Below are 57,671 nucleotides of genomic sequence, written 5' to 3' on the forward strand. Positions count from 1 at the left end.
CGTATGGAAAGGTTTGGACGTCACGCCAAACGATACTATTCGTATCCAAGGTAAATTGGATAAAGAAACTTTCGACTCGTCTATTGATGTTTATAGCGTAGAAAAAGTACAATAATTCTTATTTATTAATCATTTATACAAGCGGTCGATTTTTGCAAAATTTCAGCAAATTTAGACCGCTTGTCGCTTTATCGGACAATAATATGCGTATTCTACTGATTGAAGACGACAAACTAATCGGTGACGGCTTAAAGCTGGGACTAACCAAACAAAATTTTGTCGTTGATTGGTTCCAAGACGGTAAATTAGGCTTTGAAGCGTTATTCTCTACCGAATATGATGCGGTCGTTTTGGATTTAACGTTACCTAAAATGGACGGTTTAGCCATTCTGAAAAATTGGCGTAAAGAAAATCTGGATATTCCGGTTTTAATCTTAACCGCAAGGGATACGTTAGACGAAAGAATATTGGGATTTAATTCCGGTGCGGACGATTATCTCTGTAAGCCGTTTGCATTAATGGAAGTGGTCGTCCGTTTACAAGCTCTAATTCGCCGCCGTTATAAACAGAGTTCCACCGAAATTACTCTCGGTGATCTGACGATTGACAGCAGTACCCACAAAGTAACCCTTGCCGATAAAGAGATCAATTTAACCTCGAAAGAATTTCAATTGCTGTTACTGTTTGCCAGTAATAAAGATCGTGTTTTGACGCGTTCCGCTATCGAAGAAAAATTATACAGTTGGGATAACGACGTCAGCAGTAACGCTATGGAAGTTTATATCCATAATTTACGTAAAAAACTCGGTAAAGAATGGATCAAAACCGTACACGGCATAGGTTATAAAATAGGAAATTCAGATGCTTAAACGCTTTGCTAACAATAGTTTACGTTTTAGATTGATCGTTATTTTATCCGGTATCAGCCTACTCATTTGGTTTACCGCCACAGCGATAGAATGGTTTAAATTTCGTGAAGAAATGGATAAACAATTCGATACGCAACAAGTTTTATTTGCGGAACGACTCGCCTCTTCGAATATTATGCAAGGCTTTCATGAAATTCGCCCTCGCCATCGCCGTCACTTCTATCAAAAACACGTGGATGACGACGCTTTGGCGTTTGCCGTGTTTACCGAACAAGGCGATCCTATTTTCAATGACGGGCGGGACGGACAATTTATCGAGTTCGCTCCCCACAGAGGCTTTAAAAACGTCCGCTTAATCGAACACGACGATGAAGAAGACGAAGTGGATACATGGCGTATTTTTTGGTTAAAACATCGAGATTTGTATATTGCCGTCGGGCAGGAAATCGACTATCGCAATAAGATCATCAATAAAGTGATGGCTTCAAAATTTTGGGGAGGTTTTATCGCTCTACCGCTATTGATTTTGGCGATTTGGTTTATCGTTACTCGAGAATTAACTTCGTTACGTTCATTACAAAAACAAGTGTTAAAACGTAAACCGGATGAAACCACACCAATTCAAACGGCGCATTTACCCCAAGAAATTCAACCGCTTGTACAAAGTTTAAATCGTTATTTCAACCGTACTCAAACGATGTTAAGCCGAGAACGACGATTTACTTCCGATGCGGCGCATGAATTACGCAGCCCGTTAGCCGGCTTACGTATTCAAACGGAAATTGCCCAAATGACGCTGGACGATCCCGATACGCATTTAAGTGCTTTAAATAACCTAACTCACGGTATTGACCGGATTGCGCAATTAATCGAGCAATTACTCACACTCTCTCGTTTAGAGAATTTAGAACAGCTTGATGAGCTTGAAACGATCAATTGGCAGGCATTAATCGAACAAAATGTCAGCCAGCTTTACCCGCAAGCGGAAAGCAAGCGGTTGGAAATCTGCGTGGATTTGCAAAGCATACCGCAAAATCAGCAAGGAAAGCCGCTACTGATCAATTTAATCTTGCGGAATTTAATTGATAATGCGATTAACTATACGCCGGAAGGCAGTAAAATTAAGCTGACGCTGACCTCAAACGGTTTAACGATTGAAGACGACGGTTACGGAGTAAGTGATGAAGATTTGAATAAACTCGGACAACCGTTTTATCGTCCGGTCGATCGCCCGGTTCAATCCGATAAAGATGAGAAAGGCAGCGGCTTAGGCATTTCGATCATTAAACGTATCGTTGAGCTGCACGGTTTCTCGATGAAACTTAGCCGTAGCGAGATGGGCGGTTTAAAAGCGGAAATTATTTTCTAATTAAGCCGAAGAGAAAAAGACGAAGTTTTCCGCTTCGTCTTTTTTATTTATTGTACGATAAGGCGATTAACCAGCGTAATTACTTGCTGAATCTGCGCTGCCGATAGCTTGCCTTCTGCGACAAATTGTACTTTGCCGCTTTTATCCAATACCGCTATAAAACTGTCTTTCGGTTTGAGTCCCCAAGCATTTTTCACGCTGCCGTTTTGATCCAATACCACTTGGCTATGCGGATTTTCCAATTTTCCGTCTTCGGCGCTGCTCTTTACAAAAGCACCCGTGGCTACAATCGCATCATCGGCATTAATAATTGAAGTCGTTTGGTATTTGCTGCGATCAAAATTTGCCGCCTTAATCGCATTAATTAACGCTTCATTCTTCTCTTTAGCCGAGCTTCTACCGGCAAAATGATGAACGACGCGAACTTTTCCGGCAAGGCTACTACTTGCCCACGCTTTATAAGTCACCGTTTTACCTTGTGCCACAAGTTCACCGTCTTTACTTACATTCGCCTTGGGCAAAACGGCATTAAGTTGCACTTGATGAGCAAAAGCGGAATTTACAAAAAACAAACCGAAAACGACCGCTAGTCGAGTGATTTTTCTCACGATTTCTCCTTGAAATTAATTGAATTATGAAAAATAGGCGCAATATTGTGATCTTACTTTAAAAGTAACCCGATGGCATTAAATTTTCTTCTCGTTAAATAAGCGATTTTATGCTATTTTAAACACCAATTTTCCCATTCATACGGGAATTTTGTCTTTTCAACACTAACTTATTGATTTTTAAGGAGCTTTTATGCAACAAGGCGGCGGATTAGAAATGATCGTAATTTTAGCGGTTTTCGGTCTTATTTTTTACTTTATGATTTATCGCCCACAAGCGAAACGCCAAAAACAACAACGCGATTTACTTTCTAACCTTGCGAAAGGCGATGAAGTATTAACAAACGGCGGCTTAATCGGTCGTATTACAAAAGTCAGTGCTGAAAACGAAAACATCGTGATCGCATTAAACGATACGACTGAAGTTGTAATTTCTCGTAACTATGTCGTTGCGGTATTACCAAAAGGTCAAATGAAAGCCCTTTCTTAATTTTCCTATCATTTAGGGGACTAATTGTGTTAAATCGTTTCCCATTATGGAAGAACCTGATGATTATTATTATCGTACTCATCGGGGGCTTATATGCTCTTCCTAACCTATACGGAGAAGATCCGTCGGTTCAAATTTCCGGAACCCGCGGTCAGCAAGCGACGAGCGAAACGCTCGTTCAAGTACAGGGAACGTTGTCGTCAATGAATATCACCCCGAAATCAGCCGTTCTCGAGAACGGCTCGATTTTAGTGCGTTTAGAAAAAGATGAACAACAATTACCTGCCAAAGAAAAAATTTCCGAAGTCTTAGGCGATAAATTTTCCGTAGCGTTAAACCTTGCGCCGGCAACGCCGACTTGGCTAACCGACATCGGCGGTAACCCGATGAAACGAGGCTTGGACTTACGCGGCGGCGTTCGCTTCCTGATGGAAGTGGATATGAACACCGCATTGGCTAAACAACAAGAAAATCTACAAGACAGTTTACGTACGGAACTTCGTAAAGAAAAACTGCAATATAAAGCGGTTAAAAAAGGCGAAAATTTTGCCACGGTAATTGAATTTGCCGATGAGGAAACCGCCAATAAAGCCATTCGTTATATTCGTCGCGTTCACACTGCTCTTGAAGCCGCTTCTATTAGCCCGACAGAGATTTCATTCAGTCCGTCGGAAACGGGACTGGTGACATCACGCGATACGGCGATTGAACAAAACTTATCCATTTTACGTAAACGTGTAGAAGAACTCGGTGTTTCCGAGCCGACCATTCAACGTCAAGGTGCGGACCGTATCGTGGTTGAATTACCGGGCGTACAAGATACCGCACGTGCCAAAGAGCTTCTCGGTGCAACGGCAACCCTTGAATTCCGTTTAGTGAATGCGGAAGCCAGCCCTGAATCCGCCGCCAGAGGTATCGTACCGGCGGATTCCGAAATTCAATATACGCGTGACGGCAATCCCGTCGTGTTACGTCGTAAACCGTCTTTAGGCGGCGAACATATTATTGATGCGACCTCGGGCAAAGACGAACGCGGTTTACCGCAAGTAAGTATCAATCTTGATGCCGAAGGCGGTACGATGATGGCGGATATTACCAAAAGCGCGGTAGGCAAACCGATGGCGACCCTTTACAGCGAGTTTAAAGACTCCGGTCGTAAAGACGCTAACGGTAAAGTGATTTTAGAAAAACACGAAGAAGTGATTAACGTCGCAACCATCAACTCACGCCTTGGCAGCCAATTCCAAATTACCGGTATCGATTCGCCGGCAGAAGCGCAAAATCTTGCGGTACTGTTACGCTCGGGTGCATTGATTGCACCGATTGTGATTGTGGAAGAACGTACTATCGGCGCTTCTTTAGGTGCGGATAACGTTGCGAAAGGGATGGAAGCCGGTATGTACGGTTTAATCTTAACCATCGCATTCTGTTTAATTTACTACAAAATGTTCGGAGTGTTTGCGGCAACGGCTCTGACGGCAAATATGGTGCTGACTATCGGTTTAATGTCATTAATCGGTGCAACACTGACTATGCCGGGAATTGCCGGTATCGTACTGGCGGTAGGTATGTCGGTCGATGCAAACGTATTGATTTACGAACGTATTAAAGAAGAACTGCGTAACGGACGATCAATCCAACAAGCGATTCACGAAGGTTATAACGGTGCGTTCACCTCGATTTTCGACTCGAACTTAACCACGATTTTAACCTCGTTAGTGCTGTATGCGGTCGGTACCGGTCCGGTAAAAGGCTTTGCAATTACGCTTGCACTTGGGGTAATGATTTCGATGTTTACCGCAATTACCGGTACTCGTATGCTCGTAAACTGGGTGTACGGCGGCAATAAACGTGTGAAAAAACTTTGGATTTAAGGTGGAATAAATGGCAACTATGCAAAAAGAAAAAGATGCGTCGGAAATCAAGCTGCCGTATAAGCTTATTCCATTTATGAAATATCGTTATGTCGGTTTCGTCTTTTCACTCATCGTTACCGCATTATGTATTTTCTCTATCGTTACCAAAGGTTTTAACTGGGGATTGGACTTTACCGGCGGTACGGTCATTGAAACGACCTTTTCCCAACCAGCCGATTTAAGCAAAGTACGCGGTTTATTGGAACAAAACGGTTACGGTAATGCGTTAGTACAAACCACCGGTAGCCAAAAAGAACTGATGATTCGTTTACCGGCATCCGCCGGCGATATGTCGTTGGGTAATAAAATTATGGATCTTGTCCATCAAGATTTAGATCCTGCGGCAACGATTAAAAGTGTTGAGTTCGTCGGACCGAATGTCGGGGAAGAGCTGACTCAAGGGGCGATTTGGGCAACACTTGCCACACTGGGGATGTTATTGCTTTACGTCGGTACGCGTTTTGAAATCCGTTTAGCAATCGGCGGTATTTTGGCATTATTCCATGACGTATTGGTAACTATCGGTATTTTCTCATTCTTACAGATTGAGATTGATCTGACTTTCGTGGCGGCAATTCTTTCCGTGGTAGGTTATTCATTAAATGACTCTATCGTGGTATTCGACCGTGTACGTGAGAACTTTAGTAAAATCCGTCGTATAAATTCACAAGAAGTCATCGATATTTCATTAAGCCAAACGCTTTCAAGAACCTTAATGACTTCCGTTACGACCTTATTCGTTGTTTCGGCGTTATATTGGTTTGGCGGTCCGACAATCCATAGCTTCTCGCTTGCCTTATTAATCGGTATCGGTTTCGGTACTTATTCATCGATTTATATTGCAATCGGTGTGGCATTACAACTCGGTTTAAATCGTGAACATATGGTTAAACCGGTAGTGGAAAAAGAAGGTGCGGATCAACAAGCGTTTATTGATCATTAACAGATAGTTTTTTATCAAAATATCGTATATAATTCGCAAAATATATCAAAGGGGTGGAATTTTTCCGCCCCTTTGTCGTATCCGGATTTCGTAATGAAATTAGCTCTCATTATTTAAAATCTTTTAATATTAGATTGGAGGTAAAAATGTTACAACAAAAAATCATTGATCAACTCAATGAACAAATTAACCTAGAGTTCTACTCTTCAAACGTTTATCTGCAAATGTCGTCATGGTGTTCAAAAAACAGTTTTGCCGGTGCGGCAAAATTCTTACTTCGTCATGCCGACGAAGAATTGGAGCATATGCAAAAATTGTTCGACTATGTAAGCGAAACCGGCGGTTTACCGTTGCTCGGTAAAATCGATGCGCCTTGCAAAGAATACGCTTCGTTAAAAGAATTATTTGACGAAGTGCTAGCGCATGAAAAACACGTCACGGCAAAAATTAATGAATTAGTGGAAGTAACATTTGCCGCAAAAGATTATTCAACCTTTAACTTCTTACAATGGTATGTTGCTGAACAGCACGAAGAAGAGAAATTATTCGGTGAGATTTTAGATAAATTCGCAGTCGCGGGCGAAGGCAATAAATCACTCTACTTCATCGATAAAGACTTAGAAACTTTAGATCACGAACAAGGAGCTGCATAATGTTATCACCGGCAATCATCAAACAATTAAACGACCAATTAAACTTAGAATTTTATTCTTCAAACGTTTATCTACAAATGTCGGCATGGGCGGATAACAACGGCTTCCCAGGCGCAGCGAAATTCTTAAAAGCGCACGCCACCGAAGAAATGGAACATATGCGCCGCTTATTCACCTATTTAAACGAAACCGGTTCGTTAGCGGAGATTTATGCAATTGAAGCACCGCAAGCAGAATATGCTTCGTTAAAATCTTTGTTTGAAATCGTATTAGAACACGAAAAACACGTGACGGATTCAATCAATAAATTAGTGGAAGTCACTTTTGAAGCAAAAGATTACTCATCGTTTAATTTCTTACAATGGTATGTGGCTGAACAGCACGAAGAAGAATTCCTATTTAATTCGATTTTAAATAAATTTAAACTGTTAGGCGAAGACGGCAAAGCGTTATACTACATTGATAAAGATTTAGAACAACTTGCATCAGTGCACTAATTAATTCGTTTACAAGCGGTCAAATTTCCCTAAAATTTTGCAACTTGTGACCACAGAATACACGGGCTTCACAAAAATTATTTTAGTGAAGTCCGTTCTTTTTAAGAAAGATTTGCAAATCTTAAAGAAAATCGGACCGCTTATTTATTAGATGTTATGCAAACGTTTGCTTATCAGGTCTGACTTCTGTAGAATTCGTTCCTTAAAATTTTATTTCATTTATTTGAGGTTTTCATTTTATGTCTTTGTTCAAATTTGAAGAACGTGGCACCAATACCCGCCAAGAAATTATTGCGGGCTTAACCACATTCTTAGCTATGGTGTACTCGGTAATTGTTGTGCCGGGTATGTTAAGCCAAGCAGGTTTTCCGGCTGAATCGGTATTTATCGCAACCTGTTTAGTGTCGGGTTTAGGTTCAATTTTAATCGGCTTATGGGCAAATGCACCAATGGCGATCGGCTGTGCGATTTCTTTAACCGCATTTACCGCATTCAGTTTAGTGCTTAGTCAAGGTATCTCGATTCCGGTGGCACTTGGTGCAATTTTCTTAATGGGGGTATTATTCACACTCATTTCGGTAACCGGCATTCGTGCGTGGATTTTACGTAACCTGCCGGCAAGCATTGCACACGGTGCGGGCATCGGTATCGGTTTATTTTTACTGTTAATCGCAGCGAACGGCGTGGGCTTAGTGGTTGGCAATCAAGCCGGTTTACCGGTAAAAATGGGCGATTTCACCTCATTCCCGGTCATTATGGCGTTACTTGGCTTAGCGGCGATTATCGGCTTAGAGCGTTTAAAAGTGAAAGGCAGCATTTTATGGGTAATTATTGCGATCACCATCATCGGTTTAGTGTTTGACCCGAACGTAAAATATGCAGGCTTCTTCAAAATGCCGAGCTTCGGAGAAAATTCTCAATTCTTAAATCTTGATGTAATGGGTGCGTTAAATACGGCTATTTTACCTGTCGTATTTGCATTAGTGATGACGGCTATCTTTGACGCAACCGGTACGATTCGTGCGGTAGCGGGTCAAGCGAATTTATTAGATAAAGACGGTCAAATTATTAACGGTGATAAAGCCTTAACCTCTGACTCATTAGGCTCCGTGCTTTCAGGTTTATTCGGTACGGCACCGGCAGCGGTTTATATTGAATCGGCGGCAGGTACGGCGGTTGGCGGTAAAACCGGTTTAACCGCAGTCGTTGTCGGTATCGGTTTCTTATTAATGTTATTTTTCCAACCGCTTGCGTTCTTAGTACCGGGTTATGCAACGGCTCCGGCATTAATGTACGTCGGTTTATTAATGTTAAGTAACGTTTCAAAATTAGATTTCGATGATTTCGTCGGCGCAATGTCAGGCTTAGTGTGTGCGGTATTTATCGTATTAACCGCTAATATCGTCACCGGTATTATGCTTGGTTTTGCCGCATTAGTGATCGGTCATATCATTTCGGGTGAATTCAAAAAACTCAACGTCGGTACGGTAATCATTGCGATTGCGTTAGTAGCTTTCTACGCATTTGAATTAGCAATCTAATCTCAAAAAAAGACCGCTTGTAAGCCGATAACAGAGCAAACAAGCGGTCTAATCTTTTAAAAAAGTTGCAAATCAAATTGCTTTAATAATTCGGCAGTTTCAAATACCGGTAGCCCCATCACACCGGTAAAGCTTCCCGATAACCGCTCGACAAATACCCCGCCAAACTGCTGAATACCGTAAGCACCGGCTTTATCCATCGGCTCACCCGTCGCAATATAAGCGCAAATTTCAGCATCGGTTAATATTCTAAAACTCACTTCACTGGTATGCAGACATTCCACTTGCTTGCCTCGATAACTAATACAAACGGCAGTAAATACTTGGTGCGTCCTACCCGATAACATTTTTAGCATTGCAAAAGCGTCTTGCTCGTCCTTCGGTTTGCCTAGGATTTTGCCGTCAATAGAAACCGTGGTATCCGCCGTCAAAATCGGGTGTTCTGCAAGATTTTCTGCAATTCTGACCGCTTGTGCCGCTTGGTTCTTCTGCTTAGCAATTCGTAGGCAATACTCATCTGCTTTTTCATTTACTTGCGGCGATTCATCAATTTCACTTGATAAACGAAGTAAATCCAAGCCTAAATTTTTTAACAATTCCCATCGGCGCGGGCTGTTTGAAGCAAGGTAAATTTGTTTATTACTCATTCGCGTCTATTCTCTTTTCTCATTTCTTACAGAACTTTTAGTTATATAAAATAGGTATTTATAGCGATAAAACGGTTAAAAATACTTTGCAGATCTATTAAATCAACCGTTATCATTAACTTAAATAGATTACTCTTTATAAGGAAAGCATATATATGTCAAAATTTCAAATTCATACGATTGAAACCGCACCGGAAGCGTCACAAGAAGCATTAAAAGCGGTAAAACAAGCAAACGGCTTTATTCCTAACTTAATCGGCGTATTGGCTAATGCACCGACTGCGTTAGAAACTTATCGTACCGTCAGCGGTATTAACGGTCGTAACAGCTTAACACCGCTTGAGCGTGAAGTGGTACAAATTACGGCGGCAGTAGTTAACGGTTGCGGATTCTGTGTTGCCGGTCATACCAAAATTTCTTTAAAAGCGTTAAATGCGCCAAAAGAAATCGTTGATCAAATTCGTGCAACCGCACGTATTTCAGATCCGAAATTAGATACGTTAGCACGCTTCACACTTGCGGTAATGCTACAAAAAGCAAAATTAACCGAAGCACAACTAAATGAATTCTTTGCTGCCGGTTATAACCAACAAAATGCGATTGATGTGATTTTAGGTGTGAGTTTAGCGACATTATGTAACTATGTGAACAATATCGCTGAAACACCAATTAATCCTGAATTACAAGACTTTGCATAGTATTCATAAGGTGCGTAATGTCGCACCTTTTTCTTTTCTATTTCTAACCAAACGCCTCAACTGAAAAGCAAAGCAATAATCTGCTCAATTATTAGTTTGAGCGGCAGATTATTCATTCCACGCTAATGTCATTAGCCATTCAATAAACACCGCCAAACGCTTTGGAATAAATTGGCGTTGAGGGTAAATAATCCAAAGAGGGAGAGTTGGGGTTTGTAACTCCGTCAAAATCGGTACAAGCTCGCCTAAGCGAAGAGTGCAATCTAAACCGTCATTAACTAAGTTACTCAACTGATCGCTTACCGTGATCACTAGCTAGATTTCTGGATACAGGCGTTGAAAATCGGGCAATTTAGCAATCACAAAAGGGGCGATAACAGTCGGCATTTCAATATGTAATTTTCCTTTGGCTTGTTGGCTCACGCCTGATAAATCCTGAAATGTTTCTTCCAACTCAGATAATAAAAATTGCGTTTTTTCATAAAAGGCATCGCCTTCTGCGGTCAATTTTAGGCTACGAGTGGTACGGTTAAGCAGGCGTAAACCAAGCTGATTTTCCAAATACTTCACCGCTTTGGAAACCGCTGAAACGTGTAAATTTAACTGATCTGCCGCTTTAGAAAAACTACCTGTTTCCACCACGTGGGTAAAAACTTGTAAGGTTTGGATTCTGTCCATTTTTTGTTGTCTTTTGCAAAATTTAGCAAGAATTTTACCGTTTATTGTTGCAATATTAAATGGTTAAATTAGTGCAAATAAAAGCAGGATTATCCATCCACGCTACTTCACCGCTTGCCAAAAACTCCGCTAACATTAACCGTACCTCGGCTTCACTCGTGTTGAAAGCACATTGCAACTCAATCAGCGAAATCACAGGGTGTTTGGCAAGTAATATAGAGAGCATTTCTCGGGTGAATTTGGGGGCTTGAGGTTGCAATTTTCCGTCTGAAATTTGGCGGATAATCTGCGTAAATTGAGCGAAATTCAGCACGCCATTTACCAATAGCTTTTTCCCTTTAAATTCAAACAGATAGGCAAGTAAGCCACGCACGCCTAAGCGATCTTTCAAGGCAAAATCCTGTTCTAATTGTGCTTGGGCTGAACCGTCTTAAAAATGGCGTAAAAACAGCGATTCATCAATGCCCACCGCTCGCACAACCTCTAAAATCTCGTTTAAATCATTGGTTGGGCGAACTTCCACAATGGTGGCGTATCGCAAGCGGTATCCGCCGTGGCAGGCAACCAACCAAATAGCTCAAAAGGCAGCAATTTTTGCCCTTGACCCTTTTCGACCATTTGGCGAATGTAGGTACGCTCAGGCTCACCGACAAAATTGGTTAAATGGGTAACATTAGCGGGGCTGAGTAACAGAAATTTGCTCACTCGTGGATCTTACGTTTCGCTCAAATAATAGATGACTTTGTTCGCCCCAAGCGAATGTCCTGCCAACACGATATTTTCATAGCCTTGCTGTTCGGCAAAATCAAGGTAAGCGGTCAAATCTTCAATGGTTTTTGCAAAATCTTCATTGAACGAGCCGACGACTTCAAACTCATTGGTTAAGGCATTCACTTCTTGCATTTTGCCGAACGCATTGCGAGTTTGTGCATAAAGAAAATCCACCCCTGCCTTGCTCAACGTTTCCCCAATGTTGTAATAAAACGGATTGGAATAAAAGTTACCGTGAATACCTGTAATCGCCATAACCACCGTTTTCGCTGGGATTTCAGTGGGGAACAGTACACCGTGCAATACCGTACCTGATTGAGTGGCGATGTTGAGTTCTTTCATTTTTTGCTCCCTAAAATCATTAAAGTGCGGTTAATTATAGGGATTTATTTTTGATGAAAAAGCAATGGATAGTTAAATAAGTTTTGCTGATTTAGAAAATATATGAACAAAAAATACCGCCTGAAAAACCAAATAATCAAAACTTTTTATGGTTATAACCAAAATAAAATAGTAAAATTTGCAGTAATTTAGAGTATAACCAAAAAGATTTTGCTATGATTAACCGTCCAAATTATCTCCAACAGCTCAAACCTTTTATCAATACGCCTTTAATCAAAGTGATTACAGGCATTCGCCGTTCAGGTAAATCAACGGTAATGAAATTGCTACAAGCCGAACTGATTTCCCAAGGTGTTAATGCACAACAAATCATTCATATCAACTTTGAGAGCTTTGCATTTAGCGAGTACAAAACCGCCGATAAGCTCTATGCCTTTGTGAAGGAAAAAATTCAAACTGCTGAGAAATACTATCTGTTGCTTGATGAAATTCAGGAAGTGGCTGATTGGGAAAAGGCGGTCAATGCGTTTATGGTGGATTTCCATTTGGATTTGTACATCACTGGTTCTAATTCGCACTTGCTGTCGTCCGAGCTTTCTACTTATCTTGCGGGGCGTTATGTAGAAATCCCGATTTTCACGCTTTCCTACAAGGAATTTTTGGATTTTAAAGCGGGCTATTCACACCAAAATCTTGCAAATTCGACCGCACTTTTCAATGAATATTTGCAAAAAGGCGGCTTTCCAATGGTACATACAGCGGACTATCCGCAAGAAGTTGCCTATAAAATCGTGCAAGATATTTATGCGTCCGTAATTTTACGCGATACCGTACAACGTCATAAAATCCGTGATGTTGAGCTATTGGAGCGGATTGTGAAATATGCGTTTGATAATATCGGGAATACCTTTTCGGGCAAAAATGTCGCCGATTATTTCAAAAGCCAACAACGTAAAGTGGACTTAAACACCGTTTATAACTATTTGAAAGCCTTAGAAAGTGCGTTTATTTTGCACCGAGTAGAACGCTTTGATGTGAAAGGTAAAGAAATTCTGAAAACCCAAGAAAAATTCTATTTGGGCGATGTCTCTTTGCTCTACGCCACTATGGGCTTTCGTACCAGTCTGATAGCAGGCATTTTAGAAAATTTGGTTTATCTTGAACTCAAACGCCGTGGCTATCAGGTTTACATCGGCAAACTCGGCACAAAAGAAATTGATTTTGTCGCCCAAAAGCAGAACGAAAAGCTCTACATTCAAGTTGCTTATAAACTAGAAAGCGAACAAACCGTCCAACGAGAATTTTCACCCCTGCAAGCCATTACTGATAACCACCCGAAACATGTGATTACGATGGACGATTTTTGGCAGGAAAATATTGATGGGATTGTACATCAGCATATAGGGGTGTTTTTGTTGGGAGAAATATAATAAATAAGGCTTTATGTAGGATGATGCCGTCTGAAATTTCAGACGGCATCAATTTTTATTGGTTTACAGGTAGTTGCTTTTTCCAAGCCTTAGAAAAAGAAGCGCTTTTAGATTCGGGTTTAAAATCAGGCGTTTTAATTTTTACTTTCATTGGGAAAGGAAAATCGACACCTAACAATAAACCTTCGCCTTGTCCCAAAACGGGTAGAAACGAAGCAGAACGGTAATCAATAGATCCAACTGCTTTTTTCACAATATCTTGATCTTTTTCGTTAGTTAGCCGATGAACAATTAGCGTACCTATTTGACTTAAAACATCTTCAGGAATATCTCTCGGTCGCTGTGTTGCAATCGTAACATTTAAACCATATTTTCTACCTTCTTTCGCAATATCTCCAAATGCAGTTAAATTCATTTTACTGATTTCATCGCCAATAGATTTATTCAAAAATTGATGAGCTTCATCAATAAATACAATCAAAGGATTTTCGTAAGAAATTTTTCCTTCTCTAGCACAAGAAAGTAATTTACGCCCTATTGCATTAACTAATAATTCCCTAGCATTAGCTTCAAATGGAACAGCAGATAAATCTAATCGAATAATTTTATTTTCTGATGAACATAAATCATCAATAATTTTAGGGATGGTTGTTAAAGTACGCTCACAATCTAACATCCATTTTAGGTGAAGATTATTTTGCATTGCTTTAATTCTTGATATTAGGCTTAAGCAATACCCAATGTCATTATCGGATCGTTTTCCCCATTTGGTAGGATCTGGAATATTAGCTGTCCCTGCTGTTGGATATACACACTCTGCAATTATCTGTTCAGCTAAAGCAGAGAAACTCCATGGAATATTCATCATATTGCTAGTAATATTTTTTACAGCATTTTCAAACGGTTGTTTCAATTTTTCTGCTTTTTCTAAATTATATGTTTGAGTAATAGGTAATCCATGATTTGGGGCCTGCCAATAACTTGTAACAACTTTTAGACTCCGAATTGCTTCTTCTAATTTGGGTGCTTGGCTTTGAGCCGATGGACGAAGCAATGCCCTTATATCCGAATCTGTAAACATCCAATGTGGGTAAGTTACTTTATTATGATTCTCTGCATTAGGATGTTCGCCAACATAGTAATGCTCACAAGGTAATTTTGCGTATTCTCCTGTAGCATCCAGTAATAAAACTTTACCGCCTTTTTGGTAAATATTATTGATTAAGTTTGCCATCGTATAACTTTTACCGCCACCGGTTGAGCCTAAAATGGCACAATGGCGAGAAAATAATTTTTCAGGGGTAAGGTTAATGGTAACCGATGAATCGCCAGTGATTTCTGCGATAGGTAACTCAATTTCATCACTATTATTGATTTTTCCTTCAGCTAATAATGAAACTAACTTTGGATGAGCTGAATAAATTTGAGCACCTAGCTTAGGGTATTGTCTTATCCCTTTGTGATTAAAACCAGTTTCGGTATCAACACTAACCAGCAACTGAACTAACCCAATTGGATTATTATTTGCATAACTATCATCTAAACTATCAACACTTAAACGTTCACCGTTTTCAAGCCAAACTTTAATCACTCTTCCTAGAATACAGTCCTGTCCACAATCAATAAATACAAATTCATTCACTTCTCCAATCGGGATACGGTTGCCAAGTAACCACACCTGTTCGCCTGTTCCAGCTTTGGTTAGATTTATTTTTGCTTCTGTTGCTGATATTTCAGTAAGGCTGCCGATTCTGCGTTTAATGTCGCACGGAGAAAACCAATTATTCATGATTTACTCCCATTGTAAGCCCTTGAAAGATTTTAAAGATATTTTCTTCAGGCGTTGGTTTACTTCTGTCAGGTAGTTGATCAACAAATTTAGAAAAATCACTATCGACTAAAGAAATTCTTGAATCTCCAGCTTTTACGGCATTCATAAGTAGTGAGCGAATTTCGTCATTGAAAGATCCTTCTTTATCAAATAAAGAACGAGTTCCCACCATTAGCAATAGTTCAGGGTTTGTTCTTAATGCCATAGTTATAGCATTATTGATATGTTTATCATTAAATCCAAATCCTAAACATAGAATAGCTGTTTTAGGTTGCTGTATCGCATTTAAGAAATGGGACACCATATCCAAATAAGGAGATTCGTAAGAAGTCTGATATTTATTGCTACTTGGGTAAATAATAACAGGTTCCCCATGTTGTTTTTCATTTCTTCTTTTCTGAATACCTTGTTCTGTTCTTATCCAATCAACTGAACCGTGAATTTTATAGAGATGAAATACATTGGATAAATAGCTAGTGGATTTATCGTTGGATTGGCTTCTATGCACAATGTCATAATGAAACCAAGACGGATTAAATCGGTATGGGATAGAATATTCAAAACCATCAATTACCGTCATACCTATATTTGAAGCGGCTGTTTCAAAAGCAAGATCATAATTAGTTGTAAATATTTTTAATCTTTTTTGCTTAGCTTGTCTTTTACCCAGCACTCGAAGTAACTTATTGTGGCACTCCCAACTTTGTGGACACGTTATTTTTTCTGTAAAATCAGTAGCTTCTAAGATTTTTTCTTTAGCGTCTTTGATAAATTTAGCTAATTGTTCTAGTTTTCCATCAGATAGGTTTTGCAAGGTCAAAAAAGTATCACAGCGAGATAGAAATAATTCTATATCTTGATTGACCTGCTCATTACCATCATTATCTTGCCGTGTGCCAGCAACTTTATCATACTCAATGTATGATCGAATATCATAAAATATCTTTTCATCCATTTGACGGCAGGCGTGCCATAAGTCAGTCATACTTGGAGCAACATGTTCAGATTCAGAATTAAAGGTCAATGATGTGCCAGAGCCTGCCAGTACAATAATATTTTCTGCATCCAAAATCTGATTTAGACATTTTTGTAACAATGCCTTGTATTCTTTCTGCTTATCATCTTGGCTTGCAAGCTCTATAGAGATAGGTTCTTTTTCTGTAATATCTGAAGATAAAAATTTAATGTCCATATAAGCCACCTTAGGTAAAAAATTCTAAGATTTGATTATAACTCTTATGGAATAATAAGCTACTAGCCCGCTAGATTTCAGACGGCATTTTTCCCAAAGCGCAGTCAAAAATCTGCAAATTTTTCCCAAAATTCCACCGCTTGTAATCCTTAACTCTCTTTCTCAAACCAAACAAAAACAGCCTGAGAACATCATTTCTCAGGCTGTTTGCTATTTTACGATTTCGTTGTTTAATAATACCCACACAACAGGGTACCTCTTATGCCGATAAGATCAGCGACGACATTCCTTCATTTAAAAATAATTAGTTCTATATCTCACGCCATTTTGTTTTGACGGTGGGAAGAAATCCGTGCCAGCCATTGTGTCTTGTAACATTGCTGGAGTATAGCGGTAGTAATCTGCTTTTTCCCAGTCGAAGGTGCTTTCAATTTCTGCTTCTCGTCCAGTCTGGATCAGCTCCACTAGATTCGGGTTGAGCATAATGCTTTTACCGATTGAAACGCTTTCCACCCAGCCTGTTTGGTAGGCGTTAAGCATATCGTCTGCGGTGTACAAATTGCCTGAGGCAAAGAACGGCATTCGTCCATTGATACGGCCATGTACCACTTGCACTCGGGTAAGGTTGGTATCCGCCCCACGGCGAACTTTTTTGTAGAAATCCCATAATGAAATGTGCAGATATTGCAACGGTTTTTCCAACAATGCGTCCACTAATGCGAGCGTTTCTTTCATCGTAATGCCGTCTTCACCCGGTTCTTCAGGCGAGAAACGGTAGCCAATGATGAAATCAGGGCGGCTATATTTTTTACGCATTTCATTAATTTTATCCACAATCGCTAACGGAAAACGCATTCGTTTTTCTAAACTGCCACCCCAGTAATCCGTGCGAAGATTGGTTGCTGCCGACATAAATTGTTGAATAAGCCAGCCATTTGCACCATGGATTTCCACACCGTCAAAGCCTGCTTTCATCGCTAATTCTGCGGCATAAGCGAAACTGTCCACCATTTCCCACACTTCCTGTTCTGTCATCGTGCGGAATCGTCCGTACAGATCGCCAGTTGGGGCGAGCACATCGTGTCCTTGGGTCATCGAACGTTCGGCACGACTGCCTGAATGAGCAATCTGTACCACCGCTTTTGCCCCTTGTGTGTGGGCGATTTCCGCATATTCACGCAAGGTAGGTAAGTGGCGTTCATCAAAAGCATTTGGGCTTTCAAAGCCAATACCACTTGGGTGAACGTTGGTAAAAGGCATAATAAACAAGCCAAAACCTTTAAAACGATTTTGCCAAAAACGGCGACCTGCTTCTGTCATCTCGCCGTCTTCGCCAGAATCGTAAATGGTTAAAGGGGCAACCGTTAGGCGGTTTTTGATTTCTACGCCGTTGTTAAGCGTATAAGGGGTAAATAATGGGCTGTATTTAGGATTCATTTTAGTTCTCCATATATGATTGCTTTGTTGAGAATTATTTTATGGATTTATTTTTGATGAAAAAAGCAACGATAAATTAAATGAGTTTTGCCAAATTGGAAAATATAGCGTAACAAAAAAGCGGTCAAATTCTGCAAAACTTTTGCAAAAAATGACCGCTTTTAACGTACTAAATAATTAGTGTCGGAATACTTTTACATTACTAAAGCCATTCTCTTTGAGATAAAGTGCTTGTAATTTGCTCATTACCCCACGTTGGCAATAAAGTAAATAGTTTTTCGATTGATCCAACGAAGCGAACTGGCTTGAAAGTTTATAGAACGGCATTAATTTTACTTCTACACCGTCCAAACTAAACGGTGCTTCATCGGTTTCTTCCGGGCTACGAATATCTAAAATAATATCGTTTTCGGTTAATTCGGAAGTCGTTTCAACCGACACAACTTCTTGTTCCGTTTGTTGAGCAATTTCACGAATATCGAGGAACTGTGCGTTTGCAACTGCTTGTTCCAACACTTCAAAATTGAAATTCCCCTCTTCTTCCACAATTTTGCTTTCAATCGCTTTCACCGTCGGATTTTTCGAGATAACGCCACAAAATTCCGGCATGGATTTAGCAATATCATCGGTGCCGATTTCTTTTGCCATGGCAATAATTTGCTCTTTATCGTGCGTGATTAACGGACGTAATACCAATGTATCGGACGCTTTGTCGATTAAACGTAAATTGGTTAAGGTTTGGCTTGAAACCTGACCTAACGCTTCGCCGGTTACGATCGCTTGAATATCAAAACGCTCGGCAATTTTGCTCGCGGCACGCACCATCATACGTTTTAACACCACGCCCATTTGACCATTATCGACTTTCTCTAAAATTTCGCCGACCACATTTTCAAAATTAATCGCCACAAAACGGACTTTGTGTGAAGTGCTGTAACGGCTCCAAATATGGTATGCCATTTGTTTTACACCGATTTCGTGCGCCGCACCGCCTAAATTAAAGAAGCAGTAATGTACACGTGAACCACGGCGAATCAGCATATAGCTTGATACACCCGAATCGAATCCGCCCGAAATAAGCGATAATACATCTTCTTGCGTACCGATCGGATAACCGCCTAAACCTTCGTGACGAGCATTGATCAGCAACATTTTATCGCCGTCAATATCAATACGAACGGTTACATCCGGCTTGGTTAATTTCACCCGAGCCGATTCAATATGTTGATTTAAACCGCCACCCACATATTTTTCTACATCTAACGAACGGAATTCGTGCTTACCTTTACGGCGTACACGCACGCAGAACGTTTTACCTTCTAACTCATCACGTACTTTTGCCAATGTATTTTCAAAGATATCGTGCATCGTAGTAAACGGCATTTCTTCCACTTCTAAAATGTGGTGAATACCCGGCGTACGTTTTAACAAATCCAATACCATCGGCGCTTCTTCCGCCACTTTGGCACGCACTTCAATAAAGTCCCAGTTACGAATCACCGCCACATTTTCAGTTTCACGTAATAGCACATTACGGATATTTGAGGTCAGAATTTTGATAAAGCGTTTACGAACCGAATCGCTTTTAATCATAATCTCAGGGAAAAGTTTAATAATAAATTTCATTTTTCGGTTTCACTACGGAAAATAAGTTGCCCAAACAAACGGTTAAATTTCGCTAAAAATTTGCAAATTTAACTGCTTTTCAGACAAGTATCAAAAAACAATTACCACGGAAAGCACGGAATACACAGAAAATTCCGTGAACTCCGTGTTTTCCGTGGTAAGAAAACAACTTAAAATTTAAACGAAATTACGCCGCAAACGGGTCACGTAAGATCATTGTTTCTACACGATCCGGACCTGTTGAAAGAATATCAACCGGCACACCGACAAGCTCTTCAATACGTTTGATGTAATCTAACGCCGCTTGCGGTAATTCTTCACGTTTAGTTACACGGAAGGTATTTTCAGACCAGCCCGGCATGGTTTCGTAAATCGGCTCGACCCCTTTCCAATCTTTCGCCGCCATTGGTGCGTATTCTACGATTTCACCGTTTGGCATTTTGTATGCGGTACAAATTTTTAACTCTTCAAAGCCGTCTAATACGTCTAATTTTGTCATACAGAAGCCTGAAATCGAGTTAATTTGTACTGCACGGCGTACAGCTACCGCATCAAACCAACCGCAACGGCGCGGACGACCGGTTACCGCACCGAACTCGTTACCTTTACGAGCGATTTCCGCCCCCACTTCATCAAATAATTCAGTGGTGAACGGACCGCTACCGACACGAGTACAGTATGCTTTGATAATACCCAATACATAGTCAAGATTACGAGGACCGAAACCCGAACCGGTTGCAACACCACCCGCCGTAGTATTTGAGCTGGTTACAAACGGATATGTACCGTGGTCGATATCTAACATTGTGCCTTGCGCACCTTCGAATAAGATATTCACGCCTTCTTTACGTGCTTGGTGAAGTAAGGTTGTTACGTCCGCCACCATACCTTTAATTACATCGGCAATCGCAAATACGTCATCTAATGTTTTTTGGAAATCTACCGGTTCAACTTTATAGTAATTAACTAATTGGAAGTTGTAGTAATCCAAAATATCTTTTAATTTTTCAGCAAACGCTTCTTTGTCAAACAAATCGCTGACACGCAAACCGCGGCGAGCCACTTTATCTTCGTATGCCGGGCCGATACCACGACCGGTCGTACCGATTTTATTTTTACCTAATGCCGCTTCACGCGCGTGATCCATTGCCACATGGTAAGGAAGAATTAATGGGCAAGCTTCTGAAATTTTTAAACGCTCACGAACGTTAATTCCACGAGCTTCCAATTCGCCCATTTCTTTCATTAACGCATCCGGAGAAAGTACCACACCGTTACCGATTAAGCAGGTTACATTATCACGTAAAATACCGCTCGGAATAAGACGAAGAACGGTTTTTTCACCATTGATAATTAAGGTATGGCCCGCATTGTGACCGCCTTGATAACGAACCACATATTTTACACGATCCGTTAATAAATCTACGATTTTACCTTTCCCTTCATCGCCCCACTGAGCGCCGAGAATAGCAACACTTTTACCCATAGGAATTGCCTCTTTAGTTAGTTTTGAATTGAATTGGTATGCTCACTCCAAACATACAAACAACAAGCGGTTAAATTTTCTGAGAAATTTACTAAAAAACGGATAAATCCGACCTCTTGTTATGCTCTGTTTTCAGAGAGAAATAAAAAAGTTAAAGACCCGATATCGATCGGGTCTTATAGATACAATTATTTTGTCGGTGCTTTCATAAAGCGGAAGAACTCGCTGTCCGATCTAAGTAACATCATATTGCTTTGATCTTTCGCAAAGCTGTTTTCGTATGCCTTTAAGCTACGTACGAAGCTATAAAACTCCGGCTCTTGGCTGAATGCGTCCGCATAAATTTTTGCAGCTAACGCATCGCCTTCACCGCGTAAAGTTTCAGAAGTTTTCTTCGCTTGCGCTTCAATCAGCACCACTTTCTTATCGACTTCGGCACGGATAATTTCCGCCTTTTCTTCACCTTGTGAACGATGTTCGCTTGCAACTGCGGCACGTTCCGCGCGCATACGCTGATAAATTGAAGATGAAACTTCATTCGGTAAGTTGATCTGTTTTACACGAACATCGACCACTTCGATACCGAGTTTCTCGGCACCGTCATCTCCATCATTTAATGCTTTTTGCGCACCCGCCATTAATTCGCCGCGAGAACCGGATACGATATCTTTAATCGTACGAGAACCGATCTCAGAACGTAAACGGTCACCGACTTTACGTTTTAACAGATCCGAAGCACGCTGCGCATCACCACCGGTTGCCGTATAAAACTTACCGAAATCGCTGATACGCCATTTTACGTAAGAATCAACTAATAAGTCTTTTTTCTCAACCGTTACAAAGCGATCTTCTTGACCGTCTAAAATCTGAATACGCGCATCCAATACTTTTAAGTTATCAATAAACGGGGCTTTAAAGTGTAAGCCCGGCGCATAAACCACTACTTTTTGGTCTGCGTCACGATGCACTTTATTAAAGCGCAACATAATGCCGCGATAGCCTTCCGGTACGATCGTAATACAAGAGATCACTAAAAAAGCAACCAGAGATAAAATAGGTAATAATAATTTACGCATTATTAAAATCTCCCCTTACGTACCGGTTGTTCGTTTTGTGTAGTCGGCACGGTTTGCGCCGGTTGATGGATCACTTGCGGTTGCTGAACAACAATCGGCGCCGCTGTTTTTGCCGGTTCGGCAGCAGCCGGTTTCGCCAATAATTTATCCATTGGCAATACGTTTAAGTTATTGCCGTTGCCGTCCATAATCACTTTCGGCGTGTTTTTCATCACTTTTTCCATGGTTTCGATATATAAACGTTCACGCATCACTTGCGGTGCCGCTTTATATTCCGGTAAAAGTTTAGAAAAACGCTCAACTTCACCTTTTGCTTCTAATACAATTTGATCTTTATAGGCAGTTGCCTGCTCAACGATACGCTGTGCCTGACCGCGCGCAATCGGTTCACGACCGCGTGCATAAGCCTCCGCCTCACGGATCAAACGCTGTTCGTCTTCTTGCGCTTTAATCGCATCATCGAATGCGTCTTTCACCTCTTCCGGCGGGCGAGCCGATTGGAAGTTTACATCGGTAACCAATAAACCCATATCATAGGTTTTGATAATATCACGCAAGGTTTGCCACGTTTTTTCACGCACCGTCGCACGACCTGTCGTTAAAATATCGTCCATCGACATATGACCGATGACATAACGTAGCGCACTGTCGGTCGCTTGTTTTAAACTGTCGTCCGCATCACGCACGCTAAACAGATATCTAGCCGGATCTTCGACACGATATTGAACGGTCATTTCCACCTGAACCATATTCTCGTCTTGGGTCAGCATTGATCCGCTGGTTTTTAACTCGGAAACACGTTCGATATTGACCGGAATCACTTCATCGACAATAGTCGGTTTCCAGTTTAAACCCGGCATCACAATATCGTTTAACTTACCGAAACGAGTGACTACGCCGCGTTCCGCTTCTTTAATCGTATAAAAACCGGATGCACCCCATACAATGGCGGCAAAAATTGCGGCAAGCGGGAATAATTTTCCGAAATTTTGCGGGTGACGAGAGTTATTGCCCTTATTGCCTCCACCCATTTTTTTCAATAGCGAGCTAAAAGCCTCCTCTAAATCCGGCGGCTCTTGGCGATTATTCTGTTTTTCAGGTTCCTGTTGAGACCCTTGCCCTTGTTGCTCAGGCTTTTTTTGACCCGGTTTACCCCACGGATCCTGCTGATTGCCTGACTCATTCCACGACATAAATTTCTCCAAAATAAAAAATTTCTGTACGCCCATTTAAAATAACGTAACTTGGGGATTGTACCTATTTGTACCTCATTTTGCTAGGCTTTATAGAACAAATAGCGGTCTTTTTTAACAATTTTTTTGCAAATAAAAAGGGCGAGAAATTACCCGCCCCGATTTATAAATTAAAGATTAAAGCGCTTGTTCGACAAATGCGCTTAATTGTGATTTCGGTAATGCGCCGACTTGAGTTGCAACCACTTCACCGTTTTTGAAAAGGATTAACGTCGGGATTGAACGAATACCGAATTGTGCCGGAATTTGTTGGTTCTCGTCCACGTTCACTTTAGCAATTTTCGCACGACCCGCGAACTCTTCCGATAATTCGTCTAAGATTGGAGCCACCATACGGCAAGGACCGCACCACGGCGCCCAAAAGTCTAATAATACCGGTACGTCCGATTTTAATACTTCTTGTTCAAAAGTTGCGTCAGTAACTTGTAAAGTCATAATTTGTTTTCCTTATTAATAATCCGAAAAGAAAACGCCACTTGACCGTGGCGTTAAGTTACACCGTAAGATAAGGGTTCGTTTACTCAATTTCAAGTAAGTTTTCCCGATTACTTCGATTATTTATTTTAATCTCTATTCTTTATCTTCAGGCAAAATTAAATTGAGGATTAATGCCAGTAAAGAGCCGACCGTAATACCCGAACCGAACACTTCTTTAAAGAAGCCCGGTAATTTATCCAATAATTCGGGACGAGTGGTTACCGCTAAACCGCAACCGATTGAAATCGCAATAATTAAACCGTTACGTTTTGAACGCTCCACTTTATCCAACATTTGAATACCTGCGGCAATAATCATCGCAAACATCATTAAACCCGCACCGCCTAACACAGGACTAGGAATCGAAACGATTAACGCACCGAACCACGGGAATACGCCGGCTAATACCAATAATACGCCCATAATCGTTACTACATAGCGACTTGCTACGCCGGTTAGGGAAATCACTCCGATATTTTGCGCAAATGACGAGAACGGTGTAGTGGACATAATTGCCGCAAACGCCGAACCTAAACCGTCACATAACACGCCGCCACGTAAATGCTTACCGGTAATTTCCGTTTGCGTTGCATTACCTAATGCTAAGAAGTTACCGCTTGATTCGACAATCGTCACCAAATAAGCAATCGACATCCCGATAATCCCTGAAATCGGGAAAGCTAAACCGAAATGCAACGGCTGCGGAATCGCAAACGCATCTGCATTTTTCACCGCATCAAAGTTAATCCAACCTAGAGCTAACGCCACTACATAGCCGACCATCATACCGATTACAATCGCAGCCGCAGAAAAAATACCTTTGCCCCATTGCACTAAGATCACAACCAGCACAAGTACAAAAGTCGCCATCGCAAGATTTGCCGGATCCGCATAATGCGGGTCACCTTTTTGACCGCCGGCGAACCAGTCCACCGCAACCGGAATTAAGCTTAAACCGATCATCATCACCACTACACCGGTCACGACAGGCGGGAATAATTTACGCACATACGGCATAAAGAAACTGCCGATAATCATCACTAACGAACCGACTAATGAGGCTCCCATAATACCGGCAACACCGTGTTCGCTAAAACCGATCGCAAGTGCTGCCGCCACGAAAGTAAAGCTGGTTCCCATTACACTCGGTAAGCGCAAACCGATAGGACCGATACCTTGGCATTGAATAATCGTCACAATACCGGACACCAATAACGCCGCATTAACCAATACAATCGTATCGGGAGTCGGAAGTTTTAATACATTACCGATAACCAACGGAACGGCGATAATGCCGCCGAGCGCAGCCAATAGATGTTGTGCCGCTAAAAGAAGAGTTAAGCCGAAAGGCGGTTTGGAATCAACGGGATAACGTAAATTTTGCATAAATGCCTCAAACTAAAAAAATTGGGGCGCATTATACGCTTTTACATTCTATCGCGCAAACGTTTGCGCCATGATAAACAGTTAAAAAATAAGCGGTTGAATTTACAAATTTCTCTGTAAATTCAACCGCTTTATATTAATTAAACTATATCAACTTAACATTATAAACCTGCACCGGCACGTAATGCTTCCGCTTTATCCGTTTGTTCCCATGGGAAGTGTTCACGACCAAAGTGACCGTAAGCCGCCGTTTCACGATAAATAGGTTGAATTAAATCTAACATTTTGATTAAGCCGTACGGACGTAAATCAAAGTTTTGGTAGATTAATTTCACTAATGTTTCGTTTGAAACTTTACCCGTGCCGAAAGTTTCTACCATGATGGATGTCGGATCCGCCACACCGATTGCATAAGAAAGCTGGATTTCACAACGATCCGCTAAACCTGCCGCTACGATATTTTTCGCCACATAACGTGCTGCGTATGCTGCCGAACGGTCCACTTTTGACGGGTCTTTACCGGAGAATGCACCGCCACCGTGACGAGCCGCACCACCGTAAGTATCTACGATAATTTTACGACCGGTTAAACCGCAGTCACCCATTGGGCCGCCAATCACAAAACGACCGGTCGGGTTAATAAAATATTTGGTATTTTGGCTCAACCACTCGCTTGGTAATACCGGCTTGATGATTTCTTCCATCACACCTTCCACTAAGTCTTTTTGTGAAATGTGTTCAGCGTGTTGGGTTGAAAGCACCACCGCATCAATCCCTACGATTTTGTTATTTTCGTAAGCGAAAGTTAATTGGCTTTTCGCATCCGGACGTAACCAGTCTAATTTGCCCGATTTACGTATTTTTGCTTGTTGCTCCATTAAACGGTGAGCATAAGTAATCGGCGCCGGCATTAATACCTCGGTTTCATTGGTTGCATAACCGAACATAATACCTTGGTCGCCCGCACCTTGCTCTAACGGATCCGCTCTATCAACACCTTGGTTAATATCCGGAGATTGTTTACCAATCGCATTTAATACCGCACAAGAATGCGCATCAAAGCCCATATCCGAATGGGTATAACCAATATCGCAAATCACTTGACGGGTTAAGTTTTCGATATCCACCCATGCAGAAGTGGTGATTTCACCGCCGACTAACGCCATACCGGTTTTTACATACGTTTCGCACGCTACACGTGCTTTCGGGTCTTGTTTTAAAATTTCATCTAACACCGCATCCGAGATTTGGTCCGCAATTTTATCCGGATGCCCTTCCGACACCGATTCCGAAGTAAATAAATTAATCGCCATTGTTATTATCCTTTGGTTATACCTTTATCATAGTTGAAGCTTTTGCTCCCTCAATCAAATTTACAAGCGGTCAAAAATCACAAACTATTTGCAAAATTAGACCGCTTATATTAAATTCTTTTGGAAGTTTTTCCATCTAGACGTCTATAATATATTTTTTGAGCATCTAAAGCAAACTATTTTTCAACTTCACTTCTGAATGATTTTATAGGACAAAATATGACAATCACAATCCTAGACGGCGGTATGAGTCGTGAGTTAATGCGTTTAAACGCACCTTTCAAACAGCCGGAATGGTCGGCGTTATCGCTTTATGAAAAACCGTCTGCGGTACAACAAGTGCATGAAGATTTTATCGCTAACGGGGCGGAAGTGATTACGACCAACAGCTATGCGGTTGTGCCGTTTCATATCGGCGAACAACGTTTTAGTGCCGATGGCAAAATGCTTGCCGATTTAGCCGGGCGTTTAGCCAAACAAGCGGTTAAAAATAGCGGAAAATCTGCAAAAATTGCGGGTTCATTACCGCCGATGTTTGGCTCTTACCGTGCGGATTTAATTCAAGCAGATCGTTTTGCCGAAATCGCTCAACCAATTATTGATGGGCTTGCGCCTTACGTTGATATTTGGTTATGTGAAACACAAAGTGCGATTATCGAACCGACTTCGATTAAACCGTTATTGCCAAAAGATGATCGCCCGCTTTGGGTTTCGTTTACCTTAACCGATGATGAACCGACACCCGAGCCACAATTACGCTCTGGTGAACCAGTAGCCCTTGCGATTGAAAAAATGGTGGAATTAGGCGTTGATGCGATTTTATTTAACTGCTGCCAGCCGGAAGTGATTGAGCAAGCACTAGCAATAACCCAATCTATTCTAAAAGAAAAAAATGTGACACATATCCAAACCGGTGCATATGCAAATGCGTTTGCTCCGCAACCGAAAGATGCAACCGCCAATGACGGTTTAGACGAAGTGCGTAAAGATTTAGACCCTGAAGCCTATCTTGCGTGGGCGCAAAAATGGACGGCACAAGGTGCAACGATTATCGGCGGCTGTTGCGGTATCGGGATCGAATACATCAACACACTGGCTAAAAATTTAAAATAACCGAATAAGCGGTCAAAATTGGCAATTTTTTTGCAAAAAATCCGCAAAATTCGACCGCTTGTATCAAACACAACATCAAAATAAGGACAACTATGTCAAATAAAAAAATTGGATTACTTTCTTTAACCGCTCTAGTGCTCAGTTCCATGATTGGTTCCGGGATTTTCAGCCTACCGCAAAATATGGCAGCGGTCGCCGGCGGTGAAGCGTTAATTCTCGGCTGGATCATTACCGGCATCGGAATTATTTTCCTCGGGCTTTCTTTCTTCTTTATTTCTCGTTTGCGTCCGGATTTAGACGGCGGTATTTATACTTATGCACGAGAGGGATTTGGTGATCTTGTCGGTTTCTTATCTGCTTGGGGTTACTGGCTGTGTGCAACCATCGGAATTGTCGGCTATTTAGTGGTAGCGTTTGAGGGAATCGGTTCATTTACCGATACGGAATCGAATATTATTTTCGGACAAGGCAATACGCTTGCTTCATTTATCGGCGCTTCAATTATCGTGTGGTTAGTTCACGCTTTAGTAGCTAGCGGTGTAAAAGAAGCGGCAACGGTAAACTTGATTGCAACTTTTGTGAAAGTATTTCCGCTCGTGTTATTTATCGGTTTAGCAATTTGGTATTTCAAAGGCGAAACGTTTAACCAAGATTTGCAAGGCACGGCATTAAATAACAGTGTGTCGGAACAGGTGAAAAACACGATGTTGATTACCCTTTGGGTATTTACCGGTGTGGAAGGCGCTTCTGTATTATCCGCTCACGCTAAAAAGAAAAGTGATGTCGGTTTAGCGACCGTTCTCGGGATTCTGATTGCATTAGTTTTATATATTGCAATTACCGTGCTTTCACTCGGCATTTTACCGCGTGAAACCATTGCGGAGATGTCAAACCCGTCAATGGCAGGTTTATTAGAAACAATGATCGGTTCAAGCGGTAAGATTTTAATTACTTTTTGCTTAATTGTATCGGTGTTGGCTTCTTATGTGAGCTGGACAATGTATTCGGCGGAAGTACCTTATCGTGGTGCGAAAAACGGTGCATTCCCTAAAATTTTAGATAAGCTTAACGCAAATGAAGTGCCGATTAATTCGCTTTGGTTTACCGGTTTTGTGGTGCAATTCTGTTTATTCCTTGTGTTATTAACCGGTAAAAGCTACAACGCCTTATTATTAATTTCGACTTCAATGATCCTTGTGCCTTATTTCTTAATCGGTGCATATTTATTGAAGTTATCATTCCAACAAAATTCAGCGTGGTATATCAAACTGACCGGTTTTATCGCATCAATTTACGGTTTATGGATTGTCTATGCGGCGGGTTTAGATTACTTATTATTGTCGGTATTACTTTATGCGCCTGGCATTGGCTTATTCCTTTACTCACGCTATCAACATCAAGGAAAAGCATTAAACCTTTCGACTTTTGAGAAAACTTTATTAGTGCTTATCGGTTTCTTGTTTATTTGGGCGGTTTATAATAGTTTTACCAACGTTGATTGGAGCTAAAAAGATAATATCCTCTCGTGCTTCGGCATTAGAGGATTTTTTATTTTTATGCTAAATTATGCAGTTTGTATGAATAACAATTATAAGGGCATTGCATGTCAAAAGGTAAAATCGGGCTTTTCTCTTTAACCGCATTAGTACTTAGCTCCATGATCGGTTCCGGTATTTTTAGCCTTCCGCAAAATATGGCGGAGGTTGCCGGTGCCGAAGCATTACTTAGCGGTTGGCTTATTACCGGTATCGGAATTATTTTCTTAGGTCTATCTTTCTTTTTTCTCTCTCGTATCAAACCGGAATTGGAAGGCGGCGTCTATACTTACGCTCGCGAAGGCTTCGGCGATTTGGTCGGCGGATTATCCGCTTGGGGCTATTGGCTCTGTACCGCTATCGGCAGTGTCGGCTATTTAGTGGTTGCCTTCGAAGGATTGGGGGCTTTTGTCGATAGCGAAAATCAAACTATTTTCGGGCAAGGTAATACGTTAGCCGCTATTTTGGGGGCTTCAGTTATTGTTTGGGCAGTACATTATCTGATTGCACGAGGTATTCGTGAAGCGGCGTATGTAAACCTGATCGCAACTATCGTAAAAACCTTACCGCTATTTTTATTTATCGGCTTAGCCGTTTGGTTTTTCTCACCGGAGCAATTCGTACAGGATTTTAGCGGCGTTAAACTCGGCACAACCCAATTAGAACAAGTAAAAGGCACAATGTTGATTACCCTTTGGGTGTTTGTCGGAGTGGAAGGGGCTTCCGTACTCTCCGCTCATGCCAAAAAGAAAAGTGATGTCGGCTTAGCCACCATTTTAGGTATTCTGATTACCCTGGTGCTATATGTGGCGATTACCGTGCTTTCACTCGGTATTTTGCCTCGTGAAGTGATTGCCGAAATGCCGAATCCCTCTATGGCAGGGTTAATGGAACAGATGATTGGTACAAGCGGTAAGATTATTATTACTTTCTGCTTGATTGTATCGGTATTGGCTTCTTATATGAGTTGGACGATGTTTTCATCGGAAATCCCTTACCAAGCGGCGAAAACTAAAGTTTTCCCGAAAGTACTAAATCGCACCAATATTAACGGCACACCGATTGCCGGTTTATGGCTAACCAATATCACGATTCAAATTAGTCTGTTGCTCGTATTATTTACCGGCAAAGGTTACAGTATGCTGATTCAGCTTTCGACTACAATGATTCTGGTACCTTATTTCTTAGTCGGCGCTTATTTATTCAAAGTCGCAATGAAACAAAACGAAGCGTGGTATATCAAACTGACCGGTGCGATGGCGTCCGTTTACGGTTTATGGATTGTTTATGCGGCAGGACTAGATTATTTGTTGCTCTCCGTTGTACTCTACGTACCGGGGCTTGCTCTGTTTTTCTATTCTCGTAAACAGAGCGGTGAAAACCTTAATTTAACTCGCTTTGAAAAAAGTTTATTAGCGGTGATTAGTGTGCTTTTTATCGGAGCGGTTTATACTCTGTTCACTAATTCATTCTAGGGCTAAAAATGAAAATAACATTGTTCAAGCAAGTGGTCGCTTTTCTACGGATTTTTGCCAATAAAGTGCTTGAAGTTTCTCACCAATTACAGCATTTTTTTGCGAACGGTTCTTTCGGAATCGCCGTTTATCCGTTGCTGATGCATCCGATTATTCGGGGAAGTACGCGCTTTATTGTGATTCTATTAGCCGTTTTGCTGTCATTTATCGGCGTGTTTTATACACTCGCCGAGTTTGTTTCGGCGTTATTTAGCGAATCTTCGTTGATAACCTATGCCAGACATACCGTTTTAGAATTACTAATCCCGCTTGGTTCGGTAATTGACGGCAAAACCAATAATTTTTCGCCGTTATATCAAGTCATGAATGCGGTATTCAGTCTGCAAGGGTTATGTTTTGCGGTTGCTTATCTTGCAGTAATCTTACAGCTCTCTCGCCGTAAATATTGGTTGTTGGCGTTAATTTTTGCCGCGTTATTTACTATCGGTATGAGCTTGATTCCGTCATCTCAAGCGAAAATAACCGCTGGCGGATTACAAAATTTAGGTGCAAGTCTTACTTATTTATTCGGTAATTTGGCAATTGTTATGGCGGGAATTGATATTGTTAAACCGCAACTTGTTTGGCTACGCCGCTTTAGTATTCAAGCCGGTCTAATCGGCGTACTTTGCGTATTGATCACGATCTTTTTTCCAAATATGCTGACCCCGATACTTGAACGAGTAGCCATCTATGCGGTTATGATTTGGGAAATCCTAGCCGGTCTTGCAATGTTAAAACGTAAATAAAAAGAGAAAATATTATGGCAAACACAAAGTTTATCGAACGTTACCGCAATTTAATTGCACTACCGACTATTTCTAGCTTGGAAGCGGCGGAAGATCAATCTAATAAGCAACTTATCGAATTATTGGCAACTTGGTTGGCGGATTTCGGCTTTAAAACCGAGATTATCCGAGTGGAAGGCAGTCGTGATAAGTACAATTTATTAGCCACTTACGGCGAAGGTGAAGGCGGTTTATTATTAGCCGGTCATACCGATACCGTACCGTTTGACGAAGGAAAATGGACATTTAATCCGTTTACCTTAACCGAACAAGACGGTAAATTCTACGGTTTAGGTACAGCGGATATGAAAGGCTTTTTTGCATTTATTGTCGATGTAGTCAGCCAAATTGATTTAAACAAATTAACTAAACCGTTACGTATCCTCGCAACAGCCGATGAAGAAACCACTATGCTTGGCGCCAGAACCTTCGCTCAACATACGCATATTCGCCCTGATTGTGCGATTATCGGCGAGCCGACTTCTTTAAAACCGATTCGTGCGCATAAAGGGCACGTCGGCGAAGCGGTCAGAATTACCGGCAAAAGCGGTCACTCAAGCAATCCGGATCGCGGCATTAATGCGATTGAATTAATGCACCAAGCAACCGGCTATCTGATGAATATGCGTAATCAATTACGTGAAAAATATCATAATGATCTGTTTAAAGTGCCGTATCCGACGATGAATTTCGGCAATATCCACGGAGGTGATGCGATTAACCGTATTTGTGCCTGTTGTGAATTGCAATTTGATATGCGCCCATTGCCAAATCTGCCGGTCGAAGATTTATATGCGATGGTCAATGAAAATCTAAAACCGATGTTGGAACAATACAGCGATCTGATTGAGATTCGTCATTTACATGACGGAATTCCCGGCTATGAGTGTGAACATTCTGCACAAGTAGTACAAGTGGTTGAAAAACTGTTAGGCGAAAAATGCGATGCGGTAAACTATTGTACCGAAGCACCGTTTATTCAACAGCTCTGCCCGACACTTGTTTTAGGTCCGGGTTCTATCGAACAAGCACACCAGCCGGATGAATTTTTAGAAACAAAATTTATTGAGCCGACTCGTGAATTGCTCACTAAAATGATCCTACATTTTTGTGCTTAACAAGCGGTCGTTTTTCAAGGATTTTTTACAACAAAAAGGGAGCGATTAACGCTCCCTTTCTCATAACAGTTTCAAAATACTTAGAATTTGTAGCTAATACCTGAGAATAATACAACAGGATCTAAAGTAATCGGTGTACTTACATGACCTAATCCCGGAACATCATAATCGGCAGTAGTTTTAATACGTGTGTACCAAGCTGCCGCATTGAATGATAGATTATCCGTTAATTTCACATCAACACCTAAATTCGCAATCGGTGCGACGGAATGCTTTTTAACACGTAAGTTTTGTACCAATTGCGGTTTTAAACTTTCAGCACTGAAAAAACGAGTATAGTTTAAACCGGCACCAACGTATGGACGAACTGTCGCATTAGAATCAAAGAAATAATATTGTAAGTAAAGGCTCGGCGGAAGATGTTTTACTTTTGCCACTTCGCCTAAATCTGTTGCACCTAACTTACCGGTGATTTTGTGAGAAAACGGTGTTGCCGCTAATAATTCAAGACCTAAATTATCACTTAACATATAGGTACCGGTTAAACCAAGCTGAATATTATTATTTACATCTAAGTTTACGTCCGCCCCGGTTTGATAATCCGAACTTGAATTTGCAATCACACCGATCGCACCGGCACGGAAAATCACATCGCCCGCTTGATGTGCCATTGCCGAATCCGCTAATAACGCACCGCCTAATACTGCCGCTAATACTGCTTTTTTCATTTTGACCTCTTAATATTTTCTTAAAAATAAAAAAGTAACCAATTCGTTACGTTAATAACATTCTAAGAACAATTCGGCTAACTTTTATTGACAAGAATCAAATATACGCCATTTTTATACCTAAAATGGGGTATCAACTTATTTTTTGTGATCTTTTTCACATTTTTACTTGAAATAATCTTGACTAGCTCCATTTATTAAAACGTTGAAGCGGTATAAATTCTGCTCGATACAAATTAATGAAATTTAGGAGTAAAAATATGAATTTCGAAAAATTTACTACCAAATTGCAAGAAGCCCTTGCAGAAGCACAATCGTTAGCTATCGGAAAAGATAATAACTATATTGAACCGGCACATTTACTTTATGCGTTAGTCAAACAACCGGACGGCTCTATCGCCCCGCTATTTACTGCACTTAATGTACAACCGCAACGTATTTTGAGTGAATTAGAGACGATTTTAAACCGCTTACCGACCGTATCCGGCGGTACAACCCAACCGTCACAACAATTAATTCGCCTGTTAAATCAATGCGATAAACTAGCGCAGCAATTCGGTGACAGCTTTATTTCATCGGAATTATTCGTGCTTGCCGCACTGGACGATAACGGCGATTTAGGCAAATTATTAAAACAATTTGGCTTGACTAAAGAAAAAGTAAACGCAGCCATCAGCCAAATTCGAGGAGGAGAAAACGTGAATAATCAAAACGCAGAAGAAACCAGACAGGCCCTTCAAAAATATACTATCGATCTCACAGAAAGAGCCAAAGCCGGTAAATTAGATCCGGTCATCGGGCGTGATGAAGAAATCCGCCGTGCAGTACAAGTTTTACAACGCCGTACTAAAAATAACCCGGTATTAATCGGTGAACCTGGGGTCGGTAAAACTGCGATCGTAGAAGGCTTGGCACAACGTATCGTCAACGGCGAAGTGCCGGAAGGTTTAAAAAATAAACGTGTACTTTCTCTCGATATGGGCGCATTAATTGCTGGTGCAAAATATCGCGGCGAATTTGAAGAACGTCTAAAAGCGGTACTTAACGAATTAGCCAAAGAAGAAGGTCAGGTTATCTTATTTATTGATGAAATTCACACCATGGTCGGTGCGGGTAAAACAGACGGCGCAATGGATGCCGGTAACTTACTCAAGCCGTCACTTGCTCGCGGCGAATTACATTGCGTTGGGGCAACTACGTTAGACGAATACCGCCAATATATCGAAAAAGATGCGGCACTTGAACGTCGTTTCCAAAAAGTATTAGTGGACGAACCGACCGTTGAGGATACGATTGCAATTTTACGCGGCTTGAAAGAACGTTATGAAATTCATCACCACGTACAAATTATCGACCCGGCAATTGTCGCGGCGGCAACGCTTTCGCACCGTTATATTTCCGACCGCCAATTACCGGATAAAGCGATCGATTTAATTGATGAAGCCGCATCCAGTTTACGTATGGAAATCGATTCTAAACCTGAGCCGTTGGATAAACTTGAACGCCGTATTATTCAACTTAAATTGGAACGCCAAGCGTTACAAAAAGAGGAAGATGAAGCAAGCCGCCAACGTCTTGCAAAATTAGATGAAGAATTGACCGCTCGCGAGCGTGAATATTCCGAATTGGAAGAAGTTTGGAAAGCGGAGAAATCAGCATTACTCGGTACGCAACATATCAAAACTGAGTTAGAAAATGCCCGTATCGAAATGGATCAGGCTCGCCGTGAAAATAATTTCGAGAAAATGTCCGAATTGCAATACGGTAAAATTCCGGCATTGGAAAAACAATTACACGAAGCGGTAAAACGCGAGGAAGAAGGCAGTGAAAATCAACTGCTTCGTGCCAAAGTCACCGAGGAGGAAATCGCAGAAGTGCTTTCAAAAGCGACCGGTATTCCGGTTTCCAAAATGATGGAAGGCGAAAAAGAAAAACTATTGCGTATGGAAGAAGTGTTACACAGCCGTGTCATCGGACAAAATGAAGCGGTAGAAGCGGTGGCAAATGCAATTCGCCGTAGCCGTGCCGGATTGTCGGATCCGAATCGTCCGATCGGTTCGTTCTTATTCCTTGGCCCGACCGGGGTCGGTAAGACCGAACTTTGCAAAACCTTGGCGAATTTCCTATTCGATGATCCTGATGCGATGGTACGTATCGATATGTCGGAATTTATGGAAAAACACAGCGTTTCTCGTTTAGTCGGCGCACCTCCGGGCTATGTCGGTTATGAAGAAGGCGGTTATTTAACCGAAGCGGTTCGCCGCCGTCCATATTCGGTAGTATTACTCGATGAAGTGGAAAAAGCGCACCCTGACGTGTTTAATATCTTGCTTCAAGTGTTGGATGACGGTCGTTTAACCGATGGTCAAGGTCGTACGGTGGATTTTCGTAATACGGTAGTAATTATGACCTCAAACTTAGGTTCACATTTAATCCAAGAAAATCCGGAATTAGATTATGCTGGAATGAAAGAAGTAGTGATGTCAGTGGTAGGACAACATTTCCGTCCTGAATTTATCAACCGTATTGATGAAACTGTGGTGTTCCACCCACTTGGTCAAGCACATATCCGTGCGATTGCTCGCATTCAGTTACAACGTTTAATCGCTCGCCTTGCGGAACGCGGTTACGAAGTAACAGTTACCGATGCGGCATTAGACCATATCGGCAAAGCCGGCTTTGACCCGTTATTCGGTGCAAGACCGCTCAAACGTGCGATTCAGCAAGAGCTTGAAAATCCGCTTTCACAACAGATCTTAAGCGGCAAATTATTACCGAACAGCCCAGTTGTGGTGGACTATCAAAATGACCGATTAAGCATTAGCAACAGCTAATTCCATAAACAAGCGGTCGAGTTTGCAGAAATTTTGCAAATTCGACCGCTTTTCTTTTAGGCGTTATGGCGATTAATCCACCAAACTAACGACAGCATAACCGGCACTTCAACCAACACGCCGACTACCGTTGCTAAAGCGGCACCGGAATGTAAGCCAAACAATGAAATCGCAACAGCCACCGCTAATTCAAAGAAATTACTGGTACCGATTAAACAAGCCGGCGCAGCAATTTCTTTTGGTAAATTTAACCATTTCGAAACTAAATGGCTAAGAAAGAAAATACCGTATGTCTGAACCAATAACGGAATTGCAATCAGTACAATAATCAGCGGATTGGCTAAGATTGTTTCCGCTTGGAATGCAAATAATAACACTACGGTTAAGATCAGCCCCATCATTGAAAACGGCTTTAATTTGTTACCAAATTGGGAAATAGAGCGGTTAGATTTCAGCAAAATTTTGCGAGTAGCACTGCCTGCTATTAACGGCAATACCACATAAAGTAACGTGCTATATAACAATGTTTCCCAAGGAATCGTAATATCACTCACCCCTAACAGAAAACCTGCGATCGGTGCAAAAGCGAAAATCATAATAATGTCATTCACCGATACTTGCACCAACGTATAATTCGGGTCTCCTTTTACTAATTGAGACCAAACAAAAACCATTGCGGTACAAGGTGCAACGCCAAGTAAGATCATACCTGCGATATATTCCTGAGCCGTTTGCGGTTCAACCCATGCAGCAAATAAAAAGCGGAAAAATAACCAACCGATTAATGCCATCGTAAACGGCTTAATTAACCAATTTACTACGATTGTCATTGCTAAACCTTTCGGCTTTTTACCCACATCTTTGATTGCAGACCAGTCAATTTGAATCATCATCGGGTAAATCATCAACCAAATTAATACCGCTACCGGCAAATTGATATGTGCGATTTCCAATAACGCTACTTTTTCGACCACTTGCGGAAATGCTATACCTAATGCAACTCCAGCTGTAATAGCTAAAGCAACCCAAATTGTTAAAAATCGTTCAAAAATTCCCATATATTTCTTCCTTATAACTCAATCACTCCACCATCTTCTTTAATAAAAGGTTTATCCAATGAAACCGGTGAAATTTCTAAAAACTTTTCAGATGGGCGACAAAGTCGAACACCTTTGCTTGTGATAACAATAGGACGATTAATCAAAATCGGTTCGGCAAGCATTGCAGCAATCAACTCGTCATCACTCAATTCCATGCGACTTAAATTTAATGTTTCGTAGGGAGGTACATTCGTCCGAAGCAGATCTCGCACACGAATCCCTATTTCTGAAATTAGGTTTCGTAGTGTAACCTCATCGGGAGGCGTTTCGAGGTAGTGTATGATCGTTGGTTCAATCCCTAAGTGGCGAATAAGAGCTAGTGTATTACGTGAAGTTCCACATTTTGGATTATGATAAATCGTAACTTTTTCCATATTTTCTCCAATATTTCAATATTTATTGAAATGTTAAGGTAAAAAATTTTGTGGGCATTTCACCCACAAAATTTGCAATTCGGATCATCGCTTTCTTTACAACAATTCGTGGTTAAAAAAGCCACCAGTTCCACCATGAGTGCTAAATTTGCATAATAATGCACAAATCTACCCGCTTGTCGGCTATGAATTAGTCCGGCAAGCGTAAGTGTTTTTAAATGAAATGAAAGATTGTTCGGTGCAATATTAAGCTGTTTCGCTAAATCGCCTGCAATCATTCCCTTGCTCCCTTGTGCCGAGAGAGCCTGAAAAATTTGCAATCGTACCGGAGAGCTAAGTGTGCCAAATAATTGGCTTACGTATTCTGTTTTCATAACAATATTATAACAAGCTTATTGAATATTTCAATAACCATTGAAATATTCAATAAAAAAATAGCGGTCGTCTTTGCAAAAAATAACAAAATACGACCGCTTGTCAGTTTATAAAACTAAGCTGAAACTACTCTTCTTCAGTAAATTTCGCCGCTTTATAAGTCGGGTTCATTAAGTTTTCAACTGAAAGAATATCGTCTAATTGCACTTCTGTGAGTAAGCCGCGTTCTAATACCACTTCACGTACGCCTCTGCCGGTTGTTGCACAGATTTTACCAACAATATCACCGTTATGGTGACCGATAAACGGATTGAGGTAAGTGACGATACCGATTGAATTAAATACGAAGTTTTCACAGATTTCTTTATTGACCGTGATGCCGTCGATACATTTATCACGTAAATTCACACAAGCGTTGGCAAGAATGTCGATAGATTCAAACATCGCTTGACCGATTACCGGTTCCATTACGTTTAATTGTAACTGACCTGCTTCCGCTGCAAAGGTTACGGTCGTGTCATTACCAATTACTTTAAAACAAACTTGGTTCACAACTTCCGGCACAACCGGGTTTACTTTTGCCGGCATAATTGAAGAACCTGCTTGTAATTCCGGTAAATTGATTTCATTTAAACCGGCACGTGGGCCTGATGAAAGTAAACGTAAGTCGTTACATACTTTTGAAAGTTTAACCGCCGTACGTTTTAACGCACCGTGAACCATTACATAAGCACCACAGTCTGAAGTCGCTTCAATTAAGTTCTCTGATAAAACACAAGGTAAACCGGTTACTTCCGATAAATGTTTAACCACTAATTCCGAATAACCTTCCGGTGTATTTAAACCTGTACCGATTGCGGTTGCGCCTAAATTCACTTCTAACAATAATTTAGCGGTACGTTTTAAATTACGTACTTCTTCTTCCAATAACACAGCGAAAGCTTTAAATTCCTGACCGACTGTCATTGGTACCGCATCTTGTAACTGAGTACGGCCCATTTTTAACACGTCTTTAAATTCTTCCGCTTTTGCTTCGAAGCCTTTTTGTAAATAACGGACTTTTTTAATTAAATGCAAGATACTGTTATAGACCGCAATACGGAAACCGGTCGGATAAGCATCATTGGTTGATTGGCTTGCATTCACATGATCCATCGGGTTAATCACGCTATATTCGCCTTTTTTATGACCTAATAACTCTAAAGCTAAATTTGCTACTACTTCATTAGTATTCATATTAACCGATGTACCGGCACCACCTTGATATACATCTGATGGGAACTGATCCATACAGCGGCCTTTCACTAAAATTTCGTCACAAGCCTCGACAATCGCTTTCGCAATTTTTTTCGGAATCGCACCTAATTCACCGTTCGCTAATGCGGTCGCTTTTTTTACCATTACCATACCGCGAACAAATTCCGGTACATCCGAAATAGTATTTTTTGAAATATTAAAATTCTCAACCGCTCTTAGTGTGTGGATACCCCAATAAGCTTCTGCAGGTACTTCTCTTTCGCCTAATAAATCCACTTCAACACGTACATTACTCATAAATTCACCTCAATAAATTAAAATAACAGGTACTAAATTTGGTGGAGATCATAATGATTTTGTATAAAAAGAAATGTGATTTAGATCACATTTTATAGACTGCGATATAGGATATAAATTGGGGTTTCGGATTAGAAATTCTAATGATTAAAAATGAGGAAATAGTAAATCAACGGCAGTCCGAACAGCCAAAATAAGCAAGAAGTTATCACTGCCGCATGAAACTGCCAATGCTTAGTTTTATGACGAATATATTTCATCGCCAAAAAAGTCCCGATAAAACCGCCGGCAAAACATAGGAAAAATAAATTAGATTCCGGAACCCGCCATGTTTTATTGACCGATTTTTGCTTATCGATATACACCAGATAGAAACTGATGAGATTGATCATAAGAAAGTAAATTGAAAGAAAAATCGCCATTACAAAAAACTCCTAGAAAAAAACCGCTTGTAGTATAGCTACAAGCGGCTCGATTTCTGAATGTTTTTACAAACTAGATGATTTCAACTTGTTCCGAACCTTCACCTAGGTTTTCAATTTTACCGATTACCCAAGCGTTTTCGCCCGCTTGTTTTAATACGGCTAATGCGGTTTCAATGTCTTTTTCCGGTAATGCGATAACCATACCGACACCGCAGTTAAAGGTACGATACATTTCATAACGACTGATGTTACCTTTTTCTTGTAACCATTTGAATGCCGCCGGCCATTCCCATGATTTTTCATCGATGACCGCTTTTGCAGTCGCTGGAAGTACGCGTGGAATATTTTCCCAGAAACCGCCGCCGGTTAAGTGAGCGATAGCGTGCACATCCGCTTGTTTAATCAGTTGAAGTACCGATTTTACATAGATTTTGGTCGGTGCGAGTAAATGCTCGCTTAACGGTTTACCTTCTAATGTATCGGTTGCCGGATTCGCACCGCTTACTTCAATCACTTTACGAATTAATGAGTAACCGTTTGAGTGAGGGCCGCTTGAAGCCAATGCAAGTAATACGTCCCCCGCTTTTACTGCGGAACCGTCGATAATTTCGGATTTTTCTACTACGCCTACGCAGAAGCCGGCTAAGTCGTAGTCACCTTCGTGATACATACCCGGCATTTCCGCCGTTTCTCCGCCGACTAACGCACAGCCTGAAATTTCGCAACCGTCCGCAATACCTTTGATTACATCCGCCGCAACGTCCACTTCTAATTTACCGGTCGCATAGTAATCTAAGAAGAATAGCGGCTCCGCACCTTGAACCACTAAATCGTTTACGCACATCGCCACTAAATCTTGACCGATAGTGTCGTGTTTGTTGAGGTCAATCGCTAAACGTAATTTCGTACCGACACCGTCAGTACCCGATACTAAAATAGGTTCTTTATATTTAGTCGGTAGTGCGCATAACGCTCCGAAACCGCCTAAACCGCCCATAACTTCCGGACGGCGAGTACGTTTCACATCGCCTTTAATACGTTCTACTAATTCGTTACCGGCATGAATATCTACGCCGGCGTCTTTATAACTAAGTTGTGTATTGCTCACAGATAACCTCAACAAAAATAAGAAAATGCAACTTATTATAACACAATGCAATCGTTTGCGTGAATAAGGTAACATAAAATTATACGGATAAAAAATTCATTCCGCCTATTTCGGCGAATTCTCAACGCTTCGGCTCATTAGACAAGTAAAAAAATTGAGAATTATTTTCCGCAAAACGAGTCTATACTCTACCTCTAAATTTTTAAACCTCATTATGAAAAAAGCAATTACTTTATTTACATTATTATGCGCGGTACTTCTCTCATTCAGTACCGCAACTTATGCAAACGCTATGGACTTACCTAAAAAAGAAAGCGGTCTGACGTTAGATATCGCACGTCGTTTCTATACCGTTGATACGATAAAACAATTTATTGATACGATTCATCAGGCGGGTGGCACTTTTCTGCATTTACATTTTTCCGATCACGAGAATTATGCATTGGAAAGTTCTTATTTGGAACAACGAGAAGAAAATGCGACCGAGAAAAACGGAACCTATTTCAATCCGAAAACAAATAAGCCGTTTCTCACTTATAAACAGCTCAATGAAATTATCTATTATGCCAAAGAACGAAATATTGAAATTGTGCCTGAAGTCGATAGCCCGAATCATATGACGGCGATTTTTGATCTTTTAACCCTTAAGCACGGAAAGGAATACGTAAAAGGGCTAAAATCGCCTTATATCGCCGAGGAAATCGATATTAATAACCCCGAAGCGGTTGAAGTTATTAAAACCTTAATCGGTGAAGTGATTTATATTTTCGGACATTCAAGCCGACATTTCCATATCGGCGGAGATGAATTTAGCTATGCGGTCGAAAATAATCATGAATTTATTCGGTATGTGAATACCTTAAATGATTTTATCAATTCCAAAGGGCTAATTACCCGTGTTTGGAATGACGGTTTGATCAAAAACAACTTAAGCGAACTCAATAAAAACATTGAAATCACTTACTGGAGCTACGACGGTGACGCTCAAGCCAAAGAAGATATTCAATATCGACGTGAAATAAGAGCCGATTTGCCCGAACTGCTGGCAAACGGTTTTAAGGTTTTAAACTATAATTCTTATTATTTATACTTTGTGCCTAAATCCGGTTCTAATATTCACAATGACGGTAAATATGCGGCTGAAGACGTATTAAATAACTGGACATTAGGTAAATGGGACGGAAAAAACAGCTCAAATCACGTACAAAATACGCAGAATATTATCGGTTCTTCTTTGTCGATTTGGGGGGAACGTTCCAGCGCATTAAATGAACAAACTATTCAGCAAGCCTCTAAAAATTTATTAAAAGCGGTGATCCAAAAAACTAATGATCCGAAATCGCATTAGAAAATCATTGGAAATTCTGCTACTATAGCCTCTCGACAAGCGGTCTCTTTTTGCAAAAAAATTGCAAATTCAGACCGCTTATTCTTTCGTGGTTCGCAAACCTCCCACGCCAAAGATTCTCTTTGAAATCAAAACTAAGGATACAAAATGAATTCAACCCCAAAAGCCGTCGTGATCTTTTCCGGCGGACAAGACTCTACGACTTGTCTTTTCCAGGCCATTCAAGAATTTGGTGTGGAAAATGTCGAAGTGGTAACCTTTCAATATGGTCAGCGTCATGCGATTGAGCTGGAAAAAGCGGCATGGATAGCGAAAGATCTCGGTGTGAAACAAACGCTGATTGATACTTCCGTGATCAAAGCCATCACATCTAATGCGATGATGGAAGAACGCGAAATTAAACAAGAAGGCAATACGCCGAATACCTTTGTTGATGGTCGTAATGCACTGTTTTTACTTTACACCGCTATTTACGCCAAAGGACAAGGCATCCGAACCATTTTTACCGGTGTATGCGAAACCGACTTTAGCGGTTATCCGGACTGCCGAGATGTGTTTGTGAAGTCGATGAATGTAACCCTCAATCTTGCGATGGACTATAATTTCAATATTCGCACACCGCTGATGTACCTGACTAAAAAACAAACTTGGGCATTAGCCGATAAGCTTGGTGCGTTCGATTATATCAGACAACACACCCACACCTGCTATTTAGGCGTAGAAGGCGGTTGTCACACTTGCCCAAGCTGCGTGTTACGTGAAAAAGGGCTTAACGAATATCTATCAGAAAAAACAAGCGGTCAAAAAAATGTTTAAAATTGCAAAAGAATTTAGTTTCGATATGGCACATATGCTCGACGGGCACGACGGCAAATGCCAAAACTTACACGGACACACTTATAAACTTCAGGTGGAAGTTAGCGGCGACTTAGTTGCCGAGGGCGCAAAACGAAGCATGGTAATGGATTATGCCGATTTAAAATCGGTGGTAAAACGTGAAATCTTAGACCCGATGGATCACGCCTATATCTACAATTTAAACAGCGAGAGAGAAAGCCAAGTCGCTAAACTGTTAGTCGATTTAAACTCTAAAGTTTACGGTATTCCAAGTCGCACGACGGCAGAAGAAATGGCAAAATATATGTTTGAAAAACTGGAAAAAGCCGGTTTACCGGTCAGTTTAATTCGCCTTTGGGAAACGCCGACTTCATATTGCGAATATTCTCGTTAAGCATTCCCATCTCAATAAATATAGAGCATAAATCTTAGCCTAGATATTTCCCCTCTTTAGTAAAGAGGGGTGATGGGAGATTTGTAAAAATTATGACAAATACTATTTTTACGACAACGGCTTTTCCGATTGTCGAAATCTTTGAAAGCCTGCAAGGCGAGGGCTTTAACACCGGCTTACCCTGCATTTTCGTGCGTTTAGGCAAATGTAATCTTGCTTGCCCATGGTGCGATACCAACTATAACGAATACGAAAAATGGAGCGTGGCGAAAATTCTTGAACGAGTAAAATCTTATTCCGCCAAGAATATTATCATTACCGGTGGCGAGCCGACAATGTATGCCAATTTAAGCGTATTGCTTGATGTATTTAAAGCGGAAGGTTATTGGTTAGCGATTGAAACGAACGGCTTAAAAGCCGTACCGAAACAGATTGATTATATCGCTACCAGCCCGAAACTGATGTATCAAGAAAAATATTTGAGAGAATGTATTTCATTTGCTAACGAAGTCCGTATCGTGGTGGATAAAGGCGATGTACAAAGTTTTTGCGAACAAATCGAAACACAAATTACCGCTGAACATTACTACCTTTCTCCTTGCGAAGTGGACGGCAAAATGAATTTATTGGAAACCATTACCCAACTCGGTATTTTGAATCAACGAGCCTATAAACCGAAATGGCAACTGAGTTTACAAACACATAAACTGGTCGGTATTGAATAATATTCATATGGTAAAGGCATCGAAGATTTCTTCCGATGCCTTTTTTGTTTTTAGGATGTAAAAATATCAATCATTATTTAGAATAAGTTAATCACTTAATATTCTTATTTTTTACCAAAAATAAGAATATATAAATAGAACTAAAAATTTTCTCCTTTAAAGTCTTGCACATTAAACAATACTTTTAACTTTTTATGTATAGTAGGAATCTCTACTTCTATTTGCGACGATTTTTTTAACAACTCGATAAAAATATTTGCCTCCTCTTTAATACTAATGTATTTATCAGTTAGTTTATGTATCTTAAAATGATATAGGTTTTCTTTATCAAAAATAACTTTCAACTTATCTCCTTTTCTCATTGAAAAAACATTAGAGCCAACTTCTGAAAATGAAATCATTTTATAGCTATCAAAACTATCAATATACAGTACGATACTCTTACTTTCATCAGTATAACCATTAGAAAACTTTGTAGCTTCGTAAGAATAATGCTGATCTGAAAGATTTAACCATCTTTTATATAACCATATATGTTCAATATTAGCATAAGTATCTTCAGCACACTTATCTTTATCCGCTTGATTCTTACATAAAGAATAGCTATATATCACTTTATCAATAAATTCTTTTGTTAGCGGTTCGCTCATTACTTTCGAATTAAATAATATTAACAAAGACAATAAAAATAATCGCATAATTTCTCCTTTAAACAATAACGTAGTTTAGTATATTAAACCATGCAAAGTTTCATTACATCAAAACATGGCGTTCAAGCGTTAATCCACTAACATTATCAGCTATAATGACGTCATAAAACGAAATATTAACTCTTATAGAACTAATAAATTTAGGGTACTTACTCCTGTTAATAATAATATGATTCTGCCACTTATCGATATGTCTTTGATGGTCAGATAGCCGATCATCTATAAAAAAATGAATGGTATGTAGTACCTTTCTATCATTATTAAGCTCATCATACTGAAAATGACTAGATACATCTGTAGTGTAATATGCCATAAAAAGTCTCCTTAAAATATAACTAAATAAAAATCACTATGCTGTTAATAAAATCAGATAATTTTATTAACGGTATTACTCTTTTATATTAAAATTGTCAATATTTCAATAAAATAAATTTATTGGAAACCATTATCCAACCGCACTTGCAGAATCTACTAATAGATAACTGAATAAACCTGTTGTGATACCTACTGCAACACGAGGAACTAAATCCGTCAATCGTACATCTAAACCGACTCAAACTTTTTACATAAAAACACACATCCTACTATCTATTGAACAAAAAGCCCTCAAATATCACTACCTGAGGGCTTGTAAATTTTTATGAAAAGTCAACCGCTTATTGATTATTAGCTTTATTAATCAAGAATTGGCTTAGCAGTGAAACCGGTCTACCCGTGGCACCTTTTGCTACACCTGATTTCCAAGCGGTACCGGCAATATCTAAATGCGCCCAAACATATTTTTTGGTGAAGTTTGATAGGAGCTGTCCGGCAGTAATTGCCCCGCCTAAACGTCCACCGATATTTGCTAGATCGGCAAAATTCGATTTAAGCTGTTCTTGATACTCTTCACCTAACGGTAAACGCCATGCTTTATCGTCCGCTTGTTCCGCCGCATTTAATAAATCATTTGCTAGAACATTACTGGTGGACATTAATCCGCTGTTGTGTGCGCCAAGCGCAATCATACAAGCGCCGGTTAGCGTTGCCATATCAATGACTAATTCAGGCTCGAAGCGTTCTACATAAGTCAGCGTATCACACAGCACTAAACGACCTTCCGCATCGGTATTCAACACTTCTACGGTTAAACCGTTCATCGTAGTCAGAATATCTCCCGGGCGATAGGCATTGCCGTCCGGCATATTCTCACAGCCTGCCAGCACGCCGATAACGTTCAGCGGTAATTTCATTTCCGCTAACGCTTTCATCGTACCGTAAACCGAAGCGGCACCGCCCATATCATATTTCATTTCATCCATTGAATCGGACGGTTTAATCGAAATACCGCCCGAGTCGAAAGTCAGTCCTTTACCCACTAAGACGATTGGTTTGGCATCGGGATTCGGATGATTTTTATATTCGATTACCGATAAATACGCCGGATTCTGCGAACCGCGCGAAACCGCCAAATAAGCATTCATCCCTAATGCCGCCATTTCCGCTTCATCAATTACCGTGGTACGAATATTGTCATATTCTGCGGCTAAGCCTTTTGCCAATTCGGCAAGATACGCCGGATTACAAACGTTCGGCGGGCAGTTTGCGACGTTTTTCGCAAAGGCAACACCGGTTGAGATCGCTTTACCGTGTTCTAACGCACGTTCCGCATCGGCTAAATCCTTACGGTTCGCGACGTTAAAAATCACACGACGGAATTCTCGGCGCACTTCCGGCTTAATGCTTTTGAAATCGTTATAGCTGTATAAACTTTCTTGAATCGCTTCAATCGCAAAACGAACATTCCAATAACTTGTACGACCTTTTACGTGTAATTCGGTCAGAAAACAAACTACTTCCATCGAACCCGTTTCACTGACGGCTTGTACCATTTTTTGGATAATTTGTTTATATTGGCGTTCGGTTAATTCTCTTTCTTTTCCGCAACCGACCAATAACACGCGATCAGCAGGTACGTTAGGTACATTATGCAGTAAAAGCGTTTGCCCCGCCTTGCCTTCCAAATCGCCACGACGTAATAACGTGCTGATATAGCCTTCACTTAACTTGTCTAATTGTTCTGCCGCCGCAGATAAACGGCGAGGCTCGTACACGCCGACCACTAAACAGGCAGTACGTTGTTTTTCGACACTACCGTTTTTTACGCTAAATTCCATTCGTAACTCCTTTATTGTAAAAACCAAGGCTAAAGTAACTTTCTCGCTACTCATATTACGAATAAGCTACCGATTTATCTAAAAAATTACAAGCAGAAAATCATAGAAATGAGAAGTTTCTTCTAAAATATGCGAAAACTTTAATAAAGTACTTATTTCCCTATAAATAACCTAAAAGATTCATAGAGTTACTCTTATTAAACCCGCATAAAACCTCTCCTTACGTCATAAATGATTCGGAGCGGTATTTGTCTTTTAAATCACTTATTCTATACTTTATAATATCTGCGCCTTACCGAATGAATTTTATCGGTAAAACATTTATCTTACCCCATCATGACATTATTACCATTAACGGGAAATTGATATGAAAAAATTACTCCGTAACGTTCTTCTCTCCGGTATGTTATTTATTTTTTTACCGACTCAAGTTATTGCCGACGACAATTCCGTTTTCAGCCGCTATGAACAGGCCAAGTTAAAAATCACCTATCAAGGAGAAGTCGGTAACTTATTGCAACAGCTGGCACAACGTTTAAAAATCGGCTTTATTGTTTATGAATTGGATACGGCGCATAAAGTTTCCATATCCAATAAAGAAGACACCGCAATTAAGACGCTTATTCAACAACTTAGCGCACAAATGCCCGATGCCGATATTCGTTTTGAGAAAATTGAAGATCGTCTGTTTCTAGTCGCATCAAAAAAACAAACGGCACCGTTAATTACCCATAAACCGGTTCCGGAGCAATTTATCGGAGAAGCGACGTTTTCTTCCGATAACGAAAGCGGCTCAAACGATGCGAATACGCAAGTAACGCATAACACGCCCGATTTAACCAGCGAGAGTGCCCGTAAACTAAAAAGCATTATCGATACGGTAACCAATCAAGACGTTATCGCTCAATATAAATCTAAAAAAGCACCGCAATATCAAGTTACCAGCAAAGAAAAACTCGGTTTACAAAATATCCGTGTAACGCCGTTAGGTACTTTCTTAGTGTTTAATGACGATATCGATATCAATACGCTGACTTTAAAGGGTACGTTTGAAAACAGTGCTCAACACGATAACTTGATCGCGATTTCTCACAAAGACCAAGTCGCTCCGAATCGAATCGAGGTGGTTAATCGTGAGGGAAAAAAATTAGTGTTAAAAAAATCTACGACTAAAAACCGATAATCTAAACTAACGGATACGCCGGTTCGATAAATCTGAGATTGTTCTCGTGATTTTTATCACTAAAAAAGGTATGATTACTCCCTTTACAGCGGTCTTTTTCGGTAAAAATTTTGCAAATTTTCGTTGCAATGTAACCGCTTGCAACCGGTTTTGTTTGATAGTCGCCGCTGAATCGGCGGCTAATATGAGAGATATAATGTGATATTAAGTCGATACTTAACGAAAGAAATTTTTAAAAGCCAACTGGCTATTCTGTTTATTCTGCTACTAATGTTTTTTAGCCAGCAGTTGATCACCGTGCTGAATTCCGCCGTCAGCGGAAAAGTACCGACCGACTTAGTGCTGAGTTTATTAGGGCTGGGGATGCCGGCTTTAGCTCAATTTATGTTACCGCTTTCCTTATTTGTCGCATTATTGCTGACCTTAGGGCGTTTTTATGCCGAAAGTGAAATTACCGTGATGCGAGCCTGCGGTATCGGGAAAAGTTTATTAACCAAAGTAGCGTTTTTTCTGTCTATTTTCACCACGGCATTAGCGGTGTATAACGTGTTTTGGCTGACACCTTGGGCAATCAACAAGCAAAGTGAAATGTTAGCGGAAGCGAAATCCAACCCTCGTTTTTCAGCATTGTCGGCCGGGCAATTTATGACCGCCGGCGGTTATGTGCTATTTATTGAAAATATTAATAACGAGCAAAATAAATTAAATGATATTTATGTATTCCAGCCGGATCAACAGAAGAAAAATCGTCCTTCCGTTGTGGTGGCGGAATCCGGTCAGCTACAAGGTTTGCCGAACGGCGATCAAATTCTTACGCTTGAAAACAGTACGCGCTATGAGGGGACGGCTAACGTAGCGGACTTTAGAATTTCTCATTTCGACAGTTATCAAGCCTATCTCGGCTATCAAGATGTCGATTCTAATGAAAAATTAGTACAACGTGCGGATTTCAATAAATTAATGGCCGACCAATCAAATGAAGCAAAAGCGGAACTACAATGGCGCTTTGCACTGATTTTAGCCGTACCCCTCATGGCATTATTAGCCGTGCCGATGAGTAGCGTGAACCCTCGTCAAGGTCGTTTCGCTAAAGTCATTCCGGCGGTATTGCTGTATTTAATCTATTTCTTATTACAAAGCTCGCTCAAATCTTCCGGCGCGTCAGGCAAATTAGATGCGACCTTATTAATGCCGTTAGTGTCGATTGCATTCTTTATACTGGCAATGGTGATGAACTTCTGGGATACAAAATGGATGTCTGCGATTCGTTATTCTTTCAGTCGTAATAAGGCGGTGGCGTAAATGAATTTATTTGGTATGAATATTCTCGAACGCTATATCGGCAAGACCATTATTGCGATGATTTTTGCCGTATTGTTAATGTCGAGCGGCTTGGTGTTTATCATCAAATTAGTCGAGGAATTTAAAGACGTCGGTAAAGGATCTTATGATGCTTTAACCGCTACTTACTACTCGCTTTTAATGCTACCGAGCGATATTAAAGAGTTTATTCCGGTTGTGGCCTTAATCGGCGGTTTATTAGGCTTGGGAAACCTTGCCAGCCGTAGCGAATTGGTTGTAATGCAATCTTCCGGGTTTTCTCGCTTTAGAATCGGCTTGGCGGTAATGAAAACCGCGATTCCGCTCATCGTTTTTACAATGTTAGTCAGCGAATGGGGAATCCCACAAACTGAGCAATATGCTCGAAATATGCGTTCTATCGCACAAAGCGGCGGTTCAATGTTATCGACTAAAGGCGGCTTTTGGGCAAAAGACGGCAACGACTTTATTTATATTCGTCATATCGAAAACGAGCGCAAATTGAATAATGTGTCGATTTATCATTTTGAAGACAAAGCCTTAAAATCGGTTACTCAAGCGGATAATGCCGTTTTTAACGGTGAAAATTGGACGCTTCAACGCGTACAAACATCTTCGCTTGCCGATAACAGTATTCAACAAGCGAAAGAAGTCAACAAAGATTGGCAAACCACAATTACACCAAGCAAATTAGGCATTGTATCGCTCAAGCCGGAATCGCTTTCTATTTCGGGTTTATCTGATTATGTCGGCTTTTTGAAAGAAACCGGTCAAGATTCCAAACGCTTCCAAATTGCGTTTTGGCGTAAAGTGTATCAGCCGATTTCAATGGCGGTGATGATGTTACTTGCAATCTCGTTTGTCTTTGGACCGCTGCGTAGTAGTGCAATGGGAACCAAATTGTTTATCGGTATCATCGCCGGCTTTGTGTTCTATGTATCCAACATCGTATTTGGTAATATGACACTCGTCTTCTCGTGGATACCGGTTGCTATCGGTGCATTAATCCCAAGCTTAATTTGCTTAAGTATCGTTTGGTGGCTACTGACCAAAAAACGTGATTAATACATAACAAGCGGTTAAATTTCTGCAAAATTTTGCAAAAAATTAACCGCTTTACCACGCACGAGCCGTACGTGGTTATGAGGCTCTTCGAGCCAGCTGAGCCACTCTGTAGCTCTCTTTACATATATCTTTCAGTTTCCAAAAAGCTGAGTTGTATAACCTGGCATAGGTTAAGTTTCTATTTCTATATCAATCGTAATATCATAATGACTCAACAACGTTTCGTTCATCTTAAAGTTCATAGTGATTTCTCTATGATTAACGGTTTGGCTAAAGTAAAACCGTTAGTCAAAGCGGCAGTTGCCAACAATATGGTGGCAATGGCATTAACCGATTTCAGCAACTTTTGCGGATTGGTGAAATTTTATGGCGAAGCGTTAGGTTCCGGATTAAAACCGATTATCGGTGCGGATATTTTCGTGCGTCCCGAACCGGACAGCGAAGATTTCTTTGAGCTGACTTTACTAGCCAAAAACAACACCGGTTATCACAATATTACTCTTTTACTTTCAAAAGCTTATCAACAAGGTTATGTTGAATTTCCGTTAGTCGAAAAAGCGTGGCTTGCCGAGTTAAATGAAGGCATTATTGTGCTTTCCGGCGGACGCAACGGCGATGTTGGAAAAGCTCTACTCAAAGAAAATGAAGCGGAAGCGGACGAGTTAGTCGGCTTTTATCAGCAATATTTCCCAAATCATTATTATCTTGCCCTCTGCCGCACCGGTCGTGCGGATGAAGAACGCTATATTCAGCAAGCGGTGCCTTTTTCACAAAAACATCAATTACCGTTAGTGGCGGTTAATGACGTGGTGTTCTTGAAAGAGGACGATTTTGATGCGCACGAAATTCGTGTAGCAATCCACGACAGTTACACCTTGGATGATCCGAAACGTCCGAAAAAATATTCACCGCAACAATATTTCCGTAGCGAACAAGAAATGTGCGCCTTGTTTGCCGATTTACCGCAAGCGGTCGAAAATACGGTACAAATTGCAATGCGTTGCAATGTGACCGTACGTTTAGGCGAATATTTCTTACCGAATTTCCCAACCGGCGATCTTTCTACCGAAGATTTTTTAGTGAAAAAATCACGTGAAGGCTTGGAAGAACGTTTGGAATTTCTGTTCCCTGATCCGGAAGAACGCAAAAACAAGCGGTCCGTTTATGATGAACGTTTGCAAGTCGAACTGGATGTAATTAACCAAATGGGCTTCCCCGGCTACTTCCTAATCGTAATGGAATTTATTCAGTGGTCGAAAGATAACGATATTCCGGTTGGTCCGGGGCGTGGTTCCGGTGCGGGTTCTTTAGTGGCGTATGCGTTAAAAATTACCGATTTAGACCCGCTTGCCTTCGACCTGCTCTTTGAGCGTTTCCTAAATCCGGAACGTGTTTCAATGCCCGATTTCGATGTCGATTTCTGTATGGACGGACGAGATCGTGTGATTGAACATGTTGCCGACACTTACGGTCGCCAAGCAGTTTCGCAGATCATTACCTTCGGTACGATGGCGGCAAAAGCGGTAATCCGGGATGTAGGCCGTGTGCTTGGTCATCCGTATAATTTTGTCGATCGAATCTCAAAACTGATTCCGCCGGATCCGGGTATGACCTTGGCTAAAGCGTTTGATGCCGAGCCGAAACTGCCAGAACTTTACGAAGCCGATGAAGAAGTGAAAGACTTGATTGATATGGCACGTAAACTGGAAGGTGTGACCCGAAATGCCGGCAAACACGCCGGTGGCGTGGTTATCGCTCCAACGGCAATTACCGATTTCTCTCCGCTTTATTGTGATTCGGAAGGGCTTCATCCGGTGACTCACTTCGATAAAAACGATGTGGAATACGCCGGTTTAGTAAAATTCGACTTCTTAGGCTTACGTACGCTCACCATTATTAAATGGGCGTTGGAAATGATCAATCAACGCTTAGCCCGAGAAGGCAAAGAACCGGTGCGTATCGAAAGTATTCCGTTAGACGATAAGAAATCCTTTGATCTATTACTCGCTTCGAAAACAACAGCGGTATTCCAGCTAGAGTCACGAGGAATGAAAGATCTGATTTCTCGTCTGAAACCCGATTGTTTTGAGGATATTATCGCATTAGTGGCATTATTCCGCCCCGGTCCGCTTGAATCCGGCATGGTACAAAACTTTATCGACCGTAAACATGGTCATGAGGAAGTTTCTTATCCTGATGCACAATATCAGCACGAATCGCTTAAGCCGATTTTAGATCCGACTTACGGCGTTATTGTTTATCAAGAACAGGTAATGCAAATCGCACAGGTGCTTGCCGGTTATACCTTAGGCGGCGCGGACTTATTACGCCGTGCAATGGGTAAGAAAAAACCGGAAGAAATGGCGGCGCAGCGTGAAATCTTCGAAAAAGGGGCGATTAAGCAAGGTGTTGATGGCGATCTTGCGATGAAAATCTTTGACTTGGTGGAAAAATTCGCCGGTTATGGTTTTAACAAGTCGCACTCTGCCGCTTATGCCTTGGTTTCTTACCAAACACTATGGCTGAAAGCACACTACCCTGCTGAATTTATGGCGGCGGTAATGACTTCGGAGATGGATAATACCGACAAAATCGTTGGCTTCTATGACGAATGTATCAATATGGGCTTAACCGTTGTTCCGCCTGATGTAAACAGTGGTAAACACCGTTTTTCAGTGAACGAAAAAGGCGAGATTGTTTATGGCTTAGGCGCAATTAAAGGCGTGGGTGAAGGTCCGGTTGAAGCAATTTTAGAAGCCCGTGAAAAAGACGGTATCTTCAAAGATTTATTTGATTTGACCGCACGTGTCGATTTGAAAAAAATCAATCGCCGTACCTTTGAAGGCTTAATTATGTCGGGTGCTTTCGATAAATTAGGTCCGCATCGTGCCGCACTGATGAAAAATTTAGAAGATGCGTTGAAAGCTTCTGACCAACACAGCAAAATGGAAGCGCTCGGACAAAGCGATATGTTCGGCGTACTCACTGAAACGCCGGAAGAAGTGCAAAATGCCTATGCAAATACGCCGAAATGGTCGGAACAAACCATTTTGGAAGGTGAACGCACCACACTCGGTTTATATTTAAGCGGTCACCCAATCGGACGATTCTTAAAAGAGTTATCGCACTATGCACCGGTACGTCTAAATGAACTGCAACCAACACGCCGTGGACAAGTGGTCACCGTTGCCGGCATTATTATGGGTTCACGTATTGCTGTAACCAAACGAGGTAGCCGTCTTGGGATTGCGACCATTGAAGATCGTTCCGGTAAATTAGATATGACACTATTTTCGGAAGCACTAGAAACTTACGGTCATCTTTTAGAGAAAGATCGTATTGTGATCGCAACCGGTTCAGTGCAGTTTGATGATTTTAGCGGCGGGTTAAAAATGTCAGTGCGAGAAATCGCCACGTTAGATGAAGCTCGTAGCCGCTATGCGAAAAGCCTTGCTTTAGCGGTTAGCCAAGAACAGCTCACACCGCAATTTGTAAAAGAATTACGAGAAATCATCGAACCGAATAAAGAAGGGACGTTACCGTTACATTTCTATTACCAAAGTCCTGAAGGCAGAGCCTTATTGCGTAGCGGCATAGAATGGCGAGTAACCCCGAAAGATGAAATGCTCGACCAACTCAAAGCTCTACTCGGTGAAAACGCCGTAGAACTGGAGTTCGAATAACAAAACAAGCGGTTGAATTTGCAGATTTTTTTGCAAATACTGATCTAGTAGCTAAAGCAAAATCTATTATATTTTATACTAAAAAGGGTATTGATTTTATATCATCAATACCCTTTTCTATATACTCACCTATATTGCTGTCTAAAATCTTCGCTTAGTATTATGTAGCAAATATATAAATCAGTTTGTACAATAGCTACATAATATTAGAGCAACCATTCCTACAATAAGCTTTAGAACTTTTTTGTCGTCTTTACTAATAAATCACTTATTTTTTAGTTTAGTCCTAAGATAAATAACAATAAAGAAAATACTACCGAAACATATATCTAAAGCAATTTCATGTATATTAAATGAAATATATGGATATACAAACTCTTTCAAGAAGATAAAGAAAAAGAAAGATGTAAAAAACATTTTCATATACTTACCTATAATATTTATCGAACTTATAAATTTAACCTTTCTTTCTAAAAAGAAAATACAATAATATTACCATTAGAAAACATAAAATATCAAAGATGTATTCATTAATATAAGAAGATATATTCGGATAAATAATTTTAGATGAGAACAAAAAGAAAATAACAGCAGCTATAAATTTCATATGCATACCACTTTAATATAAACACTTATAAAACAGATTCATTCTTTATCATAGAAAAATTATAATATATTCAAAATATAATAATGAACTTAAAGAAAAACTTTGCGATCTAAATCACAAAAAAATCAAAAATATATTTATAACTAAACATTTAAAATCAATAATAGGAAATAGGAAGAATAAGTGAATTAATAAGAAGAATTGAATAAAAAATACTAGCGGTTTATCCACTAGTATTTTCATAAAAAAGAAGGGATTAAAGCTGTACCGCTAATTTCGCATAGGCACGTTCGGCTTTCGCTAAGGCTTTTTCGGTATTTTCATCACGAGCTAAGATAACTCCTAAACGACGGTGACCGTTTACTTCGCCTTTGCCGAATAAACGAATATTCGTACCGATTTCTTCCAACACTTTATCAAGATTACCGAAAGTCATATTGTTTGATTTACCTTCTACTACAATCGCTTTTGAAGCCGCCGGGCTAATTTGATAAATTTCCGGAATCGGTAAACCTAAAATCGCACGAGCGTGTAAGGCAAACTGAGAAAGCTCTTGCGAAGCCATGGTGACCATTCCCGTATCATGCGGGCGAGGCGAAACTTCATTAAAGATAATTTCATCACCACACACAAATAATTCCACACCGAAAATACCACGTCCGCCTAATGCGGTTGTAATTCGCTCTGCGGTTTCTTGCGCACGTTTTAACGCTAGGTCGGACATCGCTTGCGGCTGCCAAGATTCACGATAATCGCCGTCTTCTTGGCGATGCCCGATTGGTGCTAAGAAAGAAGTACCGTTTACGTGACGCACGGTTAATTGCGTGATTTCATAATCGAATTTGATAAAGCCCTCCACAATTACTCGTCCGCCGCCGGCACGTCCGCCTTCTTGTGAATAATCCCACGCTTGTTGAATTTGATCTTCCGATTTAATCACCGATTGCCCGTGACCGGATGACGACATAATCGGTTTAACCACACACGGAATACCAATCTCGGCAACCGCTTGTTTAAAATCTTCCAGATTATCTACAAAACGGTAAGGCGATGTTTTTAAACCGAGTTCTTCCGCCGCTAAACGACGAATTCCTTCGCGGTTCATCGTCAATTGGGTTGCTTTGGCGGTCGGTACCACGTTATAACCTTCTTGCTCTAACTCTACCAAGGTTGCCGTTGCAATCGCTTCAACTTCCGGCACAATAAAATCCGGCTTTTCTTTTTCCACTAATGCTCGTAATGCTGCGCCATCTAACATAGAGATCGTATAAGCTCGATGTGCCACTTGCTGCGCCGGTGCATTTTCATAGCGATCGACCGCGATCACTTCTACTCCTAAGCGTTGTAATTCGATAACAACTTCTTTACCTAACTCACCGGAGCCAAGCATCATTACTTTCGTCGCATTCGGTCTTAATGGTGTGCCAATTGTGGTCATTTTTTCTTCCTCTAAAGTTAAAGCAAACGTTTGCGCAGATTATATAATAAAGCGGTAAGATTTTGTAAAAATTTTGCAAAATCTTACCGCTTGTTCTTTTTAAGTATCGGATATTTAAAAGTTTACTCGTTCTTTTCCGTTACGGCTTCCGCTGTTTTGACTACCGTTTCAGTATTTTCAACTTCTTCCACTTTTTCCATTGCCCCTTGAATGGTCAGTTGAACTTCAACCGAAATCAGTGAACGTAATATTTCCTCCGCTTCTTTCGCTTTTTCAAGTATGCAATTTCCTTCGCTATCAAAATAACCTTGCGCTTTTAAACTGGCGCTAAAGGTTGAAAACAGCGCTTTATCAAAAAACTCCGGCGCATTAATACCGTGTAAGATAGATAATCGTTGTGCGATAGAACGGCTCTCTTTTTCCAATGCGGCACGGCTAATTTCCGGATGTTCAAGCAAAATACTCAAGCTGATATAGTAACGTTGCAGAATCTCACGTACTCCCGCCGCATGCAGTTGTAACGCTCGAACGCGTACGCGATTAATTTGTAATACGTCGCTCTCATATTTGACGATACGTTGTGCGGAGAATTCCGTTAAAATCGCTTCCACTTGGTTTCGCACATCGTTCTCTTCAAAATGAAGAAACAGCTCCGCTTTTAAGAACGGATAAATACGATTAACCGTTTTAATAATCAGATCTTTCGAGACCGATTCATGATGTAAAATAATGCTTGCGACCAGTGAAGGCAGTACGAATAGATGCTGAATATTATTACGATAATACGTCATCAAGACTGCCGATTCTCGATCCAGACGAATCATTTCACCGAAACTGTCTTTCTCACTAATTACACCGGAACGAGGTAAAGTCAGCACATGATTAAGCATTTCTTCGGCGTTATCGTTCGGTACGATAGCATCGTCGGAATAACTGACGTTTTTAAACAGCTGTAAATAGCTATCGACTTGTTCGATCAATTGTTCGCGAGCCAATGCACGTTGGCGAGAGGCAAGCAATACAGAACCGATTAAGTTTTTCGCATTAATCGCCGCAGCTTTATTAATGTTGATCATGACTTGATGTGCAACCGAATCCACCGCTTCATTC

General features: G+C 40.8%; 54 protein-coding genes (2 of these 54 only partly in view). 25 read left to right on the forward strand and 29 right to left on the reverse strand.

Features of this window, described 5'->3' with window-relative positions; genetic code table 11:
- The 3 genes from DRF63_RS05790 to DRF63_RS05800 all read left to right on the forward strand — a co-directional run.
- Window positions 1-115, forward strand: partial view of a YgiW/YdeI family stress tolerance OB fold protein gene (locus DRF63_RS05790; protein ID WP_117374030.1) — the final stretch only. The gene continues 251 nt to the left of window position 1, outside the view; only the last 115 of its 366 coding nucleotides appear in the window; the start codon falls outside the window, past its left edge; it ends in the stop codon at window positions 113-115.
- Between the two features lie 88 nt (window positions 116-203).
- On the forward strand, window positions 204-869 hold the full coding sequence (locus tag DRF63_RS05795) for a response regulator (protein WP_005619495.1): 666 nt from the start codon (window positions 204-206) through the stop codon (window positions 867-869).
- Complete coding sequence (locus DRF63_RS05800) at window positions 862-2,238, forward strand: ATP-binding protein (protein ID WP_005597899.1); 1,377 nt, start codon at window positions 862-864, stop codon at window positions 2,236-2,238. Before DRF63_RS05795 ends, DRF63_RS05800 begins: the two co-directional genes overlap by 8 nt.
- A gap of 47 nt (window positions 2,239-2,285) precedes the next feature.
- Here DRF63_RS05800 and DRF63_RS05805 read toward each other — a convergent pair whose 3' ends face one another.
- The gene (locus tag DRF63_RS05805; RefSeq protein ID WP_005597901.1) at window positions 2,286-2,846 is read right to left on the reverse strand and encodes a YtfJ family protein; all 561 of its coding nucleotides are present in this window, start codon (window positions 2,844-2,846) and stop codon (window positions 2,286-2,288) included.
- 193 nt (window positions 2,847-3,039) lie between these two features.
- Between DRF63_RS05805 and yajC the strand changes: the two genes are divergently transcribed.
- The 6 genes from yajC to DRF63_RS05835 all read left to right on the forward strand — a co-directional run bounded on the left by yajC (window position 3,040) and on the right by DRF63_RS05835 (window position 8,886).
- The gene (gene yajC, locus DRF63_RS05810; protein ID WP_005597904.1) at window positions 3,040-3,336 is read left to right on the forward strand and encodes a preprotein translocase subunit YajC; all 297 of its coding nucleotides are present in this window, start codon (window positions 3,040-3,042) and stop codon (window positions 3,334-3,336) included.
- A 26-nt stretch (window positions 3,337-3,362) separates the two neighbouring features.
- Window positions 3,363-5,210 carry a protein translocase subunit SecD gene (secD, locus tag DRF63_RS05815; RefSeq protein ID WP_080550263.1) on the forward strand — a complete coding sequence of 616 codons (1,848 nt, stop codon included), beginning with the start codon at window positions 3,363-3,365 and terminating at the stop codon, window positions 5,208-5,210.
- A gap of 10 nt (window positions 5,211-5,220) precedes the next feature.
- Entirely contained in the window at window positions 5,221-6,195 is a 975-nt protein-coding gene (gene secF, locus DRF63_RS05820) for a protein translocase subunit SecF (RefSeq protein WP_005597908.1), read from the forward strand.
- Window positions 6,196-6,341: 146 nt separating this feature from the next.
- Window positions 6,342-6,848 carry a non-heme ferritin gene (gene ftnA / locus DRF63_RS05825; protein WP_014991099.1) on the forward strand — a complete coding sequence of 169 codons (507 nt, stop codon included), beginning with the start codon at window positions 6,342-6,344 and terminating at the stop codon, window positions 6,846-6,848.
- Window positions 6,848-7,345: a non-heme ferritin gene (ftnA, locus tag DRF63_RS05830; protein ID WP_014991098.1), complete on the forward strand. Its 498-nt coding sequence runs from the start codon at window positions 6,848-6,850 to the stop codon at window positions 7,343-7,345. Before ftnA (DRF63_RS05825) ends, ftnA (DRF63_RS05830) begins: the two co-directional genes overlap by 1 nt.
- Window positions 7,346-7,584: 239 nt before the next feature.
- Window positions 7,585-8,886 (forward strand): NCS2 family permease, encoded by a 1,302-nt coding sequence (locus tag DRF63_RS05835; protein ID WP_005597910.1) that lies wholly within the window; start codon window positions 7,585-7,587, stop codon window positions 8,884-8,886.
- A 56-nt stretch (window positions 8,887-8,942) separates the two neighbouring features.
- On the opposite strand, the gene DRF63_RS05840 is transcribed toward DRF63_RS05835, so the two are convergent.
- Complete coding sequence (locus DRF63_RS05840) at window positions 8,943-9,533, reverse strand: Maf family protein (RefSeq protein WP_005597912.1); 591 nt, start codon at window positions 9,531-9,533, stop codon at window positions 8,943-8,945.
- 155 nt (window positions 9,534-9,688) lie between these two features.
- Between DRF63_RS05840 and DRF63_RS05845 the strand changes: the two genes are divergently transcribed.
- The gene (locus DRF63_RS05845) at window positions 9,689-10,231 is read left to right on the forward strand and encodes a carboxymuconolactone decarboxylase family protein (RefSeq protein ID WP_005597914.1); all 543 of its coding nucleotides are present in this window, start codon (window positions 9,689-9,691) and stop codon (window positions 10,229-10,231) included.
- A 108-nt stretch (window positions 10,232-10,339) separates the two neighbouring features.
- Here the strand turns inward: DRF63_RS05845 and DRF63_RS05850 are convergent, their stop codons facing one another.
- From DRF63_RS05850 to DRF63_RS11285, 5 genes are all read right to left on the reverse strand, one after another.
- Window positions 10,340-10,543, reverse strand: a complete 204-nt coding sequence (locus DRF63_RS05850) for a type 2 periplasmic-binding domain-containing protein (protein WP_005597916.1) — start codon at window positions 10,541-10,543, stop codon at window positions 10,340-10,342.
- Between the two features lie 3 nt (window positions 10,544-10,546).
- Window positions 10,547-10,909 (reverse strand): LysR family transcriptional regulator, encoded by a 363-nt coding sequence (locus DRF63_RS05855; protein ID WP_005597917.1) that lies wholly within the window; start codon window positions 10,907-10,909, stop codon window positions 10,547-10,549.
- A gap of 55 nt (window positions 10,910-10,964) precedes the next feature.
- The gene (locus tag DRF63_RS05860) at window positions 10,965-11,300 is read right to left on the reverse strand and encodes a hypothetical protein (protein ID WP_005597919.1); all 336 of its coding nucleotides are present in this window, start codon (window positions 11,298-11,300) and stop codon (window positions 10,965-10,967) included.
- A gap of 104 nt (window positions 11,301-11,404) precedes the next feature.
- Complete coding sequence (locus DRF63_RS11280) at window positions 11,405-11,614, reverse strand: hypothetical protein (protein WP_005610390.1); 210 nt, start codon at window positions 11,612-11,614, stop codon at window positions 11,405-11,407.
- A gap of 9 nt (window positions 11,615-11,623) precedes the next feature.
- Entirely contained in the window at window positions 11,624-12,022 is a 399-nt protein-coding gene (locus DRF63_RS11285) for an alpha/beta hydrolase (protein ID WP_005597923.1), read from the reverse strand.
- Between the two features lie 215 nt (window positions 12,023-12,237).
- Between DRF63_RS11285 and DRF63_RS05870 the strand changes: the two genes are divergently transcribed.
- On the forward strand, window positions 12,238-13,452 hold the full coding sequence (locus DRF63_RS05870; protein ID WP_005597925.1) for an ATP-binding protein: 1,215 nt from the start codon (window positions 12,238-12,240) through the stop codon (window positions 13,450-13,452).
- Between the two features lie 55 nt (window positions 13,453-13,507).
- Here DRF63_RS05870 and DRF63_RS05875 read toward each other — a convergent pair whose 3' ends face one another.
- The 10 genes from DRF63_RS05875 to metK form a co-directional block, all read right to left on the reverse strand.
- On the reverse strand, window positions 13,508-15,241 hold the full coding sequence (locus DRF63_RS05875; protein ID WP_005597926.1) for an ATP-binding protein: 1,734 nt from the start codon (window positions 15,239-15,241) through the stop codon (window positions 13,508-13,510).
- A complete protein-coding gene (locus DRF63_RS05880; protein WP_005597927.1) occupies window positions 15,234-16,475 on the reverse strand; it encodes an SIR2 family protein in 1,242 nt (413 codons plus the stop codon). The genes DRF63_RS05875 and DRF63_RS05880 overlap by 8 nt, the downstream gene beginning before the upstream one ends.
- A 294-nt stretch (window positions 16,476-16,769) precedes the next feature.
- On the reverse strand, window positions 16,770-17,912 hold the full coding sequence (locus tag DRF63_RS05885) for an NADH-dependent flavin oxidoreductase (protein ID WP_005597928.1): 1,143 nt from the start codon (window positions 17,910-17,912) through the stop codon (window positions 16,770-16,772).
- A 177-nt stretch (window positions 17,913-18,089) separates the two neighbouring features.
- A complete protein-coding gene (gene thiI / locus DRF63_RS05890) occupies window positions 18,090-19,538 on the reverse strand; it encodes a tRNA uracil 4-sulfurtransferase ThiI (protein ID WP_005597929.1) in 1,449 nt (482 codons plus the stop codon).
- A 187-nt stretch (window positions 19,539-19,725) separates the two neighbouring features.
- Window positions 19,726-21,024 carry an adenylosuccinate synthase gene (gene purA / locus DRF63_RS05895; RefSeq protein ID WP_005597930.1) on the reverse strand — a complete coding sequence of 433 codons (1,299 nt, stop codon included), beginning with the start codon at window positions 21,022-21,024 and terminating at the stop codon, window positions 19,726-19,728.
- Window positions 21,025-21,212: 188 nt separating this feature from the next.
- Window positions 21,213-22,100: a protease modulator HflC gene (gene hflC, locus DRF63_RS05905; protein ID WP_005597931.1), complete on the reverse strand. Its 888-nt coding sequence runs from the start codon at window positions 22,098-22,100 to the stop codon at window positions 21,213-21,215.
- 2 nt (window positions 22,101-22,102) lie between these two features.
- Window positions 22,103-23,293 (reverse strand): FtsH protease activity modulator HflK, encoded by a 1,191-nt coding sequence (gene hflK / locus DRF63_RS05910; RefSeq protein ID WP_043991853.1) that lies wholly within the window; start codon window positions 23,291-23,293, stop codon window positions 22,103-22,105.
- A gap of 177 nt (window positions 23,294-23,470) precedes the next feature.
- Window positions 23,471-23,788 carry a thioredoxin gene (trxA, locus tag DRF63_RS05915; RefSeq protein ID WP_005597935.1) on the reverse strand — a complete coding sequence of 106 codons (318 nt, stop codon included), beginning with the start codon at window positions 23,786-23,788 and terminating at the stop codon, window positions 23,471-23,473.
- Window positions 23,789-23,923: 135 nt separating this feature from the next.
- Window positions 23,924-25,216, reverse strand: a complete 1,293-nt coding sequence (locus DRF63_RS05920) for a nucleobase:cation symporter-2 family protein (RefSeq protein WP_005597937.1) — start codon at window positions 25,214-25,216, stop codon at window positions 23,924-23,926.
- Window positions 25,217-25,377: 161 nt separating this feature from the next.
- Window positions 25,378-26,529 carry a methionine adenosyltransferase gene (gene metK, locus DRF63_RS05925; RefSeq protein WP_005597939.1) on the reverse strand — a complete coding sequence of 384 codons (1,152 nt, stop codon included), beginning with the start codon at window positions 26,527-26,529 and terminating at the stop codon, window positions 25,378-25,380.
- Window positions 26,530-26,748: 219 nt separating this feature from the next.
- On the opposite strand from metK, the gene DRF63_RS05930 reads away from it, so the two are divergent.
- From DRF63_RS05930 to argE, 5 genes are all read left to right on the forward strand, one after another.
- Window positions 26,749-27,642: a homocysteine S-methyltransferase family protein gene (locus tag DRF63_RS05930; RefSeq protein WP_005597940.1), complete on the forward strand. Its 894-nt coding sequence runs from the start codon at window positions 26,749-26,751 to the stop codon at window positions 27,640-27,642.
- Window positions 27,643-27,734: 92 nt separating this feature from the next.
- On the forward strand, window positions 27,735-29,150 hold the full coding sequence (locus tag DRF63_RS05935; protein WP_005597941.1) for a basic amino acid/polyamine antiporter: 1,416 nt from the start codon (window positions 27,735-27,737) through the stop codon (window positions 29,148-29,150).
- A gap of 95 nt (window positions 29,151-29,245) precedes the next feature.
- The gene (locus DRF63_RS05940; RefSeq protein WP_005597942.1) at window positions 29,246-30,652 is read left to right on the forward strand and encodes a basic amino acid/polyamine antiporter; all 1,407 of its coding nucleotides are present in this window, start codon (window positions 29,246-29,248) and stop codon (window positions 30,650-30,652) included.
- 8 nt (window positions 30,653-30,660) lie between these two features.
- Window positions 30,661-31,440: a hypothetical protein gene (locus DRF63_RS05945; protein WP_043991854.1), complete on the forward strand. Its 780-nt coding sequence runs from the start codon at window positions 30,661-30,663 to the stop codon at window positions 31,438-31,440.
- A 14-nt stretch (window positions 31,441-31,454) separates the two neighbouring features.
- The gene (gene argE / locus DRF63_RS05950; RefSeq protein ID WP_005597944.1) at window positions 31,455-32,597 is read left to right on the forward strand and encodes an acetylornithine deacetylase; all 1,143 of its coding nucleotides are present in this window, start codon (window positions 31,455-31,457) and stop codon (window positions 32,595-32,597) included.
- Window positions 32,598-32,677: 80 nt separating this feature from the next.
- Here the strand turns inward: argE and DRF63_RS05955 are convergent, their stop codons facing one another.
- Window positions 32,678-33,325 carry an OmpW/AlkL family protein gene (locus DRF63_RS05955; RefSeq protein WP_005597946.1) on the reverse strand — a complete coding sequence of 216 codons (648 nt, stop codon included), beginning with the start codon at window positions 33,323-33,325 and terminating at the stop codon, window positions 32,678-32,680.
- A gap of 260 nt (window positions 33,326-33,585) precedes the next feature.
- On the opposite strand from DRF63_RS05955, the gene clpB reads away from it, so the two are divergent.
- Window positions 33,586-36,159 (forward strand): ATP-dependent chaperone ClpB, encoded by a 2,574-nt coding sequence (gene clpB, locus DRF63_RS05960; RefSeq protein ID WP_005597948.1) that lies wholly within the window; start codon window positions 33,586-33,588, stop codon window positions 36,157-36,159.
- Between the two features lie 56 nt (window positions 36,160-36,215).
- On the opposite strand, the gene arsB is transcribed toward clpB, so the two are convergent.
- From arsB to purM, 6 genes are all read right to left on the reverse strand, one after another.
- On the reverse strand, window positions 36,216-37,217 hold the full coding sequence (gene arsB, locus DRF63_RS05965; RefSeq protein ID WP_005597950.1) for an ACR3 family arsenite efflux transporter: 1,002 nt from the start codon (window positions 37,215-37,217) through the stop codon (window positions 36,216-36,218).
- A gap of 11 nt (window positions 37,218-37,228) precedes the next feature.
- Window positions 37,229-37,633: an arsenate reductase (glutaredoxin) gene (arsC, locus tag DRF63_RS05970; protein WP_005619479.1), complete on the reverse strand. Its 405-nt coding sequence runs from the start codon at window positions 37,631-37,633 to the stop codon at window positions 37,229-37,231.
- Window positions 37,634-37,692: 59 nt separating this feature from the next.
- Window positions 37,693-38,007, reverse strand: a complete 315-nt coding sequence (locus DRF63_RS05975; protein WP_005597954.1) for an ArsR/SmtB family transcription factor — start codon at window positions 38,005-38,007, stop codon at window positions 37,693-37,695.
- A gap of 127 nt (window positions 38,008-38,134) precedes the next feature.
- Window positions 38,135-39,562: an aspartate ammonia-lyase gene (gene aspA, locus DRF63_RS05980; RefSeq protein ID WP_005597956.1), complete on the reverse strand. Its 1,428-nt coding sequence runs from the start codon at window positions 39,560-39,562 to the stop codon at window positions 38,135-38,137.
- Window positions 39,563-39,702: 140 nt separating this feature from the next.
- Window positions 39,703-39,984 (reverse strand): DUF1294 domain-containing protein, encoded by a 282-nt coding sequence (locus DRF63_RS05985; protein WP_011848529.1) that lies wholly within the window; start codon window positions 39,982-39,984, stop codon window positions 39,703-39,705.
- A gap of 73 nt (window positions 39,985-40,057) precedes the next feature.
- Entirely contained in the window at window positions 40,058-41,095 is a 1,038-nt protein-coding gene (gene purM, locus DRF63_RS05990; RefSeq protein WP_005597960.1) for a phosphoribosylformylglycinamidine cyclo-ligase, read from the reverse strand.
- 214 nt (window positions 41,096-41,309) lie between these two features.
- On the opposite strand from purM, the gene DRF63_RS05995 reads away from it, so the two are divergent.
- The 4 genes from DRF63_RS05995 (at window position 41,310) to DRF63_RS06010 (ending at window position 44,399) form a co-directional block, all read left to right on the forward strand.
- The gene (locus DRF63_RS05995) at window positions 41,310-42,443 is read left to right on the forward strand and encodes a family 20 glycosylhydrolase (RefSeq protein WP_005597963.1); all 1,134 of its coding nucleotides are present in this window, start codon (window positions 41,310-41,312) and stop codon (window positions 42,441-42,443) included.
- 147 nt (window positions 42,444-42,590) lie between these two features.
- Window positions 42,591-43,259 carry a 7-cyano-7-deazaguanine synthase QueC gene (gene queC / locus DRF63_RS06000; protein WP_005597966.1) on the forward strand — a complete coding sequence of 223 codons (669 nt, stop codon included), beginning with the start codon at window positions 42,591-42,593 and terminating at the stop codon, window positions 43,257-43,259.
- Complete coding sequence (queD, locus tag DRF63_RS06005; protein ID WP_005597968.1) at window positions 43,252-43,674, forward strand: 6-carboxytetrahydropterin synthase QueD; 423 nt, start codon at window positions 43,252-43,254, stop codon at window positions 43,672-43,674. Before queC ends, queD begins: the two co-directional genes overlap by 8 nt.
- A 92-nt stretch (window positions 43,675-43,766) precedes the next feature.
- On the forward strand, window positions 43,767-44,399 hold the full coding sequence (locus DRF63_RS06010) for a 7-carboxy-7-deazaguanine synthase QueE (protein WP_005597970.1): 633 nt from the start codon (window positions 43,767-43,769) through the stop codon (window positions 44,397-44,399).
- 140 nt (window positions 44,400-44,539) lie between these two features.
- Here DRF63_RS06010 and DRF63_RS06015 read toward each other — a convergent pair whose 3' ends face one another.
- The 3 genes from DRF63_RS06015 to pepA form a co-directional block, all read right to left on the reverse strand.
- Entirely contained in the window at window positions 44,540-45,097 is a 558-nt protein-coding gene (locus DRF63_RS06015; protein WP_005597972.1) for a hypothetical protein, read from the reverse strand.
- Window positions 45,098-45,152: 55 nt separating this feature from the next.
- Window positions 45,153-45,422, reverse strand: coding sequence for a hypothetical protein (locus DRF63_RS06020; RefSeq protein ID WP_012263095.1), 270 nt, complete (start codon window positions 45,420-45,422; stop codon window positions 45,153-45,155).
- Between the two features lie 343 nt (window positions 45,423-45,765).
- Window positions 45,766-47,265, reverse strand: a complete 1,500-nt coding sequence (pepA, locus tag DRF63_RS06025) for a leucyl aminopeptidase (RefSeq protein WP_005597974.1) — start codon at window positions 47,263-47,265, stop codon at window positions 45,766-45,768.
- A gap of 367 nt (window positions 47,266-47,632) precedes the next feature.
- Between pepA and DRF63_RS06030 the strand changes: the two genes are divergently transcribed.
- The 4 genes from DRF63_RS06030 (at window position 47,633) to dnaE (ending at window position 54,516) form a co-directional block, all read left to right on the forward strand.
- On the forward strand, window positions 47,633-48,448 hold the full coding sequence (locus tag DRF63_RS06030; RefSeq protein WP_005597976.1) for a hypothetical protein: 816 nt from the start codon (window positions 47,633-47,635) through the stop codon (window positions 48,446-48,448).
- 198 nt (window positions 48,449-48,646) lie between these two features.
- Complete coding sequence (gene lptF, locus DRF63_RS06035; protein ID WP_005619466.1) at window positions 48,647-49,750, forward strand: LPS export ABC transporter permease LptF; 1,104 nt, start codon at window positions 48,647-48,649, stop codon at window positions 49,748-49,750.
- A complete protein-coding gene (gene lptG, locus DRF63_RS06040) occupies window positions 49,751-50,833 on the forward strand; it encodes an LPS export ABC transporter permease LptG (protein ID WP_005597980.1) in 1,083 nt (360 codons plus the stop codon).
- A gap of 206 nt (window positions 50,834-51,039) precedes the next feature.
- Window positions 51,040-54,516 (forward strand): DNA polymerase III subunit alpha, encoded by a 3,477-nt coding sequence (dnaE, locus tag DRF63_RS06045; RefSeq protein ID WP_005597981.1) that lies wholly within the window; start codon window positions 51,040-51,042, stop codon window positions 54,514-54,516.
- Between the two features lie 863 nt (window positions 54,517-55,379).
- On the opposite strand, the gene purT is transcribed toward dnaE, so the two are convergent.
- Together purT and plsB are read right to left on the reverse strand one after the other, a co-directional pair.
- Window positions 55,380-56,561, reverse strand: coding sequence for a formate-dependent phosphoribosylglycinamide formyltransferase (purT, locus tag DRF63_RS06050; RefSeq protein ID WP_005597983.1), 1,182 nt, complete (start codon window positions 56,559-56,561; stop codon window positions 55,380-55,382).
- A gap of 122 nt (window positions 56,562-56,683) precedes the next feature.
- Window positions 56,684-57,671 carry the 3' end of a glycerol-3-phosphate 1-O-acyltransferase PlsB gene (gene plsB, locus DRF63_RS06055; protein WP_005597985.1) on the reverse strand. Its footprint extends 1,487 nt past the window's final position, so the window shows 988 of its 2,475 coding nt (coding positions 1,488-2,475); its start codon lies off the right edge, out of view — the gene reads right to left on this strand; the stop codon is at window positions 56,684-56,686.

The sequence above is a fragment of the Actinobacillus pleuropneumoniae genome (assembly GCF_003290385.1).
Classification (GTDB): domain Bacteria; phylum Pseudomonadota; class Gammaproteobacteria; order Enterobacterales; family Pasteurellaceae; genus Actinobacillus; species Actinobacillus lignieresii.

What these genes read in the sequence shown, in the direction of transcription:
- DRF63_RS05955 (WP_005597946.1), bottom strand. Translation starts at nt 33,325, where the DNA reads ATGAAAAAAGCAGTATTAGCGGCAGTATTAGGCGGTGCGTTATTAGCG.
- DRF63_RS05935 (WP_005597941.1), top strand. Translation starts at nt 27,735, where the DNA reads ATGTCAAATAAAAAAATTGGATTACTTTCTTTAACCGCTCTAGTGCTC.
- hflC (WP_005597931.1), bottom strand. Translation starts at nt 22,100, where the DNA reads ATGCGTAAATTATTATTACCTATTTTATCTCTGGTTGCTTTTTTAGTG.
- argE (WP_005597944.1), top strand. Translation starts at nt 31,455, where the DNA reads ATGGCAAACACAAAGTTTATCGAACGTTACCGCAATTTAATTGCACTA.
- hflK (WP_043991853.1), bottom strand. Translation starts at nt 23,293, where the DNA reads ATGTCGTGGAATGAGTCAGGCAATCAGCAGGATCCGTGGGGTAAACCG.
- DRF63_RS05885 (WP_005597928.1), bottom strand. Translation starts at nt 17,912, where the DNA reads ATGAATCCTAAATACAGCCCATTATTTACCCCTTATACGCTTAACAAC.
- DRF63_RS05870 (WP_005597925.1), top strand. Translation starts at nt 12,238, where the DNA reads ATGATTAACCGTCCAAATTATCTCCAACAGCTCAAACCTTTTATCAAT.
- DRF63_RS05985 (WP_011848529.1), bottom strand. Translation starts at nt 39,984, where the DNA reads ATGGCGATTTTTCTTTCAATTTACTTTCTTATGATCAATCTCATCAGT.
- DRF63_RS05855 (WP_005597917.1), bottom strand. Translation starts at nt 10,909, where the DNA reads ATGGACAGAATCCAAACCTTACAAGTTTTTACCCACGTGGTGGAAACA.
- thiI (WP_005597929.1), bottom strand. Translation starts at nt 19,538, where the DNA reads ATGAAATTTATTATTAAACTTTTCCCTGAGATTATGATTAAAAGCGAT.
- DRF63_RS05800 (WP_005597899.1), top strand. Translation starts at nt 862, where the DNA reads ATGCTTAAACGCTTTGCTAACAATAGTTTACGTTTTAGATTGATCGTT.
- arsB (WP_005597950.1), bottom strand. Translation starts at nt 37,217, where the DNA reads ATGGGAATTTTTGAACGATTTTTAACAATTTGGGTTGCTTTAGCTATT.
- lptG (WP_005597980.1), top strand. Translation starts at nt 49,751, where the DNA reads ATGAATTTATTTGGTATGAATATTCTCGAACGCTATATCGGCAAGACC.
- yajC (WP_005597904.1), top strand. Translation starts at nt 3,040, where the DNA reads ATGCAACAAGGCGGCGGATTAGAAATGATCGTAATTTTAGCGGTTTTC.
- DRF63_RS05795 (WP_005619495.1), top strand. Translation starts at nt 204, where the DNA reads ATGCGTATTCTACTGATTGAAGACGACAAACTAATCGGTGACGGCTTA.
- DRF63_RS06010 (WP_005597970.1), top strand. Translation starts at nt 43,767, where the DNA reads ATGACAAATACTATTTTTACGACAACGGCTTTTCCGATTGTCGAAATC.
- secF (WP_005597908.1), top strand. Translation starts at nt 5,221, where the DNA reads ATGGCAACTATGCAAAAAGAAAAAGATGCGTCGGAAATCAAGCTGCCG.
- DRF63_RS05835 (WP_005597910.1), top strand. Translation starts at nt 7,585, where the DNA reads ATGTCTTTGTTCAAATTTGAAGAACGTGGCACCAATACCCGCCAAGAA.
- queD (WP_005597968.1), top strand. Translation starts at nt 43,252, where the DNA reads ATGTTTAAAATTGCAAAAGAATTTAGTTTCGATATGGCACATATGCTC.
- aspA (WP_005597956.1), bottom strand. Translation starts at nt 39,562, where the DNA reads ATGAGTAATGTACGTGTTGAAGTGGATTTATTAGGCGAAAGAGAAGTA.
- DRF63_RS06030 (WP_005597976.1), top strand. Translation starts at nt 47,633, where the DNA reads ATGAAAAAATTACTCCGTAACGTTCTTCTCTCCGGTATGTTATTTATT.
- DRF63_RS05845 (WP_005597914.1), top strand. Translation starts at nt 9,689, where the DNA reads ATGTCAAAATTTCAAATTCATACGATTGAAACCGCACCGGAAGCGTCA.
- metK (WP_005597939.1), bottom strand. Translation starts at nt 26,529, where the DNA reads ATGGCGATTAATTTATTTACTTCGGAATCGGTGTCGGAAGGGCATCCG.
- DRF63_RS05875 (WP_005597926.1), bottom strand. Translation starts at nt 15,241, where the DNA reads ATGAATAATTGGTTTTCTCCGTGCGACATTAAACGCAGAATCGGCAGC.
- DRF63_RS05975 (WP_005597954.1), bottom strand. Translation starts at nt 38,007, where the DNA reads ATGAAAACAGAATACGTAAGCCAATTATTTGGCACACTTAGCTCTCCG.
- DRF63_RS05920 (WP_005597937.1), bottom strand. Translation starts at nt 25,216, where the DNA reads ATGCAAAATTTACGTTATCCCGTTGATTCCAAACCGCCTTTCGGCTTA.
- DRF63_RS06020 (WP_012263095.1), bottom strand. Translation starts at nt 45,422, where the DNA reads ATGGCATATTACACTACAGATGTATCTAGTCATTTTCAGTATGATGAG.
- purA (WP_005597930.1), bottom strand. Translation starts at nt 21,024, where the DNA reads ATGGGTAAAAGTGTTGCTATTCTCGGCGCTCAGTGGGGCGATGAAGGG.
- DRF63_RS05930 (WP_005597940.1), top strand. Translation starts at nt 26,749, where the DNA reads ATGACAATCACAATCCTAGACGGCGGTATGAGTCGTGAGTTAATGCGT.
- DRF63_RS06015 (WP_005597972.1), bottom strand. Translation starts at nt 45,097, where the DNA reads ATGCGATTATTTTTATTGTCTTTGTTAATATTATTTAATTCGAAAGTA.
- ftnA (WP_014991098.1), top strand. Translation starts at nt 6,848, where the DNA reads ATGTTATCACCGGCAATCATCAAACAATTAAACGACCAATTAAACTTA.
- DRF63_RS05880 (WP_005597927.1), bottom strand. Translation starts at nt 16,475, where the DNA reads ATGGACATTAAATTTTTATCTTCAGATATTACAGAAAAAGAACCTATC.
- arsC (WP_005619479.1), bottom strand. Translation starts at nt 37,633, where the DNA reads ATGGAAAAAGTTACGATTTATCATAATCCAAAATGTGGAACTTCACGT.
- pepA (WP_005597974.1), bottom strand. Translation starts at nt 47,265, where the DNA reads ATGGAATTTAGCGTAAAAAACGGTAGTGTCGAAAAACAACGTACTGCC.
- queC (WP_005597966.1), top strand. Translation starts at nt 42,591, where the DNA reads ATGAATTCAACCCCAAAAGCCGTCGTGATCTTTTCCGGCGGACAAGAC.
- ftnA (WP_014991099.1), top strand. Translation starts at nt 6,342, where the DNA reads ATGTTACAACAAAAAATCATTGATCAACTCAATGAACAAATTAACCTA.
- purT (WP_005597983.1), bottom strand. Translation starts at nt 56,561, where the DNA reads ATGACCACAATTGGCACACCATTAAGACCGAATGCGACGAAAGTAATG.
- DRF63_RS05840 (WP_005597912.1), bottom strand. Translation starts at nt 9,533, where the DNA reads ATGAGTAATAAACAAATTTACCTTGCTTCAAACAGCCCGCGCCGATGG.
- dnaE (WP_005597981.1), top strand. Translation starts at nt 51,040, where the DNA reads ATGACTCAACAACGTTTCGTTCATCTTAAAGTTCATAGTGATTTCTCT.
- DRF63_RS11285 (WP_005597923.1), bottom strand. Translation starts at nt 12,022, where the DNA reads ATGAAAGAACTCAACATCGCCACTCAATCAGGTACGGTATTGCACGGT.
- clpB (WP_005597948.1), top strand. Translation starts at nt 33,586, where the DNA reads ATGAATTTCGAAAAATTTACTACCAAATTGCAAGAAGCCCTTGCAGAA.
- DRF63_RS05940 (WP_005597942.1), top strand. Translation starts at nt 29,246, where the DNA reads ATGTCAAAAGGTAAAATCGGGCTTTTCTCTTTAACCGCATTAGTACTT.
- DRF63_RS05995 (WP_005597963.1), top strand. Translation starts at nt 41,310, where the DNA reads ATGAAAAAAGCAATTACTTTATTTACATTATTATGCGCGGTACTTCTC.
- trxA (WP_005597935.1), bottom strand. Translation starts at nt 23,788, where the DNA reads ATGACTTTACAAGTTACTGACGCAACTTTTGAACAAGAAGTATTAAAA.
- DRF63_RS05945 (WP_043991854.1), top strand. Translation starts at nt 30,661, where the DNA reads ATGAAAATAACATTGTTCAAGCAAGTGGTCGCTTTTCTACGGATTTTT.